Genomic DNA, 57,671 nt, shown 5'->3' with positions numbered 1-57,671 from the left:
CATGATCCTCCAAAACGAACTCGCATTTCGCTCAGACGAAGAAATTAACCAAAGAGCAGAGCAAATTTGGAAAGTGATGTCGCTCTGCATGCAACGTGGTTTCGATACGGAAGGGATTTTGGAAGGTGGTCTAAATGTCACTCGTCGAGCACCAAACCTTTTGAAAAAGCTCGAAGCCAACGCTGCAGTTGAAAACGATCCGATGGAGATCATGGATTGGATCAATCTCTTCGCCTTTGCGGTTAGTGAAGAAAATGCAGCAGGAGGGCAAGTCGTCACTTCTCCAACGAATGGTGCAGCAGGGGTGATTCCGGCGGTATTGATGTACTACCATCGCTTCATCAAAGAGCTCGATGTTAAACAGCTAAAAGACTTTCTCGCAGTCGCCGGCGCTATCGGCATCTTATATAAAACTAACGCGTCAATTTCTGGTGCAGAAGTGGGGTGTCAGGGAGAAGTTGGGGTTTCTTCATCCATGGCTGCCGCTGGCTTAACAGCGCTAAGAGGGGGCAGTAACGAGCAGATTTGTATTGCTGCGGAAATTGCGATGGAGCATTCATTGGGTATGACTTGTGACCCGATTGGCGGCTTGGTTCAAGTACCTTGTATTGAAAGAAATGCCATGGGAGCAATGAAAGCGATTAATGCATCGCGTATGGCATTAAAGCGCACAAGTAAATGTTTAATTTCGTTAGATAAAGTTATCGAAACCATGTATCAGACTGGTAAAGATATGAATAAAAAATACCGTGAAACCTCTTTGGGGGGCTTAGCTGTCATTCATATGGCACCGCCATGCGAATAATGGCAGGTGGTCATTGCGCTTAGCTTCTCACCATACGCTTATCTGGTAATTATGATCAGATGATATTACATATAGAAATGCCGCGTTCTTCGCGGCATTTTCTTAACAAGAAACTATTCGATTAATCACGTCGACCACGAAGTTCAATTTTTTGAGTTGCAGCATCCGAATGGATTGTTACACCGCCATAGGCCATTTCATTGCGACCCTTCAGCGTCAATTGAGAATCTGCACGCTCTACGTCAACCTGATTTTTCGTTGCCATCGTCATATCAATCGTGCCCGTGTATGACCCATCGCCAGCAAATGCTACGTTTGTTGAGCAAACCATCAAAACAAGTGCGATTAGTTTTTTCATACATCACCTCTATTATCGTTCTTACTTTCTTTCGGTGGAAAAACTGTAACAACAGAAACGCGCTCATACGAGGAAAGCCATTATTTACCAAATGGAAATCCATGCTAATAAACTGATGTAACCAAGAATAACTTATCGTTACCTTCAATAAATCAGGGATAAGGCAGCAACTTAAATTGACCGAGCGTTGTCTTTTCTTAAGAAATTCAGCGATATGATTTGTCGACAAACGCCAAGCGAGAGAATGTATGAGCGTTAATCTGGATATTCAAAATATTTTGGTATTAAAACGGATGTATGAGCTACGTAACGTCCGGTTAGTCGCAGAATCACTCGGTAAAACGTCAGGAGCAATCAGCAAAAATCTGACTAAGATGAAAACTCAGCTCAATGATCCGCTATTCGTTCAGACCAAAAATGGCTTTGAACCAACAGCTTTTGTGGAAGCGAACATTACGCATTTTGAGCAAATACTCAACAGCATTGATTCCATCAAACCACAGCATTTTTCACCAGCTCATTTTGACGGCTCAATCACTATTTATGCCAACACATTGTTTTGGGAGTACTTCGGTGACAAGTTTTACTTGGAGTTACTAAAGCACGCTCCAGAAGCAAAATTCTCATGTGTGCGCTGGGGTAGCGAAGCAAAAAAACGATTAATTGACGGTGAAAACGCCATTGCGATTCATTACTTTGATGAAGATCTGCCACAGTCAATTGTTCAGACCGAGCTAGGGCGAGGAAAAGCGGTATTTTTTGTTCGACAAGATCATCCCGCTCAAAACTCCCAAGAACTAGAAGAATACCCTTTTATACTTTTTAAAACGCCGGGATGGAACGACTACCGATACCCAGTGTTAGAAAGGCTCAAACATATGGGTTTTAGAACCACGCCTAAAGTGGAAATTGAGCATCCAGCGATGATTAAAAAAGTGCTTCTGCAAACGAATCATTTTGGCATAACGATGAGTGGACATGTTCCTAAGGGTTGCCGGAGTATCGCGCTTCCTGCTGGGCTAGAGCTTGATGTTCGCTACGTGATGAGCTGTCGTCGCTCTCAACAGCAAGCTCCGGTAAATCAGTGGTTATTAGATGTCATTAAGCATGTCGCTCAGTCCTAGACTGATGACTTGCTACTGCTAATAATAGCCAAACCACACATGCGCTCTACTTACTCGCTGAACGAACATTAAAGACTCTGTATTAACCATTGAGCAAAGGTGTTTACGTGTGATTTTTCGGATGCTCGAACCATCATATAATGTGCACCAGAACTTGGCATATGCCAATTTCCAGCCTGGACTAATACGCCCTGTTGCAGCTCATCCTCAACAAGAAAGTCTCTTACCAACAACACGCCAAGTTGATTAATCGCAGCATGAATAGCAAGCAATGAATGCTCAAACTCGGCGACGACTTTGCTCACCTTCCCTTGATAACCTTGGTGCGCAAGCCACTCTTGCCAAGATTCATGATAACCGCTAGTGCAGATTTTAGGCACTTTAGCTAACTGCGAGAGGTCATTTATCGGGTTTAAATGCATAAAGCCCGGGCTTGCGACAACGATCCAGTTTTCTTGGGTTAATCGTATGGCTTCTTGCTCTTGCCAATCTCCATCTCCGTTAATAATTTCGATATCCGCAATCGCACTGGCGCTTGGAACTGTACTAGCAGTAGTCGAGATTTTAAAGGAGATGTCTGGGAATTGTCGCTGAAAATCAGCCAATCTTGGCATTAACCATTGAGAGCAAAAGCTGTGAGCGACATGTAAGTTAACTTGCGTATTCTTGGGACGAGTAAATAAATGCTGCGTCGTGGTCGATAATGTTTGAAGCACATGATTAACCACTGGCCAGTATTCTTGCGCGGAGCAGGTCAGCGTAAGGTGAGTGCCCTTACGCTCGAATAACGTCGCATTGAGCTGTGACTCTAGCGATTTCACCTGTTGGCTTACGGCCGCACGAGTCACATTTAGCTCCTCTGCGGCTTTTGTAAAACTCTGTAGTCGCGCCGTGGCTTCAAAGGCTCGGAGCAAATTGAGCGGCGGTAAACTTTGCATATAATTCTCCCAAACACTTGGCTGTCATGCTATGAACTGGTGATGACAAATTGATGAAGGTGCTGAGTTTACGTATGTTGAGCACATGTCAAAGCGTCCCGATATAATTATGTTTCTACACAACTACTTAGTTTGTTAAGCGGGATCAAAAAAGCCAGCGTGATACACGCTGGCTTTTGGAACTTTATCTTAAGCAGGAATTATTCTGCTTTTTCAGTTGTTTGGTATTCAAACGCAGGAACAACCACTTCAACACGACGGTTCATTTGACGACCTTGACGTGTCTCGTTGCTTGCCACTGGGTTAGCTTCACCCATGCCTTTCACTGTCATACGCTCAGCCGCAATACCTTTTGCTTGGAACTCGTCAGCAACGGCTTTCGCACGTTTTTCTGTGAGTTGCTTGTTGTAAGCAGCAGAACCTGTCGTATCGCTGTAACCCGTGATCTCAACTTGAGCTTGTGGGTAAGTATTCATCAAATCAACGGTACCAGAAAGGTTCGACGCGTCTTTCACTTCTGCACTTTCTAAGTCGAATTGTACTGTCGCTGTTGTTTGAGCAGGGTAAACGTGATCTACAATGCGTGTTGCAGGACGTACTTCTACCACCTCTTCAACGGCTTTTTCTTGAACGACAGGCTCAGAACCAAACTTGTAGTTGAAACCGATACCGAAGAAATCTGAATCCATGTCTTCAATTACATCATCAGACATATCTTGGTAGCGTTGGTATTCAGCACGTAGGCTCCAGTTGTAGTTGATTTGGTATTCAGCACCCAGAGAGCCAGTTGGTACGAAATCTTTCTCGTCACCAGCCATCATGTATGCAGCACCAACTTTCGCGAATAGATTCCAAGAATCCGTTAGCGGTAGGTTAAATTTAGGAGCAAGCGTCAACGCCCAAAGATCACCATCAACGGTGTTTAGGCCAGGCTTTTTGAAGTTTGCAGTGAAGTCACCAAGGTAATCAACACCATACTCTGCTGCAACGTACTTGTTGAAGCTGTAGCCTAAGTGCATAGATGCTGCAAAACTGTCGTCGTCACAAGGTTCGTTTAGGTAACACGCATCGTTTAGAGAGTTGTAACCTACTTTACCGCCCATGTAAGTGTCAGCAAGTGCAACGTTTGAGATCACACCACCAGCAAGTACAGTAGCCACTGCTATAGCGATTTTTTTCATTATTCTTTTCCTTTTTCTTGTACACAAAGCAACACATCGCGGCAGCATACTGCCGTAAAATATGAAGCCGTAACTTTCTCTTTTCTTCGAATAGAAATAGCTAAATAGCGTAGGAAAGAATCAAAAATGATATTCAAACGCCAATGACGTAAAACGGAAAAAGGTAACCTCAAGACCATCTATTCATGAGCTTCATCCGCATACCCAACCGAAAAACAAAGTTCGTTGCGTTGGTTTAGCCATAGTCAATTCGTTGCGGAGAATATCACAAAGAAGCCAACTTTCTGTGACGCAAATCACCATAAAAAGCCACTTTCTCAAATTTAAGAATCATCATTTAAGCTTGTGAATGGCAACAAATTTTTACAGGGGAGCGTGGATCTGGAGAGCACAAAAAACAGCTCATTTAAATGAGCTGTTTTCGAAATAATGAAAAAGCGTTAACTCGTCGCGCTAAATTTTATCCGCTACGGTTAACGTTGCAGCTAATACATCTTGCCCAAACAAGACACTACGCTCAGGAGACCAACCGTAAAGTGGATCTGGGTGATTGTTGTTATCTTTAAATGGCATTTCGATTGTGTAAGACAAGCATTTGAACTGCTCTGCAACCCAATTTGAACCCACCGTCAAATTCGCTTTACCAGGCTCATCTTTATCGTAACCAATCTCATCTTGGAACTCTGGCGTAATAGTCAGTAACGCTTGCTTAAATGATGTCTCTAAAGCGGCAAGATTTTCATCGTAAGAAGGAATACCTTCTGAGCCAGCGACGAAGTTATACGGAATCGCTTCATCGCCATGAATATCTAAAAACATGTCAACACCCGTTTCCAGCATGCGCTGACGCACAAGGTAGACTTCTGGGCTCTTTTCCATTGATGGCGTTTGCCATTCACGATTTAGGTTTACACCTACTGCGTTGGTACGCAAGTGACCGCGAATACCACCGTCTGGGTTCATATTTGGTACGACGTAAAGCACCGCTTTTTCAAGCAATGCACGCGCAACCGTGTCGTTTTCATCTAACAGACGTTGGATCATACCTTCCATGAACCATTCCGCCATGGTCTCACCTGGGTGCTGACGTGCAATCATCCAGATTTTCTTTTTGCCTTCTTCTGGCTCACCAAAAGTAAGCAAGCTCATGTCATTGCCATCTAGCGTATGACCAAGCGTCTCTAGTTGGCAGTGGTGCGCGCTTTGTGCCATGTGTAACAAGTCTAAATGACGATCGTACGTGTATGGCGCAAAGTACGCGAAGTAAATTGAGCTGCGCTCAGGGATTACAGTGAAAGTCAGCGTGTCGCCATCGAACTCTGCCGGTACTCGGAACCATTCTTCACGATCGTAAGACGCAACCACATCGTAACCTTGCCATCCTTCTGGATAAGCCGATTTAGCCAAATCAAGCAATTTGATGGTGTGTGATTGCTCGGCTTCTGTCTCAAGACGGAAGTGGAACCACTGGTAGAATTCCGACATATTGTCGTTAGGAATTTTGAGTTGGATGTCGTTTTTGTCGTCCGCTTTCACTACGTGAATGCTGCCGCTATCGAAGTTGCTGAATACTTTCATTTTATGACTCACCTTTTAAATCTGAGCTTGAAAGACAGAGGCTAACACAAGGCTTCATCGCGCCCCAATGACTTTCACTGCAAACTGTCTCGTTTGTGGCTAAAGTCTTCAGTTTAGTCAAGCTTATCCGCTTTGCCTGCTGGTCCCGCGAGTTTTGCTAGCCACTTATCCCAGATAAACGGCGTTTTCTCGTTATCTTCTGCTTCCTCTTTTCGACGTACCGCGTTGCGCACTATCATAGCCCCGGTCCAGCGAAGCGGTTCTGGTGGGAAATACCCCAACGGTCCTTTGGCTAAACCACTGTTCGTCCACTCGTTATCGATTCCCAATATCAATGAAGATAAGATCTTTCCGCCCATTCGAGTCTGCGCTACACCATTGCCTGAATAACCAAATCCGTAAAAGATATTGCTCTGTTTATCTAGCTCGCCGAAAAAAGGGAAACCAGTAGCAGAACGATCAGAGCCCCCCGTCCATGAATAAGCAAACTCCTCTCCTCTCAAATGAGGAAACAACTTATCGAACGACTTGCGCAGTAGACCTTGGTAGCGTGTTGGCTTGTTAAACATTGCGTCGACTTGGTTATTGAAAGAAAACTGATTGCCGCCTTTCCCCAACATCAAACGGCCATCTGGCGTATCTCGGTAATAGTGGACGAAGATACGTGAATCCAACACGCTAGAACCTGCCTGCCAACCAGATAGAGGTAGTGCGTCACCAAGGGGCTTGGTGATCACCATGTCGGAAGAGACCACCACGATACTGTTTTTGAACTGTTTAAACTGCTCCACCATCCATGCATTTAATGCCAATACCACCTGCTGCGCTTGAACATTTCCTTTAGGTGTACAGACAGTGGCAGGTTTTCCATAATCTAGACGCGTCATCGGCGTGTTCTCATAAACTTCTACACCCAGATCAATAGCAACACGGCGTAACCCCCTCACTAATAATGCAGGTTGAACGCTGGCTGCAACTGGAGAGTGAAAGCCTTCTATATGTCGAGGTGAACCCGCATTGGCACGCAGTTCCTCCACCGAGCAACGACGCCAACTGTTCACTTCTAATCGCTTTAACTCGTCCACAACTGGCTGCATTCCCCCAGTTTGAGCCTGATTGGTTGCAGTGTAATAAACCCCTTTCAACGATAAGTGCGCATCAATGTTGTGCTGCTGACAAAAGTCGTCAATCTCTAGCACTGCTTGTTCCGACTCTTTTACTAACCAAGCAGCATGTTCTTCACCGAATAACCGTTTCAATGTCGGAAACTTGGTAGACCAAGTCAGCATACAACCGCCGTTTGCGCCCGATGCACCACTGCCACAAAGGCCTTTTTCAATCACGACTACCTTTTTTTCCGGAGATTGCTGCTTAATCATAATCGCGGTCCAAAGTCCGGTGTATCCGCCACCAACAATCGCAACGTCAGTATTAATGTTCTGCTGTAACGGTTGTGGCGTTTCTGGTTGCTCAGCTTCAATTGCCTGCTTGAACCAATATGAATGATGTGTCATCGGGTATCCTCGTTAGTGCGTTACATCCATTTCCGCAAACACTTTACAAACGATGATGACAATCAACGAGCAAGAAAATCTAACGCTGAGCGATAGAAAATGTTGCACTGAGAGTGTGAAAATTTTCGCTTTCGACAAAAACAAAATGGGGAGCTCGTGGCTCCCCAAAACAAACAGCAAAAAATATTAGTGGTAAACAATTCAAGTCCGTCTTACTGGTTAGTATTTACCGGTATCACGCATGCGGTACTCGTATTGAACATTGAGAATAGGCTGGTAAACAACTTGCCCGTCACTTTGCAAGAACTCATTTACCATGACTTTTGAGTCAGTGATAGAAAACGATTGGCGATCAACATACGTTGTAAGGCTCGTAAACTCATCACGGAGTTGTCCAGATGATTTATTTTGGTAGCTTTGGATCATGTCTCGGCCCATTTCATAAGCCGCTTGTTTGCTATCCATTACGTCGCCATGGATAGTTTCGGTATCGTTTGTCCACTGATAACCACTAGCAAGAGCCATAGAAGGTGCAGCAATCAGAGCAATCGTACTTGCTAAAGTTGTTAAGCGTTTCATAAACCTCTCCTTACTTACCTTTACATCGGGCCAAAATTGGCTCGATACTTATAAGGTACGTATAAAGACCTAAAACACGTCAAAACAATTTCAAATAATGTTCAATTTTCGTTCAACTTATTTCACATTAACTTAGCAACTCAACGTCATATTCAGCCGACATTCGCATTTTCTTTCTTTTGAACAATGGGTTTCAACCTGACACTTCCTTACCAAACCATACAATACCTAAGGTCAATTTTCTCTTAGAATTCCAGCAAAAGAACAGTGTTCAAAACCTTACACAAACGTCGGACACAGCAAAAACCACCTCTTTTCAGTCGTGCTTTGCATTCCTCCTTTTCGGGTTCTTCGCTGCTCGTCCGTCGGTTCTTAATTGTCGCTATTGAGCACAAGTTAATCTGGAGTGAAAATGACCGCAAACAAATCCATTTTTTACCATAGCAAATCGATTTACTCAGATGATTATGCTGATGTCTACAAGCCAATTTGGACCTACAGAGCTAAGTTCATCTTACGTGCGCTTTATTACAAACGTGCATTTAAGCACCTTTCAGACAATATTGAATCGTCATTGTTAGAGTTGCTTTGTACACGTACGCATCGGTTTTTAGAGAAACCGTTTCGTCCGTATATCATCAAAAACAACTCAGCGTTCGATCGTTCTAACTTGGTAGTTGATCACTATAAAACGATTTCAGAACTGTTTTCTAAACAAACAATCGAAGAAATCTACACAGACTCGAAAGGCCTAACATTAGCCTCTTTTGAAATTGACGAAATACTGTACTCGGTGAGATTAGTATACGAAGCACGTTATCAAAAAGAAGGCGACATGAGCCTAGTGCTGCACAGCGCTGAAGATGGCAACTTCTACACGCTCTCTTTTACGCTCGGTCACATCGAATCTGGACGCAGCATTATGATTGGCGGCTTACAAGGACCGCGAAGCAGTGAAGAAAACAACGCGAAAATTAAAAAGCTAACTCGTAAGCTTTACGGACAGAGACCAAAAAGCTTGATGGTGAGCTTGCTCACTTTGCTCGCACAAATTTGGGAAGTGAACACGATTCTAGCAGTGAAAACGCAGTCGCATACTTACGCAGCTAAGCGCTACAGCAAAGGGCGAATCAAAACGGATTACGATGCACTCTGGCAAGAATTGGGCGGCACCGAATACAATCGTCATTTTTACTCAATTGATGTAAATGCACCCCGTCGAGATATCGAAGGCATGTCGCGCTCTAAGCGTTCGATGTATCGTCGCCGTTATGAATGGCTAGACAACACCAAGATCACTTTCGAACAAATATTAAAAGGCGAGCAAGCTAAAAGCTAAGGAGAAGCGTTCATGCGTTATTCATTCATTACTGCTTTAGTGTTGTCGGCTTTTTCTTTGTCAGCCAATGCAGAAACCAGTGAGCACATCATAGGTACAAACATTGGCTATGGCGATGTGAACTACGATGCTCCGACAAGCAAAGAATCAGGCGACATGTTCTTAGGTGAAATATATTACCGCTACATGCCAACACATAACTTTGGTATCGAAGCAGGTTATAAAGGCGCGTTTGACGGTATCGGCTCGATACTCGTGAGTCCGATTTCAGAAGTCACCGATACGAGCTTCTCCGGACCTCGCTTGAGTGGCTATGCTAGCTATCCTCTGGGTTCAGGTTTCGAACTGTACGGCAAGGCAGGTGTCACTCTCTACACTCTCGAATACACTTATAAAGTGAACGGTCAGAGCAAGAACATCGAACACTCAAGTGTCGGAGGTGAAGCGGCTGGCGGTATCGGCTGGAGCTATAAACACTTTGGTTTGAATGCAGAATATGTGTACTCAAAAAACAGCGATTTTGACTCTAGCGGCGTGATGTTTGGTGCGCAACTGCGTTTTTAAACAAGGCTTACAAGTTAATACAAAAGGCAGCGAGAGGCTCATTCGCTGCCTTTTTTCGTGAATATAGGTCAATACGCAAGCGCGAGAATGATCCCCGCCACGATAGAAGTAACGCCAAGCCCTCGGGTGAGATACCATTTCTCAGACAGAAACCAAATCCCCATAAACAATCCAAACACAATGCTGATTTGCCTTAGTGCTACGACCAAGCTCACGTTGTCTGTCATGGTCATCGCAAACAGTACCAAACCGTAGGTGGATGCCATCATTACCCCTGCCATGCTGGCTGTTTTGCGGATCTGCCACGCAGTCTTAATCTCATCTGGCTTGCCCGTAACTAAGCACCATACAAGGGCTGGAATACCAATTGCCCAAAACTGCACGCCCAAGTAGAAGATTGCACTGTACTGATCATTCAAGATATCTGATGCTTGTCCTGTGAGTAAACTCAGCGCTTCTTTATCGACCACCGAGTAACCCGTTGTGCCTATTGCAGCAATTAATGCCCAGAACACACCGACGTTCAAATAGGAACCCAATATCATTTGACGAAAATTCGTCAGTGGCACCAGCATGCAACCAAGGGTAATCAGCAAGAACCCAAGCCACTGCTGACTAGATAATTCATGTCCCAATGCAACACTGATTGCGCCGACCATCATCACTGGCAGTGCCCGAGCAATGGGATAAACCACACCCACGTCTGCGTGCTTATAAGCGACAATCAAACCGACCAGATAGACCATTTGTGAAATGCCGCTAATGAACAGCAATCCCCAAAATTCACTCGGTAATGATGTCCAGCCAATGGTCACCAAATACCAAATCAAATAAGGGGTAAGAATGAAACATGCAGAAAAGCTGGCGGCCATAGTAAACGCGAGCCCAGAGCCTGAGTTGCTTTTGCCAAGGATATTCCAACCCGCATGGAGAACAGCAGAAAAAACGACGAGACCAATCGCCAACAAATCCATTTCAATGTTCCTGTCTGAATAAAATAAAGGCCCCGAGATGGAGCCTTAGATAATGAGAAAATCCACTTAACGATTGAGTTCCGCCAGAGATTCAATGCTGATGGCATCGTGTCGCCAATACTCGATATCGCAATCAATCAACTCACCGTGCTGGTTATAGTTGATGCGCTCCACCACCATCGCGGGAGTGCCAGCTGTCGCGCGCAGTGCCTGAGCCATTTCACCCAACAAAGTGCTGGTTGAAATGCGGTAGCGAATCTTTTGATACGTCACGCCATAATGATCGCGATAAATGTCTGTTAATGAATTTGATAAATCGTAATCCAGCAGGTTCGGAAACAGCTTTGGGCGAATATAGTTTGTTACGAATACCACAGGTCTGTCTTCAAGGTATCGCACACGGTCGACTCGATACACGTCCGAGAAAGGCTGCAAGTCCAGCAAGCGCGCCGCTTGTTTGTTTGCCAACGTTCCTTTTGCTGCGACCAACTCCGTTTTTGGCACACGATTTTGCGCTTTCGCCATGTTCGGGAAGTTCAGAGTTTGGGTTGGATCGTAACGCAATGGCTCAGGTGAGATAAACCAACCTCGGCGATCTTCGCGATAGATTCGACCTTCCGCTTCTAGCAGTGATAAAGCTTCACGCAGAGTGACGCGTGTAGTATCGAACGACTCCGCCAACTTACGCTCTGCTGGCAGTTTTTGACGCGGCGATAGCATGCCCGCTTCAATCTGTTCAACAATCGAATCTTTAATTTTTACGTATTGCACGAAGTGTCCTTATCTTTTGCGCCAAGCTTGTGTGCGATTCTCTAACAATTTACCCAAAGTCATCTGAACAATCTTCGCAATTGCGGCAGCCATCATAATCATCACAGCCATTGCCGCTGCAGCGCCAGTTTGACCTGCATCGTCCATATTCAGAATCGAGACCGAAGCCGGAATCGTATCGGTTGAGTAAAGGAATACTACCGCAGAAGTGGTGGTCAATGCATTAACAAACAAGTAAGTCGCAATGTCCAAAATCGCAGGTAAACACACAGGTAATGTCACTTTAAAGAACAACTTGTATTGAGGAAGCTTCACCGATGCCGCCGTGGCTTCAATCTCCGATGGCAACTGCTTTAGCGCTGTCAGGGCTGTCATGTGACCCACAGTGTAGTAATGCACTACCGTGTTAATCACCAAGAATGCCATGGTGCCATAAAGCACGTTCAGAGGATTATTCGCATCGTTGAAGTAAAAGATGTAACCCAAACCAAGCACCATACCCGGAACCGCCATTGGCACCACGCTAAGCATTTGCATCACTTGGCGAATTGGACCAAACGCACGCCCTTTCTCAATGCAGTAAGCACCGACAAAGATGATGGCTGTACCAATAACTGCCGTCCAACCTGCAAGTGTTAGCGAGTTGAAGAATGGGCTCCAACCGTAAGTGCTCATTTCGGCAAAGTTGTAGTTGTTTAGCGTCAGCGCTTTGTTCCAAGGCCAGAACGTAACTAACGAGCCATACACCGCCATGCCTAGCACTGCCAACACTGCGATAGAAATGATGCTGCAGTAAACCAAACAAATGCTGTCGCGCGCTTTGTTAGGTTCTGGCTGATAAGGCACCGAGCGAGTGTCAAATAAGCTCTTTTGCTTTTTCTGAACCCAGCGGTCTGCGCCGAACGCCATTACCGCAGGAAATAGAAGCATGATGCTGGTCACTGCACCCATGGCAAAGTTTTGCTGTCCCACAACTTGCTTGAAGATGTCAGTCGCCAGAACGTTGTAGCTGCCACCAATCACTTTCGGCACACCAAAGTCCGTGATAACTAGCGTAAAGACGACGATAAGCGTACTGATCAAACCGTATTTCGCCGCAGGTAACGTCACCATAAAGAAAGTTTTGATGGGTGAAGTTTTAAGTGCGCGGGCTGCTTCATACAAACGGGCATCTGAAGTGCGCAGTGAAGTGGTCAAAATCATCAATGCATGAGGGAAGGTCCAGAAAATCAAACCCATCGAGATACCAATCACGCCATAAATCGAGTTTCCTAACAGCATCTCTTTGGCAATGCCTTGATTACCGAAAAGGAAGATCAAACTGATCGCTGGTAACAGCGAAGGCGCAAGGATTGGCGCAGTACCTAAGATTTGGAACAAACCTTTAAACGGCATACATGAACGAGTCAGCGCGTAGGCATAACCAAACGCAAGTACACCCACCACCGAGGTTACAATCACGCCCAAAGTGAAGGTGTTTCCCACCGACACCCACAAGCTTGAAGAGGAAAAGTACGTCGCAAAGTTTGCCAATCCAACAAATTCGCCATTGGCATTTTGCACACTCTTGGTCAACATTGCCCAAAGCGGCATTAAGATGAACAGCACCATCATGGTCGACAAACCAGCGAGCAAACCAAACAACACAAGGTTGTCGCGGCTGACACGTCCGAGTAGGGATTTTGCTTTGTCTTGTGTGGTCAGGCTATTCATCGTCATTGTCTTCGCATCCATGTTTACACCTACGCTGCTAGCGCTTTATCAACCGAGGGCACGGCGTAACCATGCAGCCCTTCTTCAGCAAATTGGATGTAACGTACATCGCCCGCCTTGATATTGAGTTTTTGAACCGTTTCCACAGGAACATCCACGACGATGGTTTTCGTTGAGCTGTCGTTTTGCAATACGCAATCAATGCGGAAAAACGCCCCTAGAAACTCGGTTGCCGTAACTCGCACAGGTAAAGAGTTGTTGTAGTTTTCAACGAACTTGATGCTTTCAGGACGCACCGCAAGGTCAAAGCGGTCACCACGTTGTATCTTACGATTGGTCAAGCTTGGCGCTGGCATCAAGGTTTCTGCAATGCGCACTTGGGAGTCCGTTGCGACCGAGGTTTCAATAAAGTTCATGCTGCCGACAAACTCAGCGACAAAGCGCGTTGCTGGTTGTTGGTAGATCTCTTGAGGTGTGCCAACTTGCTCAATCACGCCATGGTTCATCACCACAATACGATCCGCCATCGACAGCGCTTCGTCCTGATCGTGCGTAACCATGATGGTGGTGATGCCCAGCTTACGTTGTAGCTTACAAATCTCGTCACGTAAGTGAACACGCACTTTTGCATCTAGCGCTGACAACGGCTCATCAAGTAACAGTAAACCCGGTGACAACGCCAATGCACGAGCCAAAGCAACACGCTGCTGCTGACCACCAGAAAGTTGGTTAGGGAATTTCTCGCCAGAGGTTGGAAGACCAATGGTTTCTAACCAGTAATCCACTTTCTCTAACGCTTCTTTGGTCGACATACCTTGGTTCTTCAAACCCACCGCAATGTTCTCATGCACAGTTAGGTTCGGAAAAAGCGCGTAAGATTGGAATACGATGCCGAAATCGCGCTTCTCTGGTGGTAAGAATGTGGTCTCTTGACCGTTTTGAAAAATCGCACCAGACGTTGGCAAGTCTAAACCTGCAATGGCACGTAGCAGAGTGGTTTTACCGCAGCCAGAAGGACCAAGAAAACAAACGAACTCGCCCTTTTCAATCGCTAGCGAGATTTTCTTTAATGCAGTGAACTGTCCGAATTGCTTCACTACATTTTCGATATTTAGGTAATGTTGGTTAGTTGACATAACACACGCTCCAAATGGTATATACCAACTTTAGTTTTGGAGTGTTACGTTCCAATGACAAATTTATAGCCAGAAGATGACAAATAGATGAAGGGTGATGAGGTTTGTTTAAGTGGCAATTAGAGATTCCCGACTCACTCCTTCGTCGCTCTAGAGAATGACGTGGTAAGTGCGGATAGAAGCTCCCAACTTCCTTAAGTCCGTCATTCCAGCGAACCTAGGTGAGACTAGGAATCTACTTGCAGCAAACTCTGAAATAACAGAGAAAACAAAAAATCCACCTCAACCGAGGTGGATTTCAATATTCAACTCAAAGCAATTTCAATTAAGACTTTGGTTCTGATTTCGCATCGAACTTCTCAGACCATGCCGCTAGGATCTCTGCACGCTTACTACCCATTTGCGCGAAGTCCATCTTCGCCATGTTCTCTTGAACGTTCGGGAAGTTAGAAACGGTCGCTTTCACTTCTTTATGTGCAACCACTGGGTACATTTCTACGTAAAGCTCGTTTGCCGCTTTAGAGATTGACCAGTCGACAACGCGCTTCGCTGCATCAGACTCTTTTACTAGACCAACGGCTTCAGATTCCCAGCCAATGCCTTTAGGTGTGATAACCGCAAGTGGTGCACCCTGTGTTTTCAGCTTCGCGCCGCGACTTGCCATCGAAATACCGATAGCCACTTCACCCATGCCCGCTTGAACACATGGCTTAGAGCCCGAGTGCGTGTAGTGTGCAATGTTCTTGTCTAAGTCACGCATGTAGTTCCATGCCTGATCTTCACCCATGTTTTGTAGCCAAGCAGAAACCTGCATGTAGCCAGTGCCTGAAGACGCTGGGTTCGGCATTGCAATGTGACCTTTGTAAACCGGCTTCGTTAGGTCTTCCCAAGACGTTGGTTTCGGTAGGTTAAGTTGTTTCGCTACCGCTTCGTTGAAACAAACTGCGTTAAAGAACGCATCGTTACCGAACCAAGCTTGGTTTGATTGAGGGTCGTTTAGGTTCGCGTGCAGCTCTTCCAAACCTTTTGGTGTGTAAGGCTTAAGAAGACCTTCATCTTTAAGCAGTGCCATTGACGAGCCAGCAAGACCCCAAACCACTTCCGCTTGAGGGTTATTCTTTTCGGCCAGCAATTTCGCCGTCATGATACCGGTGGAATCGCGAACCCACTTAATCTTGATATCTGGGTTATCTTTCTCAAACGCAGACTTGTATTTAGCAAGAATGTCAGTTTCGAAAGCGGTGTAAACCGTGACTTCCTGTGCTGCCATTGCATTCGTAGCTAGCAGAGAGACAAGTGCAGCCAGCGATCCTTTCATCAAACGGTTTTTCATCATTTTCTCCAGTTAATTTGGCTAAGTTTTCATTTGGTCTGTACCAGTTGACGATATACACCCTACTGAGCCTTTGTGACGAAATCATGACCATTAAATGGCAGTTTTACGAAAGTTTGCGCTGAATAATCGTTCAATTGATCCGCCATTTTCTGGATATTAAAGTTTTATGAAATTGGATATTCGCCTATTTACTGCCCTTTTCTTCCTCGTTAGAGTGAACTTGAAATTTGGTGTAGACCAATTAGCCTATTCTGATGGAAATCGAGATGAAAAACGAATACCTACTACTGACTCCAGGTCCTCTATCTACTTCTGAAACGGTACGTGAAGCCATGCTTAAAGACTGGTGTACTTGGGATGATGAATACAACAAAGACATTGTAGAAGTGATCCGCGCTAAGCTTGTAAAACTGGCGACGGAGCAAGACGGCTACACCAGCGTACTAATGCAAGGTAGCGGCACCGCATCAGTAGAAGCAACGATTGGCAGTGCCATTGGCAAAGATGGAAAATTGTTGGTTGTCGACAACGGTGCTTACGGTGCGCGTATCGCTCAGATCGCTGATTACCTAAATATTCCATGCCATGTAGTTTCCCCAGGCGAAACATCACAGCCACACTTGAACGAGGTGGAAACTGCATTGGCATCGGATCCTGCGATCACACACGTGGCGATTGTTCACTGCGAGACAACCACTGGCATGCTTAACCCAATTGAGGAATTTGCTTCTGCAGCAAAAGCACACGGCAAAGTGGTGATTCTCGATGCCATGTCGAGCTTTGGTGGCATTCCTATCGATATCGCTGAGCTAGGCATCGATTTTATGATCAGCTCTGCAAACAAATGTATTCAAGGCGTGCCGGGCTTTGGCTTTGTGATTGCGAAACAAACTGAGCTCGAAAAGTGCCAAGGTCAGGCACGTTCTTTGAGCCTTGATCTTTACGACCAGTGGCACTGCATGGAAGTGAACCACGGTAAATGGCGTTTCACGTCTCCAACGCACACGGTTCGCGCTTTCTACCAAGCCTTGTTAGAGCTGGAACAAGAAGGCGGCATTGAAGCTCGTCATAACCGTTACCAAACTAACCAGAAAACACTGGTTGCAGGTATGCGTTCTTTGGGGTTTGAGCCACTACTGAGTGATGACCTTCACTCGCCAATCATCACTTCTTTCTACTCTCCGACGCACAGTGATTACCAGTTCAAAGCGTTCTACACGCGTTTGAAAGAGCAAGGCTTCGTGATTTATCCGGGTAAAGTATCGAACGCAGATTGCTTCCGCATCGGCAACATTGGCGAAGTTTACCCAGCAGATATCGAGCGCTTAATCGGTGCAATTGAAAAAGCAATGTACTGGCAAGTTGCGTAAAGCAGCCTTCTGATTGAGAGAGCGTTATGACTCAGAATATCAAACCGACCCATTTCCGCAGCGAAGGTGATGTCAACACGACACCAGCGCGCCAAGCTTGGAATGCATCGATGGACGACGAACGCACGCAAGCCTTGTTAAAGCGTGATTCAGAGGTATTTCTTCATCAAGCAATGTCGACACCTTGCTTAGATACCTTGGAAGCAGCAGAAGGCATCTACATCCAAGATGCTACCGGCAAAAAGTACATGGATTTCCATGGCAATAACGTCCACCAGTTGGGCTATGGTCATCCGCATGTGATTAAACGTGTGCAAGAGCAAATTGCCAAACTGCCGTTTTCACCACGTCGTTTTACTAATGAAACCGCGATTGAATGTGCCGAAAAGCTCACACAAATCTGTGGCGGCGAATTGAACCGCGTGTTGTTTGCTCCGGGTGGCACATCTGCGGTTGGCATGGCACTTAAACTAGCGCGCCACATCACGGGCAACTACAAGGTGGTGTCTCTGTGGGATTCCTTCCACGGCGCATCATTGGATGCCATCTCAGTAGGTGGCGAAGCGTGTTTCCGCCAAGGCATGGGACCATTAATGGCAGGTGTTGAACGCATCCCCCCAGCCGTATCTTACCGTGGTGCTTTCCCTGTCGCGGACGGCAGCGACGTGCATTACGCCGACTACCTTGAGTACGTGATTGAGAAAGAAGGTGGCGTGGGCGCGTTTATCGCAGAAGCGGTTCGTAATACCGACGTACAAGTGCCAAGTAAAGCCTACTGGAAACGTATCCGTGAAATCTGTGACAAACACAATGTCATGCTGATCATCGACGACATCCCGAATGGCATGGGTCGCAGCGGTGAATGGTTTACCTACCAAGCCTACGACATCGAGCCAGATATGCTCTGCATCGGTAAAGGTTTGGGTGGTGGCTTAGTGCCTATCGCAGCCATGGTAACCAAAGACAAATACAACACTGCCGAGCAAATCTCCATGGGCCATTACACTCATGAGAAAAGTCCTATTGGTTGTGCTGCAGCACTGGCAACCATGGAAGCTATTGAGCAAGACGGCTTGCTAGATAAAGCCAAAGCCGACAGCCAGTTCATGCGTGAAAAGCTGCTAGAGATGAAAGCTAAGTACCCGGTGATTGGTGATGTACGTGGCATCGGCATGTTGTGGGGCATTGAACTGGTCACTGACCACGAAAGCAAAGCACGCGCGTATGACGAAGCGGAAGCTGTATTGTACCAATGCCTCAACAACGGCGTGAGCTTCAAGGTATCGCAAGGTAACGTGATTCAACTCAGCCCACCGCTGATCATCACCCGCGAACAACTGACAGAAGCGTTGGCGATCTTCGAAGAAGCGATCGCCAAAGTGTGCAAAGACTTTAACTACTTCTAACCTCAACAAAAACCAATTTATCCTGAGCGCAGTTCCGACGTGTAGGCAAGCGCTCTGGCAAGCAAGAAAGAAAAAGGATTGAACATGAGCAACTCACCAATTCAAGCAGTGATCTTTGACTGGGCTGGCACTATCGTCGATTTCGGCTCTTTTGCGCCAACCAGCATCTTTGTGGAAGCGTTCAAACAAGGCTTTGACTTTGAAATCGACCTAGAAGAAGCGCGCGAACCAATGGGCCTTGGTAAGTGGGATCACATCCAAGCTGTGGGTCGTATCCCTGCGGTTGATAAGCGTTGGAATGAGAAATTTGGTCGCTCAATGACCAGCGAAGACATCGATGCAATCTACGCAGCATTTATGCCTTTGCAAAAAGCAAAAGTGGCGGACCATGCAGACCCAATCCTTAATGCGATTGAAGTTGTGAACGGCCTGAAAGACAAAGGCATCAAGATCGGTTCTTGTTCTGGTTACCCTCGCGAAGTGATGGACATATTGATTCCAGTTGCAGCGGATTACGGCTACAAACCAGATTACGTGGTAGCAACGGATGACCTGCCTCAAGGTGGTCGCCCTGGACCATTTATGGCACTGAAAAACGTGATTGAGCTGAATGTAACGGACGTTAATGCGTGTATCAAAGTGGATGACGCCGCACCGGGCATCGATGAAGGTCACAACGCCGGTATGTGGACCGTTGGTTTGCTGCTTTCTGGTAACGAAGCAGGTCTAACGTTTGAAGAATACCAAGCCGCGGACGAAGCAACACTTAATGCCGCTCGTGAAAAAGCGCGTGCAAAATTGATCAAGAGCTCGCCGCACTACCTTATCGACACCATTGCTGACTTCCCAGAAGTGGTTGCAGATATCGAACGTCGCCTAGCAGCAGGTGAGCGTCCTTAGTCTTCATCTTCCACAAATAAATGAAACAAACGCCCCTCACGTGAGGGGCGTTTTTCTTTTTGGCACTATCTTAAGGAGGTTTGGCTTATTGAAGCGTATTTCCGTTAGATAGCAGCTTTCTTGTCGGCTCTTGCTCAGTGTATTCGACCGCATCGTGATCCGCGAGCTTATCGACTTCCGCCTGTTCACCCACCACAATCAACACATGTTGTTTCACCAGAGCATCGACCACTTCAATGTTGTGCTGACGAAGAAGCGCTCTCACTTCGCTCTCTTTTCCTTCATGATACTTAACAAAGTAACGTGCAGGTTGCTGCTCGGCTTGATCTTGGCGTTCATCCACGAGAGGAAATCCTTGATTGTTTGCCAAGCTGCTTGAGCTCAGTCCGATTGCCAATAGTGCGGTAGCGCCTACCGCAGACAAAGAAAGTAAGGTCAACTTCTTCATAGCCACTCCTTATTGAAAGGTCAGAGTCCAACTGTTGATGGTGCCTGTGTCTCTTCTGGCACTGTCCACCGCTTTTAGTTCCCATGTACCTTGCGATTCAAAGCCAGAAAAATCCGCTTGGAACGTGTTTTTTATATCGTTAGCGCTGCCGCCAGTATTATTGTGAAGTACAACTTCTCCACCAGTCGGTGACGTTAAAGTCACTCGTAGATCACCGATGTAAGTGTGGCTAATATCAACGTCAATACTTACTGTGCCTGAATCACCAGAGCGATCGACTTCTACTGCACTGATTGCGCCAGAAGATTTATTATCTGGAATCGCAACAGGGCTGGTATTTGAGAAGCTAGAGTCCGAAGAGCTACCACCATCAGGTCCATTACAGCCAGCGTCCAAGAACAGCTTCGCCGCTTCAGCATTAACTAGGCCGTGGCCAGTACGGTTGTCTCGACCAGCAACATCAATATCTGTTGCAGTTTTCACTAGGGCATTACGTACTTGCGCTGCGGTACAGGTTGGGTGGTAACTCCACACCAAGCCAGCTACGCCCGTTACGTGCGGTGTCGCCATTGATGTACCATTGTAGTACTCGTAATCTTCACCAGAGGTTGTTGCAACAGTAATTTCCTGACCAACATACCCCAACAGCTCTTGACCAAATGCACGATCAACCGTTACCGAAACCATACGATAAGCGTTGTTTGTGTCTACCAAGAAAGGGTTTTGTAAACCAGGTAGTTCAGAGTTGCTGTACACGATTGCAGCTCGCGCACCCGCATTGTAACAAGCCTGAACCGCATCTACTTCAGGGTAGTTTCCTGAAGACTGGTTGCCGATACGCTCAGTCAAACAAATTTTGCCCGACATATCACCACAGTTAACGTTACCGCCAGAGACATCACAGCTATCTAGCGTTGCCGTTACTGAACCCGCGATTGGATCCGGAACATACGAAGAACCGTTATTGATCAAACGATTGTGAGGAACAATCCCACGATCAAACTGACTGACACCATTCAAGGTAATATCAGAAAGTTTACCTTCACCTACCGTAACCGTTGATAAGATCGCCACACCCGGGCCTGAGATCTCAACTTGATTAGTAGATTGTGAGAACGCTGCATGATCATTTTGATTATCAACAGCCGCAACAGACATCACTGAGTCATAAGAAGCTGGATAGCTGTGCGCTGTATTGCCATCATTACCCGCAGCGGCGATCAATAGAACGCCTTGATCGTAAATATTTTGCAGTGCATTTTGCTCAGTTCGGCTTGATTGACTACCACCAAGGCTCATGTTCACAACGTTAGCACCATTATCGGCACAGGTCTGGATAGCTTTAACAAGCCCAGATGAGTAACCCCAACCCGATTCGTTAAATACTTTCACGATGTGCAAATTAACATTCTGGTTTGGCATCACACCCTTTACACCTTCGGTGTTGGCAATCGCAGCAATCGTACCCGCGACGTGAGTACCGTGGGCATTGTTGTTACCCGGATCACTCCATGATCCCGTACCACTATCGTTAGTACCAGCAACGCGGTTACCGCTTAGGTCGTTGTGCGAAATGTCGTACCCTGAATCGATAATACATACAGTGCGATTACCCGCATTGAAGTCAGCTAGCAGTTGAGCATTAACCGCTTCATATCCCCATGGGGTCGTTTCGCTGAGCAAATAGCGAGGTGGATCGACTTCCACGTATTCCACATCACTACGATTGCGAAGCGGCTCTAAGTCATCGCCATCCAATTCAACGCTGTAAATGGCGCGATTGCCTAGTTTTTCCACCTTACGTGCCTTCACCTGTTCTAGAACAGACTCCTGCGCGATTCGTGGCCCCCAGAATGAGTTACCACCCATTGAAGAACGGCTGACTGCATCTTCTTTGAATTTGACGATGTACTTCGTCGGTAACTTAGATTCATCAAATCCCATTGGTGGAGCCGCAAACGCTGACATCGAAGTGGTCAGTGCTATTGCTACGGCAGACAACGAAAATAAGCCTTGTTTTTTACTTGTTGTGTAGTGCATTTGCCCTATTCCTTATTTGAGCTAATTTTTATTCACTATATTCTCATGAAAAGTCATCACCATGATGTTTGCATGAGAGCTTCAGCTATAGTTTACAGAGCAAAAATGCCAAACAATTTGTTTCATGAATATACAAATTTGTACAAAAGATCATTCAATAAACACTTTAAGTTAACATTAAAAATCACCGACAAAACCTTATAAAGCAATTACTTAATTAACAAAAAGTGAATGTTAAATTAATGTTAGTGAGTAATTATTCTAAATATCACCCATTTAATCGATTGCTATGCTGAATGGATTTTTTGACCGTGGTGCCAAAACTGAAATATTGAATATTTAGTTGTTGACTGTCTTGAGCATTTACTCAGAATTAGAAGGTTTAGTGAGAAAAATTCTCATCTAAATACTGTTATAGCCGAGCGTATTCACGCATTCGGAACAATAACCATTACAAGAAGAGTGAATGATGAAAAAAACAATCACACTATTAACTGCATTACTTCCGCTTGCCTCCGCCATTGCAGAGGAGCCAACTTTATCACCAGCAATGGTTTCTGCGGCTGAAGTGGTTAGCGCGCAAGAAAATCAAACTTATACGTACGTTCGATGCTGGTATCGTACGAGCCACTCTAAGGACGATGCGGCTACCGATTGGAAATGGGCAAAAAACAAAGATGGTAGTGACTTCACTATCGATGGTTATTGGTGGAGCTCTGTTTCACTTAAAAACATGTTCTACACCAATACCTCACAAAACGTAATTCGCCAGCGTTGTGAAGAAACACTAGATCTAGCGAACGAGAACGCAGACATTACATTTTTTGCTGCCGACAATCGTTATTCTTATAACCACACGATCTGGAGCAATGATGCTGCAATGCAACCAGATCAGATAAACAAAGTAGTGGCTTTGGGCGATAGCTTGTCTGATACAGGCAACATCTTTAACGCGTCCCAATGGCGCTTCCCTAACCCGAATAGCTGGTTCTTGGGTCACTTCTCAAACGGTTTTGTTTGGACGGAATACGTTGCTAAAGCCAAAAACTTACCGCTATACAACTGGGCAGTTGGTGGCGCAGCAGGTGAAAACCAATACATCGCGCTAACTGGTGTCGGCGAACAAGTTTCTTCTTACTTAACCTACACAAAGCTGGCGAAGAACTACAACCCTGCTAACACATTGTTTACGTTAGAGTTTGGTTTAAATGATTTCATGAACTACAACCGTAGCGTGCCGGAAGTAAAAGCGGATTACGCTGAAGCTCTGATTCGTTTAACAGACGCTGGCGCGAAGAACTTCATGTTGATGACACTGCCAGATGCAACCAAAGCACCACAGTTCAAATACTCAACACAGGAAGAAATTGAAACGATTCGTGCGAAAGTATTGAAAATGAACGAGTTCATCAAAGCACAAGCGATGTACTACAAAGCCCAAGGCTACAACATCGCATTGTTTGATACACACGCACTGTTTGAGAAGTTAACCTCGGCACCAGAAGAACACGGTTTCGTAAATGCAAGCGACCCTTGCTTAGACATCAACCGTTCATCCTCTGTTGACTACATGTACACTCACTCATTACGTTCTGAATGTGCAGCATCTGGCGCAGATAAGTTCGTGTTCTGGGATGTGACTCACCCAACCACAGCAACGCATCGTTATGTGGCTGAAAAAATGTTAGAAAGCAGCAATAACTTAGAAGAGTTTCGCTTTTAATAAGCCGTTGTTGTTCATTGCAAGTTAATCTGCATAAAAATGACCACGATGCTTCGTGGTCATTTTTTATCGATATCGACCCCCGATAAAGGGTTTATTTGAGCTCGCTTACTTCAAGCCGTTGATTTAGAGACGTTGACTTTGAGCAGCCTCATTCAGCTTTCTGTTTTTGGTACGTTACCGCGGAAGCTGTCCACCATAATAGAGATCAACGTCTTTAAGGTTACATCATCACTGCGGTATGAGTAGGCTCGTATACCCGTAAACTGAACCTGGAACAACTGAGCAAGAAGCAATGTATCCTGGGCTTCAATTTCGCCATTCTCGATTGCTCGCTCAAACAGCTTTGCAAGAAAAGATTCAAATTGGTTTGCTAAGCTGTTTGTTTGATTGCGCAGCGCATTAAAATCCTCAGCAAATTCACTTGCTGATTTGACTAACATGCACACTTCACTGGGATTGGAGTCTCGCTGATTGATAACCACATCAATCGCGAAAGCTTCTATTGCATCTAGAACCGTTGTGTTCTGAGCTAAATGCAACTCAAACAGGGCTTGCAAGTTCGCAACGTACATTTTTAGCGCTTCACAATATAGCCCCTCTTTTGACCCAAACGTCGCATAAATACTTCCAGGACGCAGATTCACGCTATCTTGTAAATCACGTGTAGATGTTGCATGAAAACCTTTCTTCCAGAATAGATCCGAGGCGGCTTTCACCACTTCATCACGTTGGAATTTCTTTGTATTCGCCATGAGCAATTATCAATTTTGAACATATGCTCAATTTTATATTGAGCGACCGCTCAAAATCAACTATCCTGTTCTTGCCTAATCCGCTCATATCCAATTACAGGAGATTTAAACATGGCAGAATTTAAACTGTATACCGCAGAAAACGCACCCGAAGGATCAAAGCATCTGATTGAAAATTCAGTCAAAGCGTTTGGCATGCTACCAAATCTTCATGCTGTTATGGCTGAAGCGCCAACCTTGCTTGAGGGTTATCAAGTTGTGCATGAGCTCTTTCAACAAACATCATTTAACGCAGAAGAATTGACCGTCGTATGGCAAACCATCAACGTTGAACATGGTTGTCACTACTGCGTTCCTGCTCATAGTGCGATCGCGGCGTCAATGAAAGTGGATCAGGAGATTGTCGATGCTCTCGTCAACCAAACACCATTGGCAGACGAAAAACTTGAAACACTACGAGAGACAACGCTTCAAATGGTGCGCCAACGTGGTGTAGTTGAAGAGTCTCAGATAGAGAAATTCTTTGCGGCGGGTTACGGACAGCAGCAACTGCTTGAAATTGTTCTTGGTCTAGCGCAAAAAGTGATGAGTAACTACACCAATCACCTAGCTGACACCCCGGTTGATGCACCTTTCAAGAAGTTCGCCAAGTAACTTAAGCTTTTATTACTGGTCCCATTCATGGGACCAGTAATACCTTCAAAAAAAGCTTTGTTGCATGGCGCTTCGCTAGTGTGTGCTGACCCCTAATTACAACGGCGCAACGTCGGTTCCTCCTAAAGACTGGTAAAGCGTAACCTGAGTGAGAAACTGGTTGTAGCGGTTTTCCAACAAAGAAGCTTGCGCGTTTCTGGTGTCTTCTTGTGCATTCAAATAGTCCATGATCGACGTCGAGCCATACTGATACCGCGCAGCATAAATGGACTCAGCGGCACTTGCGGCATCATATTGCTCTTGTAAACGCGCCGCCTGATACTTCAATTTTTCGCGTGCTGACAAGGCATTTTCGACATCTTGGAATGCGGCGTACAACACTTGGCGATAGCTCACAATGGCCGATTGATAGTCTAAATCGGCAATGGCTTGGCTGTTTTTCATCTCATTCCACTGCAAAAACGGTAGCGTCATATCCGCACCTAAACTGCCGATCGGGTTGGAAAGCAGGTCTTTGAGCGCTTGTGACGATCCCCCCAAAGCCCCAGTGAGCGTCAGCTTAGGCAAGTAGTCCAAATCTGCTGCGTCTTTATTTGCTAGCGCGGCTTTGACGTCATAAATCGCGGCTTTAATGTCGGGTCTGCGGATCAATAAATCAGACGGAGCACCAACACTCAACGATGGCATATCGCCTTCAGGCAGCATTTGGATGTTTGCACTGATGCTCTTCGGCGGTTGATTGAACAAAATCGCAAAGGCGTTGTTTGCCTCAAGTAAACTCTGTTCAAACTCACTTTGCTGCGCTTGTAAGCTTGCCAACGTACGTTTGGCTTCAAGCACATCTAACTGATCCACAGCGCCAAGTTGGTACTGTTTTTCAATCAATTGTAGCGTTTGAGCTGCGTCTACCACATTACGCTGGCTGAGGTTTAAGCGCTGTTGCAGATAGCCGATTTGCCAATATAGCGATGCCGTCGTTGCTACCAAACTTTGTGCGGTCGCCTCGCGATCTTGTTGACTTGCCATCGCCGACCACTTGGCTTGGTCAACGTCTGCCGAGATTTTTCCCCATAAATCCAACTCGTAATTGACGGATAAGTTAGTGCTGTAACTATCTGCCGATTCCCCGCTATCAAGAGATTTTTGAGCTTGTCCTGATGTGGAAGAACTCAACGTAGGGAAAAGGTCATCTTGCGCTAAACCCAGCTGTAAACGCGCTTTCTTTAGCGTTAGCGTTGCCAGCGTCAAATCGTTATTTTGAGCCAACACCTGAGTAATGTATTGATTAAGAGTTGGGTCGTTAAACGCCAACCACCAAGGATCCATACTGACATCACCCGCAACATGCATCTGTTGCCAATTTGCAGGCACTTGCACCTCAGGAGCTTGATAGTCGCTACGCATAAGCGAACCACAACCTGACAACCACACTGCGCTTAAGGCAGCCGCGACCAATCGAGTTTTGAATTTCATTGTGTTACTCATTTTTAGTCTCTCGCTAGCGCTTCTATCGGATCGAGTTTGGCGGCATTGCGAGCGGGTAAAAAGCCGAAAGCGATGCCAATCAACGTTGAGCAAATAAACGCCCAGATGATCGAGTTCATTGAGTAAATCATTTGGAAGCTGCTGCCAGATGTACTGAATGCAAAACCAATCAAAAACGCCAAGCCAATACCAGCAATACCACCACACAAACACACTAGTACCGCTTCAATCAAAAACTGACGCAAAATATCCGCTTGCCGCGCCCCCACTGCCATTCGCACACCGATCTCTTTCGTGCGCTCTGTCACCGACACCAACATGATGTTCATTACGCCAATTCCTCCGACAATTAGGGAGATCACCGCAATCGCTGAGATCAGTAACGTCATGGTGGCGGTGGTTTTCTCGATGCTCTTACGAATGGTGTCAGTGTTAATCGTGAAGAAATCTTCTGTACCGTGGCGCATTTTTAACAAGTTGATGATGCTCTGTTCTACCGCTGCGCTTGGGGCGTTCTCATCAATCCGCACAGTAATGCCATTGAGGTAGCGTTGTCCCATCATTCGTCCCGACATGGTGGTGTATGGCACCCAAATTTTCAGCGCGTCGCTGTTGCCAAACGCGTCTTCTTTTTTCTGCGTGACACCCACAATACGCACTGGCAATGAACCTAGAAAAATCACTTCACCAATCGGATTTCTATCCGCAAACATTTCCTTTCTAGTGTTGTCATCAATCACTGCTTCTTGCGCGAGTGAGTTCACGCTCTCTTCATCCCAAAACTGACCTTTGGCGATCTCATAACCGCGCACACGGAAATAATCTTCCCCAACCCCTTCCACAGACGCGGTTGCATCCTGATTGGCGTACCGCACGGTTAAACTGTTGGATAAAGACGGCGTGACACTGTCGACAAAAGGCAGACTCTCCAACGATTTAGCATCGTCGGCGGTTAGCGTTTTCACTCGTCCGGAGCGGCGGTCACCAAACCCTTTGCCCGGCCTGACATCAATGGTGTTTGTTCCCATGGATGAAATATTCGACAAAATTTGCTGTTGTGAACCATTACCTAGGGCCACCACGGAAACCACCGAGGCTATACCAATAATGATGCCGAGCATGGTCAAAAACGTGCGCATTCTGTGGCTAGACATCGCCAGCAGCGCCATTTTTAGCGCGTCAATAAAACTGTCCCACTTCCACCACTTACTGGCGGCTTGCGCTGGGCGATGAAAAGACGCGCTCGGTGTCTTTGCTGCTTGCTCATTGATTACAACTTGTGCATTTGGCGTATCTGCAATGATTTCACCATCTTTGATTTCAATGATGCGATCCGAAAAGTTCGCCACGTTCATATCATGAGTCACTAAGATGATAGTATGCCCAAGTTGATGCAACTCTTTAAGCAGTGCCATCATCTCTTGCCCACTGTGACTGTCTAATGCGCCAGTGGGCTCATCAGCGAGAATCACCTCACCACCGTTCATCAGTGCACGAGCAACACTCACGCGCTGTTGCTGGCCACCACTTAGTTGGCTGGGCTTGTGAGTCAAACGATCTTCCAGCCCTAAGCGAGCCAATAACGACTGCGCTCGCTCCGTTCTTTGACGATGAGGAACTCCCGCGTAAACCGCAGGCACTTCCACATTTGCCACCGCGGTTAAATCCCCCAGCAGATGGTAACGCTGGAATATAAAGCCAAAATACTCGCGGCGCAGTTCCGCCAGTTGATCAGATTCCAACGTCGAGACATCTTGCCCATTAATGAAGTATCGACCGCTGGACGGTTTATCCAAGCAGCCGAGCACATTCATCAGCGTCGATTTCCCTGAGCCCGATGCACCCACGATCGCGACCATTTCACCGCGTTTTATCTCTAAATTAATGTGGTTCAACACGGTAAGCGACTCGTCGCCAGAGACAAATCGTCGAGTTAAATCCTCAACTTTTAAAAGCACGTCACTCATCTTAGAACCTCATTGGAGGTCGACGACGATCACCTCGGCTTGATGATTCTCCATCCATAGCATTGCCAAGAACAACTTGGTCGCCCTCCTTCAAACCTGAGAGAATTTCTGCGTTCACTTTGTTGTTAATACCCACTGTCACGGGCTTTTGCACCACTTGGCCCTGTTCAAGCACTGGCACGGTATAGTTGCCTTTGCCGCCAGATTTTTGCAGCACTTGTGAAGGGACAATCAAGGTATTTTCCGATTGCTCAAGGACAATCGAAACTTGCGCAGTCATGCCGATGCGCAAAATACCTTGCGGGTTCTTCACATCAAATACAGCGTTGTAGTAAATGGCGTCGCTATCTGAAATGCTCAAATCGCTGTCATCGCCATCCATGATGGTTGGCCCCGGCTCAATGGCGCGCAATGTGCCTTTAAACTGCTGATTCGGTTTGCCTAAAATGGTGAACAGCGCCGTTTGGCCGGGGTGAACAAAAATCACATCGGCTTCCGAAATTTCGGCTTTCACTGTCATCGTATCTAACTTAGCTAACTCGATAATAGTTGGCGTGGTTTGATTGGCGTTTACGGTTTGTCCTTCTTCCACCGCGGTGTAGACCACCGTGCCATCCATCGGTGCGTTGATGGTGGTGTAACCGAGATCTAACTGCGCATTGTCGACGTTGATTTTGGCTTTCTCGATTTCGGCATCCAGTTGCGCTAACTCGGCTTTGTAGATGGCGAGCGTCGCTTCGGCATTCTCGTAATCAGCTCGTGAGCTCGCTTTCGCTGCCAACATGCCTTTTTGGCGCACGTATTCATAGTTTGCTTGTTTAATCTGCGCTTGCTTAGCCTGGTACTGAGCGTTGAGACTATTAAGAGACGCTTGGGCTTCTTTGAGGCTGTTTTGCTGAGTCAGGCTGTCAATCTGTGCAATCAAATCTCCCTGTTTGATCTCATCCCCTAAGTTCACAGCGAGGCGTTGAATTTGCCCAGATACTTGCGCACCTACATTCACCAATTTGGACGCTTGCAACATGCCGTTGGCTAATACCGCCTTTTCGATATTGCCTTTGCGAACGACTTCTGTCGCGTAAGGAGAAATGGGTTCTGGACGTTGCAGATAATGATAACCACCAGCACCAATAGTAAGTAGGCCACACAAAACGAGCCATTTTTTATTGAGTTTCATAGCAGGAGTGAAGTAAATAATCGTTTTGATTTTATACTGCTATTTTTCTTAGCCGTACAGGGTACGAGACGTAAAGATAGGTAAATTAACGTCAAGAAACTGAATGAATAACTTCACTAACGTGAAAAATCAGAGATATTATAGTCACTTCAAAACTTTATCATTCAATACATATAACAAAGACCATCTTTAATATAGAAATTCAAGTTATAAGTATTATAAACAAAACTTTTAAATACTAACAAACCAGTAAAATCCAAAATTATTCAACATTCCATTAATTTAAATTTCATAATGGCCATTTTGATGATTGAATTTAAAGAGGAGTTAAGTGACAAGTTAAATAAAAAATACCCACATAACACAGGTAAGACCGAGAGGGGTGTGTCATGTGGGTTTAAAACGATAGTTCTCTTGCTAATTCGAACTACCAACGTTGGGATGCAATGGAAATACAAATGACTCAGAGTTTCCATCACGGACACTTTATCGCTGGATTTCCCTCTATTTGTTAGGGAACAGTCAGCACAATAAAAATAGAGAAGTAATACCGCAAAAATAAAAATAGAGGTTCAGGGTTTAATTTACACTTAAAATAACTACTATATTCACGCCATGAAGCATTAATAAATTCAACAATAAATATTTATTAAGTTAAATTTACTTATTGTCAGCACACTGTTAGTTTTACTCCTAAATACACTGGTCAGATTTGTTTATTTTACTAATTTTAGTTGCAATACAACTTCTAATTAATTCATGAGAAAAACATGCAGCGACAATTAACTCTTTCACCGATTTATTTATTAATCGGGTTAGCCTCCTCGACGGCGTATGCCGGTGGTTTTCAAATTAACGAACATTCTGCGACGGGTCTTGGTCGTGCTTTTGCTGGTGATGCCGTCATTGGTGATAATGCATCTGTAGTCAGCCGCAACGCCGCAGCGATGACGCTGTTTAAACAAAGTGCCTTATCGTTCGGTGTCACTTACGTCAAACCTGACGTTACCGTTAAAAATGCGCAATATCATCGAGCTAACATTAATGCGGATGTCAATGTTGGTATGGGCGGTTTTCCTCCGTCCCCTCAAGTTGACATTACCCCGTCCTTCTCTCAAACCGTGACCGACATTGATGACGTCGATGGCGTTGGTCAACCAGCCGTTGTACCCAATTTTTACTTTATTCACCCTATCAACGACGACTGGTATCTAGGCTTATCGGCATACTCCAACTTCGGAACCGACATGGAGTTTAAACCAAACTATGGCGCACCTGTTTTTGGCGGTGTCACCAGCGTAGCGAGTGTCAACCTTGGCGCAAGCTTGGCATACAAGGTGAACGATCGTTTTAGTATCGGTGGTGGTATTGATGTGATTTACGGCTCTGGTGAGCTGTACCGCGATATGGACGTGGGTGTTTGCGTTGGTGGGAACATACTTGGAAACGAACTAGAACAACGTTGCGGAGCCGTAAAAGGCAACGCACTTGATGTGGAAGCTGGCGGCATTGGGCTTGGCGCGAACATTGGCATGATGTACGAGTTTAACGAACGTCATCGCTTGGGTTTGAGCTACAAGCACAGCCCTAACATCGATGCCAAGGGTGACATCCACTTTGCTGGCGAATCGTACGACTCACTTGCTATGCCGCTACCGGATATTGCGGAGTTTTCCGGTTATCACCGCGTCTTACCTAAATTTGCCCTGCACTATTCTGTGCAGTGGATTGGTTGGTCAGCATTTGACAGCTTGAAAGCTGATGATCAGTTGCTAAAAGATTTTCAGTGGCAAGACTCCGCGCACTACTCCATCGGTGCGACTTGGTACGCCAATGAACGTTGGACACTTCGCACGGGTTACATGTTCGACAAAACACCTGTCGATGAGCTGACTTCGCTTTCTATCCCAGATTCGAACCGTCACTGGTTATCTGCGGGTGCCTCTTACCAATGGTCATCAGATACCACGGTTGACATCGGCATGACGTACTTGATTGGTGAAGATGTCAACGTAGAAGAGTACGCGTATGAAGGTGTTCCTGCACCGATGGTAACGGGCGTGACCCATTCAAATGCGTTCCTAATTGGTGCCCAACTCAGCCACCGTTTCTAATTTGTCAGGCAGTGATCAAACCTCTAGGTCATTGCCTTGTAACAACGCTTATCAAAGCGACCGAACAGAGACATTATTATGAACAAAACACTACTTGCTTTTTCACTCTCACTTCTCACTCTAAGCGCGGCTCAGGCTTCGGAATGGGGCTATGGCAATGACAAACACGGGCCAGAACACTGGGGAGAAATCGCCAAAGACTGCGCAACCACGAAAAACCAAAGCCCAATCAACATCGACAACCCAGCCGATGCAAAACTGGAAGCACTGAACCTTTCGTACACTGGTCAGGTCATTGGTTTAACCAACAATGGTCATACGCTGCAAGCGCAAGTGAACGGACGTAACAGCTTCACCATTGATGGCGAGACGTTCGAGCTGCAACAGTTCCATTTCCACACACCATCAGAAAACCAAATCAAAGGCCGCCAATATCCACTTGAAGCGCACTTTGTACACGCCAACACAGACGGCGAGTTGGCGGTAATTTCGGTGATGTTTGATGCTGGCGGTCAAAACGCAGCACTGTCTAAACTGATCAACGCAATCCCACAAGAGAATCAAACCACGTTCTTTAAAGATACGTTTGAGATTAACGACTTACTGCCAAAAACTGCAAACTACTATCGATTTAACGGCTCTTTAACCACACCGCCATGTTCAGAAGGTGTGCGCTGGTTTGTGCTTAAAGACACTCAAACCTTATCCAAAGATCAAGCCGCGAAACTTATGGAAGTCATGGGACAAAACAATCGTCCGCTACAACCGTTAAATGCGCGCGTTGTACTTTCTAACTAATCGCCAAATCCGATAAGGGGCATCGTATTTGCCCCTTATTTTGATTCGCTCTAACCTCACTTCGTTACAGGCCCCCCCAATGAAAACTCCATCTGTTCTGTCACTCTTACTCTCATTCGCCCCGACACTCGCCTTCTCTCATAACCTTTCTGTCGGTCAAACCACCCCTTCCGTCAGCATTGATACCTATGGCGAAATGACGCTGCAAGGAGACGATGTGGCTTATCAACCTTGGACAACTCAGCAGATGTTAGGCAAAGTCTGTGTGATACAAGCCATTGCAGGTCGTAGTAAAGCCAAAGAGATGAACGCGCCGCTGATGTCAGCAATCACTGCCGCTCACTTTCCTGAAGATCAGTATCAGACCACAACCGTGATCAACCAAGAAGACGCCATCTGGGGAACCGGTACATTTGTAAAATCGTCGGCAGAGGACAGCAAAAAGACATTCTCTTGGTCTTCCATGGTGTTAGACAAAAATGGCGTATTAGCAACAACTTGGGATCTGCAGCAAGAAAGTTCTGCGATTATCGTACAAAATAAACAAGGTGAAATTTTACTCGTGAAAGAAGGGGCTTTAACTCAAGACGAAGTCACACACGTCATCGAACTGATTAAACAGAATATCTAAACCTAAGGTAAGGAAAAGTTATGAAACTGTTCAACACCATCGCGCTCTGTCTTTTAGCGGCTGTAGCCTCTTTCCAATCGATTGCTGGAGACAACGATTGGGACAAGATTGCAGATAAAACCGTCAGTTTTAAATCGGAAACCGACACAGTCAATCCACTGTCACCATTTGCTAACGCTCGTTTCAGCCACATCAAAATCAAATGTACGCAAGGTACGGTCGATCTGAAAAGCGTTAAAGTAATCATGAAAGATGGTCAGGAAAAGACGTTCGACAGTTTAGGTGTTCTGACTAAAGGCATGTCATCAAGAAGCTTAAGCCTACCAACAAAAGATAACGCGAAGTTAGACAAAATCGAGTTGAACTATGAATCGGTTGGCAGCACTGCGCTGCAAGTCGCGGGGGTGACCAAAAAAGCGCAAGTGGAAATCTTAGGTAAGAAAATCGACGAGTAAGCGATGGCTCAACGAACTCACCCAAACTAAAAACAGCGGCACTAGGCCGCTGTTTTCATTAAAAAATCGTCATGAATAACTAAATGAATTTCTTCAGCTTCGCCAAACCATAAGCAGCGATGGTGACACAATCTTTGATCGTACCGTCGATCATCATCTGTTCGAACTCCTCAACAGAAAAAGCGCGAGTGATCAAATCCTCTTCTTCACTGTCGAGTTGATTGCCCACGTCCGTTAAATCACTGGCGAAGTAGACGTGACATGTCTGATTCAAAAAGCCGTATGCGATAAACTGCGCGCCGACATACGCCATGGCGCTCGCCTGCATGCCCGTTTCTTCACGCAGCTCGCCTTTGGCAAGCTCAAGATGATCCGCATCTGGGTTTGATTCCCACGCCCCTTGTGGGATCTCCCAACAACGTTGACCTACGGTGTAACGGTACTGCTGAACCAAGTGAATCATCCCGTTATCGATAGCCAGAATCGCAGCACAATCAGGTTTGTCGACCACACCATAGATGCCCTCTGCGCCGCTCGGACGTAAAATTTTGTCCTCACGCACCGTCATCCACTTGTTCTGGTAAACGACTTTGCTGTCTAGCTGTTTGATATCTGACATGATTATTCCTTGATTTTTCTGAGGGTTACTGCGGAATAATACCCGATTCGGTTACGCCACCAAAATGTTCTTTAGTTCACTCAAAGACTCAACGGTGTAATTTGGTGCGATACGCTCATCGACGCTTGCGCCTGTGGTATTTAACCAGCAAGTTTCAATACCAAAATTATTACCACCCATAATATCGGAATGCAGGTTGTCACCCACCATCAGTACGCGCGTTTTGCATGGGTTGCCCATTTGCTGCATCGCGTATTCAAAAATACCTAAGTCCGGTTTTGCTACGCCCACTTGTTCAGAGATCACCACTTTATCGAAGTACTCAGTCATCCCTGTGCGCTCAAGGCGAATTGCTTGCAACTCTGTAAAACCGTTGGTGATGATGCCCATTTTGGCTTTGCCTTGCAGCGCTTCCATCAGCTCTTTTGCACCTGGCAACAAGCTGCAAATATCGGCCATTGCTTCTAAAAATGCGCTGTTGAGATCTGCTGTTGTGGTATTCAGCTTCTCAGCCCACTCGGTAAAACGCTTATGTTTTAGCTCATCTGCCGTTACTTTGCCGTCTTGGTAATCCACCCAAAGCGGTTTGTTTACGGTTTGGTAATGAGCAAAATCTTGTTCAGTAAAATCTACGCCTTTGCGAGAAAACATAAGCTGCAAACCTTTGAAAGCATCAAAGTGGAATAAGGTTTCGTCAGCGTCAAACAGGATCCAATCGTACTTCATTTTCTTCTTCCCAAAATCAAGGTCGTAATACTGGTGCATAGTCTAGATTGTTTTCTTCTTGAAGATAATCTCTATAATTGGAAATTAATTGTATCCTTGTGCTCAACAATAAATGCTTCACGATAATAGGAGATTGATGTGAACGCGATTGCCTCCCTGCCCGTTTTTGTTGCTGTTGTCGAATGCGGCAGCTTTTCCCTTGCGGCCAAACAGCTGAATCTGACGAAATCGGCGATCAGCAAACGCATCAACCAACTAGAAGACGATTTGGGCATTCGTCTCCTTAACCGAACCACGCGTAAGCTGAGCCTGACCGAAGCGGGAGAACGCTATTTTGAGTACGCCTCTCAAGCGCTCAACCTAGCCCAACAAGGCGTGGACGCGGTATCGGAGCTGCAAGGCTCTCCACAAGGTCGGCTCAAAATTACCGTGCCGATGTCTTTCGGTGTGCTGCATATCGCGCCTTTGATCAGCGAGTTTCTCGCTCGTTACCCGAAAATTGAAGTGGATTTAAACCTCGAAGACAAAATGGTCGATTTGGTTAAAGACGGTTTTGATTTGGGGATCCGTATTGGTGAACTCACCTCTTCCAATCTAATCGCAAAACGTCTCGCCCCTTGTAAAAGTGTGCTTTGTGCCTCACCAGATTACTTAGAGGAGTTTGGAACACCACAAAAACCAAGTGATTTAGTCGGTCACAACTGCCTGCGCTACTCCTATTTCCGTGGCGGCGTCGAGTGGATGTTCATCAACAATGGCAGCGAATACAAAGTGCTTCCAAAAGGAAACTTTATCGTCAATAACAGCGAAGCTATTCGCCAGTTGCTGTTAAGAGGTTCGGGCATTGCTCAACTGCCGACGTTTATTGCAGGAAGAGACTTTGCCGCAGGAAATCTAAAACCGGTGATGGAAGAGTATTCTCTACCAGAACACGCCATTTATGCGGTTTTTCCTGAGCGCAAGCACATGCCGTTGAAAGTAAGAGCCTTTATCGATTTTATCAGCGAAAAACTCGGCACAGATTTACCTTACTGGGATCGTTACAATAGCCCAGAAAAATAACCATATTGATGATAAGTGAGTGAGATTTCACTACTGACACGTTCTGACATTCCATCCGCGTAACCTTATTTGGAACTCAACAGGCAATCCGCCAAAACCAATAAGGAATCACAATATGGAAACCGTTATCGAAACTGTGCAATTTCGTCTAACCGCAGGCACAACAGAGCAAGACGTGATCGCCGCTGCCAAACAGTCACAAACGTTTGTGAAGAATCTGCCGGGCTTTTTGTATCGCTCACTCAGTCACGAAGCGACTGACGGTGTGTGGACAGACACCATTTACTGGCGTTCAATGGATGATGCAAAACAGGCGGGAAAACAGATTAAGCAAGCCGTTGAATTTCAGCCTCTGTTATCAATGATTGACTGCGAAAGCTTCGAGCTTAAACATCACAACTTAAAAATGTGCAGTGAGCTAGAGAAGTAATCAGCCACACTACCACTAACAACCAGTAGGTCTAGATAAGGAACATCATGAGCAAATCAGAACGACTGTTTGAGCTACTGACGCTTCTGCGCGCAAAGCGTTACGCCGTGACAGCGAAAGAGCTCGCAGAAAGAATGGAAGTTAGCGAACGTACGATTTATCGCGATATTCAGTCGTTGCTTAGTTCTGGTGTTCCGATTCAAGGTGAAGCAGGTGTTGGCTACCTGTTGCAAGCTGGCTCTCATCTGCCGCCTTTGATGTTCTCAGAAAAAGAGATGATGGCGCTTGAACTGGGTATGCGGATGGTTCGAGCCTGGTCGGATGTTGAACTCGCCGAAGCGTCTCACTCTGCGTCCACCAAAATACTTTCGGTATTGCCAGATAAGCTCAAACAACAAGTGGAAGATTGTCCGCTGATTGTGCCCGATTATCACACCCAATCCGAGACTGCCAAACGAGGGCAGCTTCTGCGCCACGCGATTGATCATCAGTTTAAGGTCAGTTTGGATTACCAAGATGAAAGCGGACAGGTGACCGAGAGAAAAATCCAACCGTTAGGCCAGTTCTTTTGGGGCAAAGTCTGGACGCTGGTCGCCTGGTGCGAATTGCGCGATGACTACCGCCAGTTCCGCCTCGACCGTATCCAAGCACTGCGTATGCACGATGAAGAGTTTCAGAGTGCGGAAACCAAATCTCTCAAACATTATATTGCGCAGTATGAATCGAAAGATTGAGTGTTCTTCATCCTTCCATCACAAGGATTCTAAATTGCTCTGCTCAATGCTCGATATTTGGAAAGGCACATTTGGTTAAACTAATGTTTCATTTTTAACAGATGCGCAACCAGCCTAAGATCGTTAACTTAAGTAGCACGTCAACCACACCGGAGCGTGAAGCTATGAAAGTACTGATTCAATACACCCAAGCAGGGAAATATCGAGATCAAGCGTGGGAGTCTTTAACTCTTCGATCTAAAGGTGATATGCAGGCCGTTACCCCTTCTTATGCTGCCCAACTTATCGAACAAAGCAAAGCGACACTTGTGATGACTGAGGAGCAACAAATCGTTATTTATCCATAACCGACTATTAGCCTTGTTTAACCAACCTTTGTTAGTTGTGCAAGGCTTACATCTCGCCATTACACGTTATCCATTTTATACACGACCAACTATATTTACATAAAAATCAATAAAATAGTTCTTATTTTCGTTCTCGACACTCCTTCAAAACGCCCTTACATTCATAGCTAAGATATAGGTTATCTGTTAGTCTCTTTATTTCTTCATGATAAAAATTAGGATAAAACCTTTGAAAAAGCATCGGTTTATTATAAGGATAGGTGCAATATGCAATTGATCTGGAACATTATTGGATACTTAATGTTCTCTGGTGTATTAGTTATTTTTTTTCAAACATTCTTTATAGGTATCATGCACCTTTTAATGCCAAAAGACATTGTCAATAGCTACTTTAAAGAACCTTATTTTAACACTTTCGAACTAGCTCTATTTACAGGTTGGCCTTACGCATTTTTCCGAACATTGATGTTTGTTCGTTTAATCGTTCAACCTAGCTCAGGTGAAAAGCGAAAGTTACCCGATGTATCCCAAGAGGTGCCTAGGTGGTACCGTCTATTATCCTTCATATTAATATGGGTAATTATCATAAACTCTACAATGTTAGCACTTGTATTTTTTATCGCAGGTTTTTTATCACTAGCAAATCATGTATGACCTTCACTTATCCAACCAAGTTTAATATCACACTTTAAATGTAAAAAATCACATTAACAATTTCATGCAAATAATAAATACATCAGCTAATTTGTAACTTTTTAAAATGAAAGTCTAGAATGCAAAAAATAAACCTTTTTAAATATAGTTTTTTGTTAGTATCTGCACAAACAAATTATTAGCTAAAGGTGCTCTGTGTCGGGATTATTTGAGTATAAAATAAAAACTCATGATAACTTATCATCAATTATATTAAACATGTATGGTGCTCCATATGGTAGCAAGGACTATCAGATGGTACTGACTCATATAATGACATTAAACAAGCATATTTCAGATCCTAACCGCATTAGAGCAGGCGATATCATTTGGTTATCAGCTCTACCCAAATCAAGCTCTCAACTTAAAACTCAAAGTAACAATGCGTTACCTCCTAAAAGTATCGCGAAGCTAGGGATCTACCCAGCGTCTAAACCTCAAATGCCCAGCTCTCCTCCCCATAAAGTTTTGCCTCCCAATCTTCTCAGCTACAATCAACCTCCAAAATCAATCTCAAATCAAGTTCCACCGCAACATGCTGACATGTTTTGGGCGTTGGCATGGCTAGAAAACAACGCCAATATGATTACTATTCCAGGAGGTACCTTGATGGGTGCTACAGGGAACTTGATGAGTAAAGGAAATATTAAGCTCATTGAGAACATCAACGACCTTTACGCAAACTATAAAAACGGAGTAATAAGTAAAGGACAATATGATGGTCGACGTAAAAAACATTTAGACCTACTAAAGAAAAATGTTGGCCCTATGGAAAAGCTGTTATTTGGCAACAAAACGACTCACCAGTCTATTCGCATAGCTCGAAATGGAGGGTTACCTGCGAATGCTCATATAGTTAAACAAGCCGAAAAACTGAATAAAATAGCTCAAGCATCTAAAGTGGGCGGACATGTTTTAGTCGGTGTTGGTCTGACGGCTTCCTGCATTCAGATTGCGAATACACAAGACCAACATGAGAAGAATGAAATTTTTGTTGAGTCAATAACTAGCACAGCTGTAGGAATGGGTACCAGCGCGTTAGTCGGTCTATTTTTAGTATCAAACCCTATTGGCTGGGGGACTGCCATTGTACTCGCTGCCGGTTCAACGGCTGTAGGTTATGCATCCGGTAAAGTGGCAAAAAGCTTTTATAATTCAATTGAAAGCAAGCCAAACTTAGTCGCTAGTACTGGAATAGAGTCTATATGCAGCAAGTAATCACATTTCTTTTTTACACTTTAATGACTGGTGTGATTATTATTTTCTTACAAACCATTTTTATCGGTGTCATGCACTTTCTGATGCCGAAGGAGATTGTTGGAAACTATTTTAAAAAACCATATTTTAATGAATTTGAGCTTTCTTTATTCACAGGGTGGCCTTACGCATTTTTCCGAACATTGATGTTTGTTCGTTTAATCGTTCAACCTAGCTCAGGTGAAAAGCGAAAATTACCTAATATTTCTAGAGAAGTACCAAAATGGTATCGTTATTTGTCGATTCTATTACTAGGTATTATCATTGTTAACTCTGTTGTCGTTGCCCTGACTTTATCAATTGGTGCCGTTCTTTTAGCAATTGAGTGAGGAATTAACATTAAAATATAACGATGTACTCGACGAAGAGAGCTCAGTCTGAACTCTCTAATCGCCAGAGTTATTGCATACTAACCTCTACTATTCTTCGTTGAGACGGCGAATCAACTTAGCTGGCGTGCCTCCGTATAGACAATCTGGCTGCACATCATGGTTAACGACCGAGTTCGCCGCAATCACCGAGCGAGCGCCAACTGTTACACCTTGGTTGATGACGGAATTTCCGCCAATCCACACATCATCTTCAATCGTGATGGGTTTACAAAACGTTTCCCAACGTCGGCGACTGCGGTAATCAACAGAATGAGAAGCGGTATAAAATTGCACGCTCGGTCCAATGAGCACGTGGTTCCCGATGGTAATTTTGGCACCATCGAGCATGACCACGTTCATGTTGATAAAGGTTTCTTCACCTATTTCGATGGTCTTACCAAATTCACAATGAAAAGGGGACTGGACAATACAACGGCCTACCTTGCCAAATAGCTGCTTTTGCAATTCGTCGCGCTGACTTTCGTCGGTGTTATTATTAAGTGCTCTAAGTGCTTGAAGAGCATGGCTTCTAATGGCGTCAATTTCTTTGTCCATGCCATCAAAGACCTGGCCAGACATCATTTTTTCTAGTTCTGTCACTGGAAGACTCCTACAACCTGCAATTACTGCTTTCAGATTCTTCACAAGGTACGTGAACTGCGAAATAAAAAAAGAGAAAAGCCCGGACTTTTCTCTTTCCTGTTTTTATATTTTGTGGAGTCTGTCAACTTACACAATTTCCCAACTGTGGGTCATCTCAACACCTTCGCCTAGCATTAAGCAAACCGAGCAGTATTTTTCTAGCGAGTCAGCCGCCACTTTAGCAACGATTTCTGGGTCTAGCGCTTCACCAGAGACTTCAAAGTGAATGTTCACCTGAGTGAAGATACGTGGTGCGGTTTCACGTCGTTCTGTGGTGAGTTTTGCGTTGACAGAAGCCACTTTCTGGCCCGCTGATTTTAGACCATCAACAACGTCCACAGAGCTACAACCACCAGCAGCCATCAACACCATTTCCATTGGGCTTGGTGCCGTTGCACCGCCATTGCCATCCATCACGACTGAGTGACCAGATTGAGACTGACCGAGGAATTTAAAGTCTTCGACCCATTTTACTTCTGCTTGCATGGTTTCCCTCATTATTGCTTTTGCCTCATCGGAAACCTTCTACCAATGAGCGCTTGTTTCGTGCCGTTACTGTAGCCCTGTTGTGAGAAAGGGCAAAGAATTTTTCGTAATCACTGCAATTTTTTCGCTCTTACTTCTGTCTTCTTACGTAACATTCATTGAGAAAAATGACGTTTGAGGAAGTTATGAAGAAAGTATCTAAGCTATTGGTGGGATTCTCATTCACACTCCCTGTACTGCTCATCTTGCTAAGTAAAACAGGTACCGCCGATACCATGGATAAGATGAACGCATCTGGTAAAACCGACATCGCAACACTTGCAGGTGGCTGCTTCTGGTGTACCGAGTCCGATTTAGAGCAGTTGCCTGGCGTGTTAGATGTTGTCTCTGGTTACTCAGGCGGTGATTTAGAAAACCCAACTTATCGACAAGTCTCTTCTGGTAAATCAGGCCATATTGAAGTGATTGAGGTGAAGTACGATCCCGCTGTCGTGAATTACGAACAAGTGCTGGACTACTTCTTCCGCCATATCGACCCGACTGACGACAAAGGCTCATTCGTCGACCGTGGTCCCCAATACCGCCCAGCGATCTTCTATCATAACGCCGAGCAGAAACAGATTGCTGAGCAATTTATGATGGAAATCGATAAGGCGATGATCTACCCAAAACCGTTGAAAACAGAGCTGATCGAGTTTGAGAAGTTCTACCCTGCGGAGTCATACCATCAGGATTACTACAAGAAGAGTAGCCTGAAGTACAAATACTACCGCTACGCATCAGGTCGCGATAAATATCTTGATGAAGTGTTTGGTGAAGATCGTAAAGACAACCCAAAAACGCTGCGTGAACTTATCAACGAAAAAGAGTTGGTGACGAAAGTGAAGGTGTACGAAAAGCCTTCAGACAAAGAAATCAAAGCTAAATTGACTGAGCTTCAATACTACGTGACACAAGAAGAAGGTACAGAGCGCCCTTTTAACAACAAGTATTGGGATAATAAAGAAGCAGGCATTTACGTTGATATCGTCACTGGTGAGCCTTTGTTCTCATCAACGGATAAGTACAAATCTGGCACAGGTTGGCCAAGCTTTACCAGACCAATTAACCCAGGCTACATCGTAGAGAAAACTGACTTTAAATTGGTTTATCCACGCACAGAGATCCGCAGTAAGTTTGGTGATTCACACCTAGGTCATGTGTTTAAAGATGGCCCGAAGCCGACGGGATTACGCTATTGCATGAACTCTGCTGCGATGAAATTTGTACCTGTGAACAAGATGGCGAGTTTAGGCTACGGCGACTACCTGTACCTATTTGATAAGTAGTTTTAACCAAATTAGGAGTGAACATTCAGAGCGATGAAAGGTTTTAAATCCAACCTTCCCATGAAAGTCTGTCCGATCTGTCAGCGCCCATTTTCTTGGAGAAAGAAGTGGGCGCGAAATTGGGAGGAAATCGTTTATTGTTCTGAGCGTTGCCGAAGAAATAAATCAACGAAAACGTAGGTCACTCCGACCCTCTCTGGAGTATGTTATTTCCTTTGTATTAACGTTTGTACGCGTTCTCTTACCAAGGTAATAACGTCCCATCATAAGCCCAAAACGCCCCGCTATCTTGCGGGGTTGCTTTTTCTATCAAGCCTAATAAATCCTTTGCGACTCGCTCTGGTGTGAACAGCTTTCCCTCTGGCACATTGGTTTGAAAAGGTGCCGACAAAGCGGTATCTGTGGTGCCAGGGTGAAGTGAAAGCACCGTGCCATGTTTGACCACTCTTTGCCATTCGATCGACATGGTTTTTAGGAACATGTTTAATGCGGCTTTCGATGCTCGATAGCTGTACCAACCACCTAACTGATTATCGCTAATGCTGCCAACTTTGGCCGAAATGGTCGCAAACTTGGGTGCAGTACTGCGCTTTAGCTTGGGCGTGAAGTATTTTGCCAACAGTAAACTTGGCAAAGTATTAACCGTGATGGTTTGCTGAAAGAAGTCTGCGTCGAGCGAGCTAAGATTCTTCTCAGGACCTTTCTCTTGGGTGTGCAACATACCAACACAGTTCACCAACCAATCGACGTGTTCAATCTGCTCACTGAACGCTTTTACCTGCTCGTCTTGCGATACATCCACTTGATGCCAAACGACATTTGGGTGTTGCCAATCTGGTTGCTGCTTACGATAAGTGGCATGCACGCGAGCTTGAGGAAACCGAGCTGCGGCTTCTCTCACCATCGCCAAACCAATTCCACCATTGCCACCGACGATGAGTATTTCCATCACAAGTTCTCCACGTTTTCTATGTAGTGCTCTGCGGTATCAAGAATCGCTTGGCGTTGTTGTTCTTCCATGTTGTCCCAAGAGCGGAAAATCATCCCGATTCGTGGATTGGCTGCGAGGCGCTTGTCGTGTTTGTTCATAAAGCGCCAATAAAGGCTGTTAAACGGACACGATCCTTCCCCACTCCTCGCCTTATTGTCGTAATGGCAACCCTTACAGTAGTCGCTCATTTTGTTGATGTAAGAACCACTCGCCGCGTAAGGTTTGGTGCCAACAATGCCGCCATCCGCAAACAATGCCATGCCACGTGTGTTCGGCATTTCGACCCATTCAATCGCATCAACATAGATACCGAGATACCACTCATCCACTTGATCTGGGTCGATCTCGGTTAGCAAGCAAAAGTTACCAGTGACCATCAATCGTTGGATGTGGTGTGCGTAGGCGTAATCGAGGGACTGCCCAATCGCATTGCGCATACAAGCCATTTTAGTTTCACCATTCCAGAAGAAATCTGGCAGCTTTCTTTCTGCGCCCAACTCGTTCTTTTTCGGGTAATGAGGCATGTTCGCCCAATAGACGCCTCGAATGTACTCTCGCCATCCTAATATTTGGCGAATAAACCCTTCAACTTGAGAAATGTCGATGTCCGCGTTGGAATGAAATGCCTTGAGTGAAGCATCAATGACTTCTCTCGGGTGCAGTAATTTGCTGTTAAGCGAGAATGAAATTCGGCTGTGATACAAGCTCCACTTAGCGTCGTGCTGGCCTGTCATAGCATCTTGAAAACGTCCGAATAACGGCAGACAGACTTGGCAGAAATGCGCGAGTAAAGAGAGGCTTTGCGCGCGATTAATCGGCCACAACAATTCCCCTTCGAGATTTCCGATAGTTTTGATGTCATGTCGTGCCAACCGCTCAGTAATATCGCGCACGTCGGTACTGAACATCAAAGGTTGTGGCAGTTGTTCAATGTCTTTGGCTTTGAGCTTGTTACGGTTGTTGGCATCGTAATTCCATTTTCCGCCGACGGGTTTTCCGTCTTGCATCAAGATGTCGAAGCGCTTGCGCATACGGCGGTAAAAGTGCTCCATCATGATGTGTTTACCTTGAGGAAACTGCGATTCTATTTCCTCAAACGGCAACAAAAAATGTTCCGAGTCGACACAACGCGTCACGACCCCATCAAGCTTTAGTTTGGCTAACTGCTCCAGAAGACGGTATTCATCCGGGCGTTGATATTCAAACTTACTTGCACCAACTTCACTCGCGTAGTGTTGCAAGACTTGCTCAAGATCGTCGAAGGATTGTGTGTCATCCAACGTGAGGTGCAGAACTTGGTGACCTTCACTCTGACGCTCTTTCGCAAACTGTTCCATTGCAGAAAAGAACGCACACACTTTCTGAATATGATGCGTGACGTAAGTATTCTCTTGCTTGAGCTCCGCAATCAGGTAAAGCACTTGCTCATCCGGTTGCTGAAACCAAGAGTGCTCACTGTTAAGTTGATCGCCCAAGATCAATCGTACGGTTTCAAATTGCATTACGGTTTCTCCGATGACGAAGCTTTGTCACTGCTGCCCATCACAATCGGCCAATCGACCATGTCTACACTATCCAAATGCGCGCCAGGACAACGACCTTGCCACCTATCGATGAACTCCATGTGCGGGTCGTACATTTCGGTTTGCTTTTCGAGGTTGAATTGTCGTGAACCACGCGGATCAGCACCAACGCCCGCTAGGTATTGCCAATTTCCCCAGTTTGATGCCACATCGTAATCGACCAGTTGTGACTCAAAGTACGCCGCGCCATAACGCCAATCAAGGCCAAGTTCATGCACCAAACAACTGGCGACTAACTGTCTGCCACGATTCGACATATAACCGGTTTCATTAAGTTGGTGCATACACGCATTGACGATAGGAAATGGCGTTTCACCTTTCTTCCATTGTTGAAAACGGTGCGCGTAAAAGCTGGTGAGTGGTGCTTGATTTTGGATGCCACCGAATCGGAAGAGCTGTCGCTTGTGTCGACGGGCATACCAATAAAAGTATTCACGCCAAAGCAGCTCGAAGTAAATCCAGTAGGTTGAATCATTTGCACCATTCTCCGCTTCATAACGTTTCAACATGGCATAAATGGTTTTCGGAGAAACGCACCCATGAGCTAGCCAAGGAGAGAACTTGGTGGAGTAATCCATGCCATCTAAACCATTGCGTGTTTGTTTGTATTCACTGGCTAGTGTGGAAGCAAAATACTGGCGACAATGTTCAAGCCCGCGGCTTTCTCCACCATGAAACGCAGCTTTTGTGTCAAAGTAATATGCAGTAACGGAAGGAAGATTCACACCTAAAGGAATTGGAGGTAACGAACGGATACTCTCGTGGGGCCGAGAGATGTCTAAACCTTCAACTTGCTTTCTAAACTGTGTGAAAGTCGTAGGCAGATTGCTCAAGTCAAATGGCAGTTGTTCTTCCCTTAACAGGGTCCGGATTGCTTGCTGTTTTATTTTTACATGAGACGCGCCTTCAGCTACGCGACCTAACGCTTGTTGCTCATCCGAACCGGGAAAAGCGTCAGCATATATATGTGTGACGCCGAAGCGATTAACAGCATACTTGATTGCTTGATCGGGCGTTAGTTCAACCGCCCATAATCGCTGACCAAGGTGATTCAAAGATTGATTGAGTTCACTAAGCGATGAGTCGAGAAACTGCAATTTCGCGCGCCCGAAAGAGGCTTCCTGCGCAAAGTGATGCAAGTAAGGCGTCATTGAAGGGTAGCAATACAAGCAAATTAACTCGTCCATTTCTACACTGGCGCTTTTCAACAGTGGGTTGTCGTGCAATCGCAAGTCGTTCGTGAACCAATAAAGTCCTATTTTCTTTTTCAATTCGCACCCTCAGATGTTAATTCTTCGTCTACGAGTTCTTTTCACGGAGACCCTGACGTTAAGCCTTTTGATTTACTTGCTTTTATACGAAAACGAGAGTTTGACGATCATTAGGTTACTAACGTTCACACGGAATTCATTTGCTGGATATCTCAAAACACGCAATACCACCAAATTCCTGTACATGTTTCATACTGATATTTTATAAAATTTGAATCCAACGGTATTGATCACGATCTTAATCACTCATTTTCTATATAAACCATGCAAAAGTGATAAAAATTAAAGCGACATTAGTTAATATCCGTTAATCTAAGCCCAATCCCATTTTGCTAGTACCATCGCAGAAATGACCGACGAGTTTAAGAAATCAACCGCTAATTTAAAAAAAGCGGTCCCACTGATGATCAAAAACCATGTTGCTGCCACGCCAGCCAACTACGCGCTTTGGTATACCTACGTTGACAAGACCATTCCAGAACTCAACTTTGAGTTAGACACGGTGTTAGAAAACTACGGTATTTGCCCGCCAGCAACCAATAAACAGCTTTACAACAACTATGTGGCCAGCAAAGCAGAAACCAGCCTTGAAGATCTTAGAACCAATGTAGAAGTTCTGCTACATGAAGTATCCAGTTCAATGAGCGATACGATTTCAGATACTTCCTCCTTTTCTGAGATGGTAGACAAAAGCTTTAATAAACTGGAAAAAGTTGAGGACAATAGCCTAAGCATTGAAGAAGTGATGGTAGTGATTCGTCAACTGGTCGCAGAGTCACACGAAATTCGTCACTCAACAAAGTTTTTGAATAGCCAATTGACTAACGCGAGTGAAGAAATTTCTCGCCTCAAAAACCAACTGGCTGAAGTACAGCAAGATGCGTTGTTCGATGGTTTGTCAAACCTATACAACCGCCGAGCATTTGACAAAGATCTCTCTTCACTTATTGCATCAAATCAGGCAATGACCTTAATCATGCTTGATATCGATCATTTCAAATCATTTAACGATAATTACGGGCACCTTTTTGGCGATACAGTGTTAAAAGCCATTGCTCGCCGGCTACAACAAAGTTGTCGAGATGGGATATGTGCGTACCGTTTTGGTGGTGAAGAATTCGCGTTAATTGTACCTAACAAATCTCTGCGAATTGCTCGCCAATATGCAGACACACTACGCCGGATGATAGAAAAACTGCGTATCAGAGATAAGCGCTCAGGCACACAAGTTCACAGCATTACCGCTTCTTTTGGGGTAGCAGAATTTGAGCCGGGTGATACGCCTGAAGCCTTAATCAATAAAGCCGATAAACAGCTTTATGAGGCAAAACAACTCGGTCGTAACCGCGTGATGCCAATTTAAATAAACTGGCTAAGCGAAAACGACTTTTATGATGAAAAAGAAAACCCCGCGCTGTAAAGTGCGGGGTTTTTGTATCCAATCATGAGTATCTTAATCGACGCTGTAACAGTAACTTAGAATGTAGTCGTCACCATTTTTTGCGGTATATTCTTTATCTTCACTGCATGCCATCGGCTTACCTTTTTTGTCGCCTTTGATTAGACTTATCCAATGGCGCATCGCGGTTGGTGCATTGCCAGTTAGTTCAGGATGAAACGTCGTGCGAGTTTCTAATTGAATATCGTCAATGTCCACTAATTCCACGCAACCAGTGCCTTTGTGACAGCCAAACAGCACTTCTACATGATTGCCCGAATCATCTTTAAACAAAATCGACTTTGGATCTTCCTTTTCACCAGTGTACGCCACAAAATGTTTCGGGCTTTTCAGGCCGCTATGCGTACCGTCTTTGAAGTAAGCCAATACATGGCGATAATCAATTACGTAACTTGATACGTCTTGGTGCGACCCGTTCTCCAATGGGAACATGCGGTCAAGCAGTTGCTTCGCTTTTACTTGTTTCTCACTCTGCTGCTCAGCACTTACCGCTTCGACGGCAAATACGGCTTCAGCGATAAATGGGCGTTGTTGTTGTTGCATCTCTTTTTTATCGAAGTTCAGCATATTCATCGTCATATCCTCGCACTTAAAAACTCGTCCTAGAGTAAAAACTTAAATCCTTTATTTAAGTTTCAGGCAATTCTGTGAAGTGGATGGTTAATTTCCTTGCCTGCTCATTATGTAGACTAGCGAAATATTGACTACAATTTCACAACAAAAATTTTACAATGTGAATTTTACAAAATGTCTGTGTCAAAAAGCCTTATTCGTCAGTCTCATTTTCTTGGTACGAAAATTCGTAACCTAAGAAAAAACAACCATTTAACGATGGAAGATTTGTCTGCCCGTTGTGTAAGAATTAATCCAGAGTACGCTCCTTCGGTTTCTTACCTTTCAATGATTGAGCGCGGAAAACGCGTACCGAGTATCGATATGCTCGAAGTGATCGCGGAAGTTTTTCAAAAAGATCCTGCTTGGTTTTTAGATGATGAACCCGAATTAGAAGCCATCACACCCAACAAAGGAAATCGTGGCGGGATTAGTGGCATGGCGTTGGAGCCGAGCTTTCTGTTCTCCAATGATATTCTTCAAATCGCGATACCAGAAATGCTCTCCCAAACAGGTATCACGGGGCGTCAGTTTGCCCACTTACTGATCCGCGCACACCAAGAAAACCATCAAAACCATTTTCCTGATTTAGAGCGCGCCGCCGAAGAGGTCGGCTTGAAGCGGCTGAATCTATCTGTAGAAGATCTCGTAGACATTGCAAAGAGTATGGGATTGGATATCCGCTGGGTAGATCGAGCGCCACAAGATGTGATTGATGAACTGGGCGTCAGCGCCAAACAGTTGATTACGTCTTTCATGGAGCCACCTGGGACTATTTATCTCAATAAACGAATGCGTGACTATCCAACCCGATTGAAGTATGACTTGGCGGTATATATCGGCCATCGAGTGCTCCATAGCAGCGATGCAATGAATAACGTTTTATCTATCGGGCATCAAAACAATTGGGAGCAAATGGACAGCCCTGTGTCGAACTCTGAACTCAATTCGCAAGATATCCTGCAAGCTTGGCGTGATTTTGAGTCCAGCTTTTTTGCTGGTGCCTTGCTTTGCCCCAAAGTACCATTTCGTCAGTTGCTTGACCGCTCCGGTTACGAAATTGATGTTCACAAAAAGGCCGGCGTTTCTCCTTCCGTTGCAATGCGTCGCATGACGGTGGTCTCGCCTTACCCTCATTGGCACTATTTTGATGCCTATGGCCCCGGCAAGTTAAAAGCAGTGTATCGAGGAAATGGTATTCCATTGCCTTGGGGCAACATGCGCAAAGTAAACGACCCTTGCCAGCACTGGGCGGTATTCCGACGCCTTTCCCAGCCTTTGGATACCAGTTCAGCGCAAATTTCGATTTTAAATGTTGGCGACGAGCCACGTATCTACTGCTGCGAATCGGTCAACGTATTTGACCCTGCGGGAAATAATCGCGTGCTATGTGCCGGTATTGATCTTAACCCTGCTATTTCTGCACAAGGTGGCGATGCGGTTTCCATAGCGGAAGAACTTAAGTCCCTTTGTGTCGCTTCCGGCGGAAGTAGTGTTATTCCTCCCCACATCAAAAAAGACTTAACGACTATCGCTAAGATATTAAACATCAACTGGATAGAGCGCGGGATTCAAACCCAAGCAAGGTTGATCTGCTCCAGAGGGGCGGTTTGTCCAAGACAACCTAGTTGTTACAGCAAGTGCGGAGAAGCTGATGAGACGGGCAGCTACGTGAATATCATCGGGCTTTAGAAAGAAAAAACGCCAATCACAATAAACGTGATTGGCGGTATATACTTGTGAACAATTTGTATTCACTAACAACGTCAGTTGGCTAGGTGACCCTCGGCTTAATAAGGGTCACTCTAAGTAAAGCACGATGCGTGCCAACTTTAAAAAAGCCGTTTTTTAGTAGATCCAGATGCATATCGTTGCTTTATTAACCATTAATTTCGCAAACTGCATTTGCAAAATGCAACATCATGCAAATATGCCACTGAATGCACTGCTAATAACGACTCTCTCAGCAAAGTGTCTGTGAACATATGAAGTCACATATTCTTGCACCTCAATGATGATGAGATTTCGGGCTCCCAACTTTACCATTCCTCTAACCCCTTATTGAAACTGGGTTCAGGCTCATCCGCCATGCTTTTGTTGATACATTCTCTCATCGGCTATTTTCATCATTTGCTCAGGAGATGACATTTTCGGGTCAAATATCGCGTACCCAATACTGGCTTTCAAATAGATAAGCGTTTCATCGTAAATGACGGGCGTCGAGCATAGCGCTAATCGAAGTTTTTGTAGAAGGGACTGAACATTTTCTTCCGTTCCTGGGTGATGAACTACAACTAAGAACTCATCACCGCCCATTCTGGCCACGATGTCTGATTTACGCAGAGAGCTTTTTACCCTTTCAGCCGTAGCGATTAAAACTTTGTCACCTGCGTCGTGACCATAGGTGTCGTTAATGTGTTTAAACCTATCTAGGTCAATATTAATTAAGGCGAAGCTATAACGCTTTTTATAACGTTTCGCTATTTCGAACTGCTGCTTGTAAAACTTCATAAAATAGCGACGGTTTGGTAAACGCGTGAGTTCATCGTGTAAAGCTCTGTCATCTGCAATGGTATACAGTCGATAAATGGCGAACAGCGCGAGGCTAAGTGCGAATATAATGGGATAGCCGATTACTCTAGCTAAATGCAACTGATGCCAAGAGATTTGGCGATCAGCTTTGCCTCCAGAGAAAACCACCATACTCCACCCACCATAAGGAAAATGAACCATCTCTTTTGCATATGCCATGCTATTTACACTTTGCGCGCCAAAGAAAGCATCACCAAATGAGCCACCGCTATCGTAACCACGGATCATTAAAGGGTAACGATACGAGAAATCAATTACGCCGGTTTCTCTCATCAGAGCATCGAAATCAATCACCGCACTGATCACTCCCCAGTAGTCCTGATTCATTGGAGGATCAAGAAAAACAGGCACACGCACGATCAAACCTCGGCCACCTTGAATCAAAGTCACTGGCCCTGCGATGAAAATTTCTTGTACATCCTTGGCTTTTTGCACCTGTACCCACTGCTGTGGCACTGCGCGGTAATCAAGGCCGATTAGGCGCTCATTACCTTGGCGTGGAAATACATGACTAATTACATCATTTTTCGCGATACCGATGATTGTAATATGTTTACTTTTATTTAGGATTCGGTGAGCGGCGATACTCAATTCTTCTTCTTGGTTTTTAGGAAGTAACGTAATGAGTGTCGCTAAAGTACTGGCTTTGTAGATATCCGCCATAAGTACCGCTTCCAAATTGGAACGGAGAATGGAAAGTTGTTCTTTGGCCTCAACTTGAACTCGCTCTTTGTGAAGCTCTTGCTGGTTTCGATTTAACAGCTCGATAACCCCAATACACAAAGCGAAAAAGGTGAGGAAGAACAATGCAAAATAGCATCGTTTTCTGGGTAAATAACGCATTTTCTCCCCACAACTCGTATACAACTACGAGATTTTTTATTTATTGTTAAAATTCTTATTATCACAAGAATAACCAATCATAATCAGAAAGGTAACAGTGATTGACAACTTTTATGTTTTAGGTGTGAGATGATGCATCAACAAGGCGATTTATTTGGCGGCGATCTATGGCAAGAAGTAGAAAGAGGAGAACTTTATTATGATCCTCATTTTCTTAACCATCTTGAGGCGGATAATTACTTTGACCAACTTCGAAAGACACTGCCATGGCACCAAGAACACATTACTATGTTCGGCAAGTCAGTACTTCAACCTCGCTTACAAGCGTGGCACGGTGATACAGCATATACTTACTCAGGCTTAACCATGCAGCCTCACCCTTGGACTCCTGAGTTAACTCAGCTGAAAGTGCGTTGTGAATCAGTTGCTGATGTCACTTTTAATTCTGTTCTCGCTAACTTATATCGACACGGCCAAGACTCAATGGGCTGGCACCAAGATAATGAACCAGAGTTAGGTAGAAACCCTGTTATCGCATCTTTGAACTTAGGTGAAACACGTCGATTTTTGCTTAGAAATTTACATTGTAAAACTGAGATTGAATACGAGCTTTCTCACGGCTCCTTACTGATTATGGCTGGCGAGCTTCAGCATCACTGGAAGCACTGCGTACCAAAAACCGCGAAAACCAAAGATGAACGTATCAACCTGACTTTTAGGCAAATTTTCAACTATTGACTCAGCTTTTACATTCTCAATTAATATTGATGGTAGGTTTAGGTTCAGGACTTCATAGGGAATGGATTTATGCGTATTAAACCTCTTAGCTTAGCGGTCTTACTCTCTTGCTCACTTACCTTTGCTGCTCAGGCATCACAGGAAGACGTACCGCTTCTCGATAATACTCAATCAGCGCAGTTGATTCGTAGTACCTACGAACAAGAACTGTTCACTCTCCCGGCGTTTAAAGAGGGCCATTTTGGCTTACGCATGTACCGCCAAACATTAGATGAGAAATATCACGCTGCCATTTGGACCGACATGGCACAAGTAGCCAGCCGGTTAAACCAATTTGCTAATGAAGTCGTTGAACCAGAAGACATCATTCTCTATTCATCTCAAAGGCTGACCACGTATCAAGAGAAAGAAACCGAACGAGGTCAGCGACGCTATACCGTGACTAAACACCATCCTGAGTACCTTTATCTTGGTGTGGATTTGCTTGGCGCAATGGCAAGAGCAAACGAATATGGCCTAAAGCATAAACAAGACAAAACGCTGAGAAAAATTATTAGGCGCTACGATTTCTCGCGTTACGTTACGGACAAAGAGATGATAGAGGCATGGGCAGCTCAGCTTGCAAACCAAGTCTACTGGCTTCGTCAGTTAGAAGAGCAAGATGTGGTCGAGAAGTTCACTCAAACCTTCCGTGACACCTACCCCGACGATAAAGATAAGATGCTTTCAGCTCAGCAGTATTGGAACAAACTCTATGGGATGACGCACATCATCTTTGCCGATTCACAGTATTATCAGGAGCGAGTAAGCGAAAAGAAACACCAATGGATTTATGATTACTTTCGCAACAATATCGAAACTATCCTACTGCGCGCCAAAGAAGACGTGATTGCGGAAGTCGGCATTTCGTTTTTGTTAGCAGGCTTGGACCATGATCCGGTCGTAAAGAAAACCCGCCAAGCCATTCGTCACGCAATCAACGCAGAAAAAGGGATGATTCCGTCGGTCGACGGTAACTTTGATCTCAAGTACGGCGAACACCGTAACGTGCTAGCCATCATGCTGCTCGATTGGAAAGGGGTACATAAAGCGCCAACTTATCAAGAGCACCCAGAGGCTTTTAAATCGATACCTTACGGCTTAATGCCCAGCCCTTAGAAATAACAAAACCCGCCATTTAGGCGGGTTTTTAGTGTGTATCTTCAATCTAAATTAGAGAGAGATAAAAATGCCCGCTAAGCACGCACTCATCAGGTTAGCGAGTGTACCAGCAGCAACCGCTTTTAGGCCTAGACTTGCAACATCTTTGCGGCGCTCAGGTGCCATCACGCCGATAGAACCCAACTGAATCGCAATTGAGCCAATGTTCGCAAAACCACACAACGCAAAAGTGATAATAATTTGAGTATGCTCAGACAGTGTCGCTTTGTGCTGCACAAAATCGATAAACGCAACAAACTCATTCATCACCACTTTCTGACCAATGTATGAACCCGCAGCTAGAATTTCGTGGCTTGGCACACCAATCAACCACGCTAGAGGTGCAAACAAATAACCAAAAATCGCTTGTAGCGTTACGCCAGAGAAACCAAGTATCTCGCCCAAGTTTTCTAGCCCCGTGTTCACCATCGCGATAACACTCACGAAAGCGATAAGCATGGTACCAACAGCAACGGCAACTTTCATACCGCCCATGGCACCGCTTGCTAGCGCATCAATAACGTTACTTTCTTCTGATTTATCTAGCTCAATATTGTTGTAATCGCTTGGCGTTTGACGCTCAGGAACGATGATTTTTGCCATCATCAAACTACCTGGTGCTGCCATAAAGCTTGCCGCGATCAAGTATTTGAGGTCGACACCCAAACCAGCATAACCACCAAGCACACTGCCCGCCACTGAAGCCATACCACCAGCCATCACGGCAAACAGTTCAGAGCGAGTCATGTTAGAAAGAAATGGACGAATAAGAAGTGGTGACTCGCCTTGGGATAAGAAGATGTTCCCTGTTGCAACCAAAGACTCTGCTTTACTCGTACCCAAGAACTTCTGGATAGCGCCACCAATAAATTGAATCACTTTTTGCATAATGCCCAAGTAGTAAAGGGCGGAGATAAGAGCACTGAAGAAGATGATGATAGGGAGGACACGAATAGCGAAGATAAAGCCAGAAGAAGCGAGGTCACCAAAGAGGAATTTAATCCCCTCATCAGCAAAGCCGAGTAGCCCCGCGACACCATTACTTAAACTCGCCAGCGCCGCTTGACCCAACGGGAAATAGAGCACCAAAGCAGCAAACCCCATTTGTAGCATCAAGGCGCGAGATACAGTTTTCCAATTGATGGAAGAACGACCCTCAGAAAGTAGGAAAGCACAACCTAGCAGTGCAACAATACCAAATAGACTAAATAGAACACTCATGAGCTGGACCTACTAAACGTTGAAAAAGAAAAAAGAGCCAAAGGAATTGGCAGAAGAAAGGGACAACGCAGCGAGTGATAACTCACTTTTAGATCCAGAATGTAGACAGAACGAATAGTTCGACATCTTATTTTTACCTTATACAAGCAATTGAACGTAGCTGGTCCGGTCCGTGGGGTCATTCACTGCTGGCGAGCATGTTGCTTGGCCTGCTCCATGTGACGGCTTGTATGGGTAAGGGTCCTGAACAACTAAACCCTAATTCCCGCTTAAACGGGACGCAAGTATAGCCAACAAAAAGAGATATTCATCACATTTATTTACGCAAACGTTCAAGCGTTCAAAATTTAGGCAAAAGCACTCTTTTATCGTCATACCATTAGTAAAAGTAAGGAGATGAGGATAGGCGTTGATGGTAAAAAACATAAAAGTGACCAATAAATATGCAATCAAACTCGAAAGAGCCAAAATTCGTCATTTTGCTCTCGCCAACAGGTGGATTTTGGTTATAATTCGCGTTGCTTCTTTCGAGGCCTCTGAGTATTCAGAGCATCATGATGCCGAGATGGTGAAATTGGTAGACACGCTAGCATGAGGTGCTAGTGCCTTTGGTGTGAGGGTTCGAGTCCCTCTCTCGGCACCATTATCCTTCTTCCCTAATTTTGTTCGAGTGTAATGCAAAGTTCTAAGCAGGCAAGACAGTCTACAGATGCTAATCAACTTCTGAGTGAGCTTGCGGTTCACGCTTTATTACACCTGCACTTTAAAATTCACGCGTCCTCGCATGGCCTCTCCCTTAAAGAACGTAATGACTTACTTCAGAAATGGCTGAAACCAAAACTGAAGAGTAATCGCTATAAGCTGATTAAAAAGCCGTTAAAGTCTTTGACTCAGCAGGCAAAAGGTGAGAACGGAAATCTGGAAGCATTACTCGAGCGCTGCGTCGGTGCAGACAAACCCAGCAACCCTCAACCCGATCTAGATAGCTACTTGCTGCTGATCAACGAGATTGAGAAGAAACTGGGGACTACCGTGTTATTATCGAGACCGGAAGACGTCGACTTATCTCACGACCAACACGGCTGTTTGCTGTGTGTGCTTTCTGAGAACTTAAATCAGCACTTCGATGATAATAACGCCCTAATCGCTCCTATTTCGATGCTGTTCCGCGGACCAATGAGTCAACGCTCACTTTTCCTTGGCAGCATTTACGCCAGTGGTACCTTCAATTATGAAGTGCAGTATCAAGACGACCAGTTCGTTCGCATCACATTAGAGTTAGCGTAACTGTAACGCTAAGAAATAAACGAATCGAAAAAGGCCGCGAAACTCGCGGCCTTTTGCTTATCTAGATTTAAACTTGAGTTAATCGATCTCTTTAAATCGAGCAGTAAAGTGGCGCAGCACTGGTGGCTCGTACTCGAAAGTGAGCCCTTTTAACTCATGTGCACGATTTTTCAGTTCGATAATCGCATCCGCAATGTAATCCATATGATCGTTTGTGTAGACACGACGTGGAATGGTCAAACGCATCAACTCAAGCTCTGACGCTTTTTGTTTACCCGTTTCCGGATCTCGACCAAGCAGCAACGATCCTATCTCTACTGCTCGAATACCCGCTTCCAAGTACAAAGCATTACACAATACCTGCGCAGGAAACTGATCCGCTGGAATATGTGGCAAAATCTTAGCGGCATCCACAAACACTGCGTGACCACCCGTTGGGTATTGAATTGGAATACCGCCTTCACGTAAGCGCTCACCTAAGTATTGAACTTGGCTAATTCGGTAGTGAAGAAAATCTTCATCTGCCGCTTCATACAAACCGCGAGCGAGCGCTTCCATATCACGCCCAGCCATACCACCGTATGTCACAAATCCTTCCATGGGTACGCAGCGCGTCTGCACCGCCTGGAACAACTCCTTATGATCACGAATACAACACATGCCACCAATGTTTACCATCGGGTCTTTCTTAGCTGACATGGTGAGCATATCACCGTACTGGTACATCTCACGGATGATTTCCAGAATCGATTTATTCTCGTAACCCGCTTCACGCTGCTTGATAAAGTAGGCGTTCTCACAGTAACGAGCCGAGTCAATCACCACTGGAATATCGTACTTGGTTGCAATCTCGTACACACTGCGCATGTTTTCCATCGACACAGGCTGACCACCGGAGCTATTACAAGTAATCGTGGTGATAATTGCACAAATGTTATGCGAACCGTGCGCTTCAATTGTTGCCACCAGCTTATCGATATCAAAATTGCCCTTCCAATCATAAGGCGTAGTGGTGTCGAATGCTTCTTCCGTTACCACGTTAATCGCTTTACCGCCATTGAGTTCAATGTGACCCGCTGTGGTATCAAAATGGTAGTTCGAGATAAAGACTGGCGTTTCGCCGCCACGCACCTGACGCATACGCTCAATCAAAGCGGGGAACAAAATTTGCTCGGCACCACGCCCTTGGTGTGCAGGCACGGTGAGCTTATAACCGAAGAAGTGCTCCACTGCATCACACAGGTTGTAGTAATTTCGACTCCCCGCATAGGATTCATCCCCCATCATGATACCAGCCCACTGATTATCACTCATGGCACCAGTGCCTGAGTCAGTCAGCAAATCGA

Annotated in this window: 54 protein-coding genes and 1 tRNA gene (2 of these 55 cut by a window edge); 27 read left to right on the top strand and 28 right to left on the bottom strand. The window is 45.2% G+C overall.

Features of this window, described 5'->3' with window-relative positions; all coding sequences use genetic code 11:
- Positions 1–805, top strand: partial view of an L-serine ammonia-lyase gene (locus R7Z78_RS07275; RefSeq protein ID WP_005374028.1) — the 3' portion only. Its footprint begins 566 nt before the window's first position; 805 of the gene's 1,371 nt are visible here — the last part of the coding sequence; the start codon falls outside the window, past its left edge; the stop codon is at positions 803–805.
- A 121-nt stretch (positions 806–926) separates the two neighbouring features.
- Here the strand turns inward: R7Z78_RS07275 and R7Z78_RS07270 are convergent, their stop codons facing one another.
- On the bottom strand, positions 927–1,163 hold the full coding sequence (locus tag R7Z78_RS07270; protein ID WP_005374030.1) for a hypothetical protein: 237 nt from the start codon (positions 1,161–1,163) through the stop codon (positions 927–929).
- Positions 1,164–1,411: 248 nt separating this feature from the next.
- Here R7Z78_RS07270 and R7Z78_RS07265 point away from each other — a divergent pair, with 248 nt between their 5' ends.
- Complete coding sequence (locus tag R7Z78_RS07265) at positions 1,412–2,287, top strand: LysR family transcriptional regulator (RefSeq protein WP_104976294.1); 876 nt, start codon at positions 1,412–1,414, stop codon at positions 2,285–2,287.
- A gap of 68 nt (positions 2,288–2,355) precedes the next feature.
- On the opposite strand, the gene R7Z78_RS07260 is transcribed toward R7Z78_RS07265, so the two are convergent.
- The 5 genes from R7Z78_RS07260 to R7Z78_RS07240 form a co-directional block, all read right to left on the bottom strand.
- Positions 2,356–3,225, bottom strand: coding sequence for a LysR substrate-binding domain-containing protein (locus R7Z78_RS07260; RefSeq protein WP_104976295.1), 870 nt, complete (start codon positions 3,223–3,225; stop codon positions 2,356–2,358).
- Between the two features lie 200 nt (positions 3,226–3,425).
- A complete protein-coding gene (locus tag R7Z78_RS07255) occupies positions 3,426–4,406 on the bottom strand; it encodes an OmpA family protein (RefSeq protein ID WP_104976296.1) in 981 nt (326 codons plus the stop codon).
- Positions 4,407–4,859: 453 nt separating this feature from the next.
- A complete protein-coding gene (locus tag R7Z78_RS07250; RefSeq protein WP_017819760.1) occupies positions 4,860–5,984 on the bottom strand; it encodes a M14-type cytosolic carboxypeptidase in 1,125 nt (374 codons plus the stop codon).
- 113 nt (positions 5,985–6,097) lie between these two features.
- Entirely contained in the window at positions 6,098–7,498 is a 1,401-nt protein-coding gene (locus R7Z78_RS07245) for an FAD-dependent oxidoreductase (protein ID WP_042523350.1), read from the bottom strand.
- A gap of 219 nt (positions 7,499–7,717) precedes the next feature.
- Positions 7,718–8,077, bottom strand: coding sequence for a DUF3316 domain-containing protein (locus R7Z78_RS07240; protein ID WP_005374041.1), 360 nt, complete (start codon positions 8,075–8,077; stop codon positions 7,718–7,720).
- A gap of 412 nt (positions 8,078–8,489) precedes the next feature.
- Between R7Z78_RS07240 and R7Z78_RS07235 the strand changes: the two genes are divergently transcribed.
- Together R7Z78_RS07235 and R7Z78_RS07230 are read left to right on the top strand one after the other, a co-directional pair.
- A complete protein-coding gene (locus R7Z78_RS07235; protein ID WP_005384371.1) occupies positions 8,490–9,416 on the top strand; it encodes a VirK/YbjX family protein in 927 nt (308 codons plus the stop codon).
- A 12-nt stretch (positions 9,417–9,428) separates the two neighbouring features.
- Positions 9,429–9,980 carry an outer membrane beta-barrel protein gene (locus R7Z78_RS07230; RefSeq protein ID WP_005374044.1) on the top strand — a complete coding sequence of 184 codons (552 nt, stop codon included), beginning with the start codon at positions 9,429–9,431 and terminating at the stop codon, positions 9,978–9,980.
- Between the two features lie 68 nt (positions 9,981–10,048).
- Here R7Z78_RS07230 and R7Z78_RS07225 read toward each other — a convergent pair whose 3' ends face one another.
- The 5 genes from R7Z78_RS07225 to R7Z78_RS07205 all read right to left on the bottom strand — a co-directional run bounded on the left by R7Z78_RS07225 (position 10,049) and on the right by R7Z78_RS07205 (position 15,910).
- Positions 10,049–10,954: an EamA family transporter gene (locus tag R7Z78_RS07225; RefSeq protein ID WP_104976297.1), complete on the bottom strand. Its 906-nt coding sequence runs from the start codon at positions 10,952–10,954 to the stop codon at positions 10,049–10,051.
- 66 nt (positions 10,955–11,020) lie between these two features.
- The gene (gene phnR / locus R7Z78_RS07220; RefSeq protein ID WP_104976298.1) at positions 11,021–11,725 is read right to left on the bottom strand and encodes a phosphonate utilization transcriptional regulator PhnR; all 705 of its coding nucleotides are present in this window, start codon (positions 11,723–11,725) and stop codon (positions 11,021–11,023) included.
- Between the two features lie 9 nt (positions 11,726–11,734).
- On the bottom strand, positions 11,735–13,459 hold the full coding sequence (locus R7Z78_RS07215; RefSeq protein ID WP_005442364.1) for a putative 2-aminoethylphosphonate ABC transporter permease subunit: 1,725 nt from the start codon (positions 13,457–13,459) through the stop codon (positions 11,735–11,737).
- Between the two features lie 8 nt (positions 13,460–13,467).
- Complete coding sequence (locus tag R7Z78_RS07210; RefSeq protein ID WP_053307154.1) at positions 13,468–14,574, bottom strand: putative 2-aminoethylphosphonate ABC transporter ATP-binding protein; 1,107 nt, start codon at positions 14,572–14,574, stop codon at positions 13,468–13,470.
- A gap of 325 nt (positions 14,575–14,899) precedes the next feature.
- Positions 14,900–15,910, bottom strand: coding sequence for a putative 2-aminoethylphosphonate ABC transporter substrate-binding protein (locus R7Z78_RS07205; protein ID WP_005384363.1), 1,011 nt, complete (start codon positions 15,908–15,910; stop codon positions 14,900–14,902).
- Between the two features lie 266 nt (positions 15,911–16,176).
- Between R7Z78_RS07205 and phnW the strand changes: the two genes are divergently transcribed.
- The 3 genes from phnW to phnX all read left to right on the top strand — a co-directional run bounded on the left by phnW (position 16,177) and on the right by phnX (position 19,586).
- Positions 16,177–17,280, top strand: a complete 1,104-nt coding sequence (phnW, locus tag R7Z78_RS07200; protein WP_053307153.1) for a 2-aminoethylphosphonate--pyruvate transaminase — start codon at positions 16,177–16,179, stop codon at positions 17,278–17,280.
- 26 nt (positions 17,281–17,306) lie between these two features.
- A complete protein-coding gene (locus R7Z78_RS07195) occupies positions 17,307–18,686 on the top strand; it encodes an aspartate aminotransferase family protein (RefSeq protein WP_029835029.1) in 1,380 nt (459 codons plus the stop codon).
- Positions 18,687–18,770: 84 nt separating this feature from the next.
- The gene (phnX, locus tag R7Z78_RS07190; RefSeq protein ID WP_053307152.1) at positions 18,771–19,586 is read left to right on the top strand and encodes a phosphonoacetaldehyde hydrolase; all 816 of its coding nucleotides are present in this window, start codon (positions 18,771–18,773) and stop codon (positions 19,584–19,586) included.
- 85 nt (positions 19,587–19,671) lie between these two features.
- On the opposite strand, the gene R7Z78_RS07185 is transcribed toward phnX, so the two are convergent.
- Positions 19,672–20,034 (bottom strand): hypothetical protein, encoded by a 363-nt coding sequence (locus R7Z78_RS07185; protein WP_005384348.1) that lies wholly within the window; start codon positions 20,032–20,034, stop codon positions 19,672–19,674.
- A 9-nt stretch (positions 20,035–20,043) separates the two neighbouring features.
- Entirely contained in the window at positions 20,044–22,074 is a 2,031-nt protein-coding gene (locus tag R7Z78_RS07180) for a S8 family serine peptidase (RefSeq protein WP_053307150.1), read from the bottom strand.
- A 466-nt stretch (positions 22,075–22,540) separates the two neighbouring features.
- Between R7Z78_RS07180 and R7Z78_RS07175 the strand changes: the two genes are divergently transcribed.
- Entirely contained in the window at positions 22,541–23,797 is a 1,257-nt protein-coding gene (locus R7Z78_RS07175) for an SGNH/GDSL hydrolase family protein (protein ID WP_212734047.1), read from the top strand.
- Positions 23,798–23,952: 155 nt separating this feature from the next.
- On the opposite strand, the gene R7Z78_RS07170 is transcribed toward R7Z78_RS07175, so the two are convergent.
- On the bottom strand, positions 23,953–24,552 hold the full coding sequence (locus R7Z78_RS07170) for a TetR/AcrR family transcriptional regulator (protein WP_005374096.1): 600 nt from the start codon (positions 24,550–24,552) through the stop codon (positions 23,953–23,955).
- A 111-nt stretch (positions 24,553–24,663) separates the two neighbouring features.
- Between R7Z78_RS07170 and R7Z78_RS07165 the strand changes: the two genes are divergently transcribed.
- Complete coding sequence (locus R7Z78_RS07165; RefSeq protein WP_005374097.1) at positions 24,664–25,206, top strand: carboxymuconolactone decarboxylase family protein; 543 nt, start codon at positions 24,664–24,666, stop codon at positions 25,204–25,206.
- Between the two features lie 96 nt (positions 25,207–25,302).
- On the opposite strand, the gene R7Z78_RS07160 is transcribed toward R7Z78_RS07165, so the two are convergent.
- From R7Z78_RS07160 to R7Z78_RS07150, 3 genes are read right to left on the bottom strand one after another with little or no spacing between them, the layout of a single operon-like run.
- Positions 25,303–26,679 carry an efflux transporter outer membrane subunit gene (locus R7Z78_RS07160; protein ID WP_169644383.1) on the bottom strand — a complete coding sequence of 459 codons (1,377 nt, stop codon included), beginning with the start codon at positions 26,677–26,679 and terminating at the stop codon, positions 25,303–25,305.
- Between the two features lie 14 nt (positions 26,680–26,693).
- Positions 26,694–28,658, bottom strand: coding sequence for a MacB family efflux pump subunit (locus R7Z78_RS07155; RefSeq protein WP_104976301.1), 1,965 nt, complete (start codon positions 28,656–28,658; stop codon positions 26,694–26,696).
- A 1-nt stretch (position 28,659) separates the two neighbouring features.
- Positions 28,660–29,835: an efflux RND transporter periplasmic adaptor subunit gene (locus R7Z78_RS07150; RefSeq protein ID WP_132936967.1), complete on the bottom strand. Its 1,176-nt coding sequence runs from the start codon at positions 29,833–29,835 to the stop codon at positions 28,660–28,662.
- Between the two features lie 770 nt (positions 29,836–30,605).
- Between R7Z78_RS07150 and R7Z78_RS07145 the strand changes: the two genes are divergently transcribed.
- The 4 genes from R7Z78_RS07145 (at position 30,606) to R7Z78_RS07130 (ending at position 33,833) form a co-directional block, all read left to right on the top strand.
- Positions 30,606–31,949: an OmpP1/FadL family transporter gene (locus R7Z78_RS07145; RefSeq protein WP_104976302.1), complete on the top strand. Its 1,344-nt coding sequence runs from the start codon at positions 30,606–30,608 to the stop codon at positions 31,947–31,949.
- 78 nt (positions 31,950–32,027) lie between these two features.
- A complete protein-coding gene (locus R7Z78_RS07140; RefSeq protein ID WP_104976303.1) occupies positions 32,028–32,747 on the top strand; it encodes a carbonic anhydrase in 720 nt (239 codons plus the stop codon).
- A 79-nt stretch (positions 32,748–32,826) separates the two neighbouring features.
- Positions 32,827–33,378: a YtfJ family protein gene (locus R7Z78_RS07135; RefSeq protein ID WP_104976304.1), complete on the top strand. Its 552-nt coding sequence runs from the start codon at positions 32,827–32,829 to the stop codon at positions 33,376–33,378.
- A 20-nt stretch (positions 33,379–33,398) separates the two neighbouring features.
- Positions 33,399–33,833 (top strand): hypothetical protein, encoded by a 435-nt coding sequence (locus R7Z78_RS07130; RefSeq protein WP_005374106.1) that lies wholly within the window; start codon positions 33,399–33,401, stop codon positions 33,831–33,833.
- A 79-nt stretch (positions 33,834–33,912) separates the two neighbouring features.
- On the opposite strand, the gene R7Z78_RS07125 is transcribed toward R7Z78_RS07130, so the two are convergent.
- The gene (locus tag R7Z78_RS07125) at positions 33,913–34,452 is read right to left on the bottom strand and encodes an NUDIX domain-containing protein (RefSeq protein WP_020834877.1); all 540 of its coding nucleotides are present in this window, start codon (positions 34,450–34,452) and stop codon (positions 33,913–33,915) included.
- A gap of 51 nt (positions 34,453–34,503) precedes the next feature.
- Positions 34,504–35,178, bottom strand: a complete 675-nt coding sequence (yjjG, locus tag R7Z78_RS07120; RefSeq protein ID WP_104976305.1) for a pyrimidine 5'-nucleotidase — start codon at positions 35,176–35,178, stop codon at positions 34,504–34,506.
- A gap of 138 nt (positions 35,179–35,316) precedes the next feature.
- On the opposite strand from yjjG, the gene R7Z78_RS07115 reads away from it, so the two are divergent.
- The 6 genes from R7Z78_RS07115 to R7Z78_RS07090 all read left to right on the top strand — a co-directional run bounded on the left by R7Z78_RS07115 (position 35,317) and on the right by R7Z78_RS07090 (position 40,030).
- A complete protein-coding gene (locus tag R7Z78_RS07115; protein WP_005374110.1) occupies positions 35,317–36,240 on the top strand; it encodes a LysR family transcriptional regulator in 924 nt (307 codons plus the stop codon).
- 115 nt (positions 36,241–36,355) lie between these two features.
- Positions 36,356–36,670 carry a hypothetical protein gene (locus R7Z78_RS07110; protein ID WP_005374111.1) on the top strand — a complete coding sequence of 105 codons (315 nt, stop codon included), beginning with the start codon at positions 36,356–36,358 and terminating at the stop codon, positions 36,668–36,670.
- A gap of 47 nt (positions 36,671–36,717) precedes the next feature.
- Positions 36,718–37,404 carry a helix-turn-helix transcriptional regulator gene (locus R7Z78_RS07105; protein WP_005374113.1) on the top strand — a complete coding sequence of 229 codons (687 nt, stop codon included), beginning with the start codon at positions 36,718–36,720 and terminating at the stop codon, positions 37,402–37,404.
- A gap of 164 nt (positions 37,405–37,568) precedes the next feature.
- Positions 37,569–37,751: a hypothetical protein gene (locus R7Z78_RS07100; RefSeq protein WP_031778850.1), complete on the top strand. Its 183-nt coding sequence runs from the start codon at positions 37,569–37,571 to the stop codon at positions 37,749–37,751.
- Positions 37,752–38,600: 849 nt separating this feature from the next.
- Positions 38,601–39,662: a glycine zipper family protein gene (locus R7Z78_RS07095; protein ID WP_225452370.1), complete on the top strand. Its 1,062-nt coding sequence runs from the start codon at positions 38,601–38,603 to the stop codon at positions 39,660–39,662.
- On the top strand, positions 39,650–40,030 hold the full coding sequence (locus R7Z78_RS07090) for a hypothetical protein (protein WP_005374128.1): 381 nt from the start codon (positions 39,650–39,652) through the stop codon (positions 40,028–40,030). The genes R7Z78_RS07095 and R7Z78_RS07090 overlap by 13 nt, the downstream gene beginning before the upstream one ends.
- Positions 40,031–40,120: 90 nt before the next feature.
- On the opposite strand, the gene R7Z78_RS07085 is transcribed toward R7Z78_RS07090, so the two are convergent.
- Entirely contained in the window at positions 40,121–40,672 is a 552-nt protein-coding gene (locus R7Z78_RS07085) for a sugar O-acetyltransferase (protein ID WP_005374130.1), read from the bottom strand.
- A gap of 129 nt (positions 40,673–40,801) precedes the next feature.
- Entirely contained in the window at positions 40,802–41,200 is a 399-nt protein-coding gene (locus R7Z78_RS07080; protein ID WP_005438193.1) for an OsmC family protein, read from the bottom strand.
- A gap of 185 nt (positions 41,201–41,385) precedes the next feature.
- Between R7Z78_RS07080 and msrB the strand changes: the two genes are divergently transcribed.
- Both msrB and R7Z78_RS07070 read left to right on the top strand, forming a co-directional pair.
- Positions 41,386–42,528 (top strand): peptide-methionine (R)-S-oxide reductase MsrB, encoded by a 1,143-nt coding sequence (msrB, locus tag R7Z78_RS07075; protein ID WP_104976601.1) that lies wholly within the window; start codon positions 41,386–41,388, stop codon positions 42,526–42,528.
- Positions 42,529–42,561: 33 nt separating this feature from the next.
- Entirely contained in the window at positions 42,562–42,708 is a 147-nt protein-coding gene (locus tag R7Z78_RS07070) for a DUF2256 domain-containing protein (RefSeq protein ID WP_104976307.1), read from the top strand.
- Positions 42,709–42,769: 61 nt separating this feature from the next.
- Here the strand turns inward: R7Z78_RS07070 and R7Z78_RS07065 are convergent, their stop codons facing one another.
- Genes R7Z78_RS07065 through R7Z78_RS07055 form a run of 3 tightly spaced genes read right to left on the bottom strand, consistent with a single transcriptional unit; the run spans position 42,770 to position 46,373 of the window.
- Positions 42,770–43,477 (bottom strand): SDR family oxidoreductase, encoded by a 708-nt coding sequence (locus tag R7Z78_RS07065; protein WP_017819732.1) that lies wholly within the window; start codon positions 43,475–43,477, stop codon positions 42,770–42,772.
- Positions 43,477–45,021, bottom strand: a complete 1,545-nt coding sequence (locus R7Z78_RS07060; protein ID WP_053304656.1) for a cryptochrome/photolyase family protein — start codon at positions 45,019–45,021, stop codon at positions 43,477–43,479. Before R7Z78_RS07060 ends, R7Z78_RS07065 begins: the two co-directional genes overlap by 1 nt.
- A complete protein-coding gene (locus R7Z78_RS07055; protein ID WP_104976308.1) occupies positions 45,021–46,373 on the bottom strand; it encodes a DASH family cryptochrome in 1,353 nt (450 codons plus the stop codon). The genes R7Z78_RS07060 and R7Z78_RS07055 overlap by 1 nt, the downstream gene beginning before the upstream one ends.
- A 349-nt stretch (positions 46,374–46,722) precedes the next feature.
- Here R7Z78_RS07055 and R7Z78_RS07050 point away from each other — a divergent pair, with 349 nt between their 5' ends.
- Positions 46,723–47,736 carry a GGDEF domain-containing protein gene (locus R7Z78_RS07050; RefSeq protein ID WP_005374150.1) on the top strand — a complete coding sequence of 338 codons (1,014 nt, stop codon included), beginning with the start codon at positions 46,723–46,725 and terminating at the stop codon, positions 47,734–47,736.
- A gap of 90 nt (positions 47,737–47,826) precedes the next feature.
- Here R7Z78_RS07050 and R7Z78_RS07045 read toward each other — a convergent pair whose 3' ends face one another.
- Positions 47,827–48,405 carry a malate synthase gene (locus R7Z78_RS07045; protein WP_005374156.1) on the bottom strand — a complete coding sequence of 193 codons (579 nt, stop codon included), beginning with the start codon at positions 48,403–48,405 and terminating at the stop codon, positions 47,827–47,829.
- Positions 48,406–48,579: 174 nt separating this feature from the next.
- Between R7Z78_RS07045 and R7Z78_RS07040 the strand changes: the two genes are divergently transcribed.
- The gene (locus R7Z78_RS07040; RefSeq protein ID WP_085569243.1) at positions 48,580–50,136 is read left to right on the top strand and encodes a DUF3612 domain-containing protein; all 1,557 of its coding nucleotides are present in this window, start codon (positions 48,580–48,582) and stop codon (positions 50,134–50,136) included.
- Between the two features lie 387 nt (positions 50,137–50,523).
- Here the strand turns inward: R7Z78_RS07040 and R7Z78_RS07035 are convergent, their stop codons facing one another.
- Positions 50,524–51,879, bottom strand: coding sequence for a diguanylate cyclase (locus R7Z78_RS07035; RefSeq protein ID WP_104976309.1), 1,356 nt, complete (start codon positions 51,877–51,879; stop codon positions 50,524–50,526).
- A 132-nt stretch (positions 51,880–52,011) separates the two neighbouring features.
- Here R7Z78_RS07035 and R7Z78_RS07030 point away from each other — a divergent pair, with 132 nt between their 5' ends.
- Entirely contained in the window at positions 52,012–52,617 is a 606-nt protein-coding gene (locus R7Z78_RS07030; protein ID WP_104976310.1) for an alpha-ketoglutarate-dependent dioxygenase AlkB family protein, read from the top strand.
- A gap of 69 nt (positions 52,618–52,686) precedes the next feature.
- On the top strand, positions 52,687–53,775 hold the full coding sequence (locus tag R7Z78_RS07025) for a DUF3541 domain-containing protein (protein WP_104976311.1): 1,089 nt from the start codon (positions 52,687–52,689) through the stop codon (positions 53,773–53,775).
- 54 nt (positions 53,776–53,829) lie between these two features.
- On the opposite strand, the gene R7Z78_RS07020 is transcribed toward R7Z78_RS07025, so the two are convergent.
- Positions 53,830–55,038: a NupC/NupG family nucleoside CNT transporter gene (locus tag R7Z78_RS07020; RefSeq protein ID WP_104976312.1), complete on the bottom strand. Its 1,209-nt coding sequence runs from the start codon at positions 55,036–55,038 to the stop codon at positions 53,830–53,832.
- A gap of 559 nt (positions 55,039–55,597) precedes the next feature.
- Between R7Z78_RS07020 and R7Z78_RS07015 the strand changes: the two genes are divergently transcribed.
- Together R7Z78_RS07015 and R7Z78_RS07010 are read left to right on the top strand one after the other, a co-directional pair.
- Positions 55,598–55,681 (top strand) — tRNA-Leu (locus tag R7Z78_RS07015).
- 32 nt (positions 55,682–55,713) lie between these two features.
- Complete coding sequence (locus R7Z78_RS07010; protein WP_005374167.1) at positions 55,714–56,325, top strand: DUF2913 family protein; 612 nt, start codon at positions 55,714–55,716, stop codon at positions 56,323–56,325.
- 78 nt (positions 56,326–56,403) lie between these two features.
- Here R7Z78_RS07010 and R7Z78_RS07005 read toward each other — a convergent pair whose 3' ends face one another.
- A protein-coding gene (locus R7Z78_RS07005; protein ID WP_104976313.1) for a tryptophanase crosses the window boundary here: on the bottom strand, positions 56,404–57,671 show its 3' portion. It continues 133 nt past the right edge of the window; 1,268 of the gene's 1,401 nt are visible here — the last part of the coding sequence; its start codon lies off the right edge, out of view — the gene reads right to left on this strand; the stop codon is at positions 56,404–56,406.

This window comes from Vibrio sp. 1167 (assembly GCF_033340375.1).
GTDB classification, from domain to species: Bacteria; Pseudomonadota; Gammaproteobacteria; order Enterobacterales; family Vibrionaceae; genus Vibrio; species Vibrio alginolyticus.
The sequence above is the reverse complement of the archived record's forward strand: the minus strand, read 5'-3'. Positions and strand labels throughout refer to the sequence as shown.

Coding starts and splice junctions, on each gene's coding strand:
- R7Z78_RS07270 (WP_005374030.1), bottom strand. CDS start 1,163: ATGAAAAAACTAATCGCACTTGTTTTGATGGTTTGCTCAACAAACGTA.
- R7Z78_RS07265 (WP_104976294.1), top strand. CDS start 1,412: ATGAGCGTTAATCTGGATATTCAAAATATTTTGGTATTAAAACGGATG.
- R7Z78_RS07260 (WP_104976295.1), bottom strand. CDS start 3,225: ATGCAAAGTTTACCGCCGCTCAATTTGCTCCGAGCCTTTGAAGCCACG.
- R7Z78_RS07255 (WP_104976296.1), bottom strand. CDS start 4,406: ATGAAAAAAATCGCTATAGCAGTGGCTACTGTACTTGCTGGTGGTGTG.
- R7Z78_RS07250 (WP_017819760.1), bottom strand. CDS start 5,984: ATGAAAGTATTCAGCAACTTCGATAGCGGCAGCATTCACGTAGTGAAA.
- R7Z78_RS07245 (WP_042523350.1), bottom strand. CDS start 7,498: ATGACACATCATTCATATTGGTTCAAGCAGGCAATTGAAGCTGAGCAA.
- R7Z78_RS07240 (WP_005374041.1), bottom strand. CDS start 8,077: ATGAAACGCTTAACAACTTTAGCAAGTACGATTGCTCTGATTGCTGCA.
- R7Z78_RS07235 (WP_005384371.1), top strand. CDS start 8,490: ATGACCGCAAACAAATCCATTTTTTACCATAGCAAATCGATTTACTCA.
- R7Z78_RS07230 (WP_005374044.1), top strand. CDS start 9,429: ATGCGTTATTCATTCATTACTGCTTTAGTGTTGTCGGCTTTTTCTTTG.
- R7Z78_RS07225 (WP_104976297.1), bottom strand. CDS start 10,954: ATGGATTTGTTGGCGATTGGTCTCGTCGTTTTTTCTGCTGTTCTCCAT.
- R7Z78_RS07215 (WP_005442364.1), bottom strand. CDS start 13,459: ATGGATGCGAAGACAATGACGATGAATAGCCTGACCACACAAGACAAA.
- R7Z78_RS07210 (WP_053307154.1), bottom strand. CDS start 14,574: ATGTCAACTAACCAACATTACCTAAATATCGAAAATGTAGTGAAGCAA.
- R7Z78_RS07205 (WP_005384363.1), bottom strand. CDS start 15,910: ATGATGAAAAACCGTTTGATGAAAGGATCGCTGGCTGCACTTGTCTCT.
- phnW (WP_053307153.1), top strand. CDS start 16,177: ATGAAAAACGAATACCTACTACTGACTCCAGGTCCTCTATCTACTTCT.
- R7Z78_RS07195 (WP_029835029.1), top strand. CDS start 17,307: ATGACTCAGAATATCAAACCGACCCATTTCCGCAGCGAAGGTGATGTC.
- phnX (WP_053307152.1), top strand. CDS start 18,771: ATGAGCAACTCACCAATTCAAGCAGTGATCTTTGACTGGGCTGGCACT.
- R7Z78_RS07185 (WP_005384348.1), bottom strand. CDS start 20,034: ATGAAGAAGTTGACCTTACTTTCTTTGTCTGCGGTAGGCGCTACCGCA.
- R7Z78_RS07180 (WP_053307150.1), bottom strand. CDS start 22,074: ATGCACTACACAACAAGTAAAAAACAAGGCTTATTTTCGTTGTCTGCC.
- R7Z78_RS07175 (WP_212734047.1), top strand. CDS start 22,541: ATGATGAAAAAAACAATCACACTATTAACTGCATTACTTCCGCTTGCC.
- R7Z78_RS07170 (WP_005374096.1), bottom strand. CDS start 24,552: ATGGCGAATACAAAGAAATTCCAACGTGATGAAGTGGTGAAAGCCGCC.
- R7Z78_RS07165 (WP_005374097.1), top strand. CDS start 24,664: ATGGCAGAATTTAAACTGTATACCGCAGAAAACGCACCCGAAGGATCA.
- R7Z78_RS07160 (WP_169644383.1), bottom strand. CDS start 26,679: ATGAAATTCAAAACTCGATTGGTCGCGGCTGCCTTAAGCGCAGTGTGG.
- R7Z78_RS07155 (WP_104976301.1), bottom strand. CDS start 28,658: ATGAGTGACGTGCTTTTAAAAGTTGAGGATTTAACTCGACGATTTGTC.
- R7Z78_RS07150 (WP_132936967.1), bottom strand. CDS start 29,835: ATGAAACTCAATAAAAAATGGCTCGTTTTGTGTGGCCTACTTACTATT.
- R7Z78_RS07145 (WP_104976302.1), top strand. CDS start 30,606: ATGCAGCGACAATTAACTCTTTCACCGATTTATTTATTAATCGGGTTA.
- R7Z78_RS07140 (WP_104976303.1), top strand. CDS start 32,028: ATGAACAAAACACTACTTGCTTTTTCACTCTCACTTCTCACTCTAAGC.
- R7Z78_RS07135 (WP_104976304.1), top strand. CDS start 32,827: ATGAAAACTCCATCTGTTCTGTCACTCTTACTCTCATTCGCCCCGACA.
- R7Z78_RS07130 (WP_005374106.1), top strand. CDS start 33,399: ATGAAACTGTTCAACACCATCGCGCTCTGTCTTTTAGCGGCTGTAGCC.
- R7Z78_RS07125 (WP_020834877.1), bottom strand. CDS start 34,452: ATGTCAGATATCAAACAGCTAGACAGCAAAGTCGTTTACCAGAACAAG.
- yjjG (WP_104976305.1), bottom strand. CDS start 35,178: ATGAAGTACGATTGGATCCTGTTTGACGCTGACGAAACCTTATTCCAC.
- R7Z78_RS07110 (WP_005374111.1), top strand. CDS start 36,356: ATGGAAACCGTTATCGAAACTGTGCAATTTCGTCTAACCGCAGGCACA.
- R7Z78_RS07105 (WP_005374113.1), top strand. CDS start 36,718: ATGAGCAAATCAGAACGACTGTTTGAGCTACTGACGCTTCTGCGCGCA.
- R7Z78_RS07100 (WP_031778850.1), top strand. CDS start 37,569: ATGAAAGTACTGATTCAATACACCCAAGCAGGGAAATATCGAGATCAA.
- R7Z78_RS07090 (WP_005374128.1), top strand. CDS start 39,650: ATGCAGCAAGTAATCACATTTCTTTTTTACACTTTAATGACTGGTGTG.
- R7Z78_RS07080 (WP_005438193.1), bottom strand. CDS start 41,200: ATGCAAGCAGAAGTAAAATGGGTCGAAGACTTTAAATTCCTCGGTCAG.
- msrB (WP_104976601.1), top strand. CDS start 41,386: ATGAAGAAAGTATCTAAGCTATTGGTGGGATTCTCATTCACACTCCCT.
- R7Z78_RS07070 (WP_104976307.1), top strand. CDS start 42,562: ATGAAAGGTTTTAAATCCAACCTTCCCATGAAAGTCTGTCCGATCTGT.
- R7Z78_RS07065 (WP_017819732.1), bottom strand. CDS start 43,477: ATGGAAATACTCATCGTCGGTGGCAATGGTGGAATTGGTTTGGCGATG.
- R7Z78_RS07060 (WP_053304656.1), bottom strand. CDS start 45,021: ATGCAATTTGAAACCGTACGATTGATCTTGGGCGATCAACTTAACAGT.
- R7Z78_RS07050 (WP_005374150.1), top strand. CDS start 46,723: ATGACCGACGAGTTTAAGAAATCAACCGCTAATTTAAAAAAAGCGGTC.
- R7Z78_RS07045 (WP_005374156.1), bottom strand. CDS start 48,405: ATGAATATGCTGAACTTCGATAAAAAAGAGATGCAACAACAACAACGC.
- R7Z78_RS07040 (WP_085569243.1), top strand. CDS start 48,580: ATGTCTGTGTCAAAAAGCCTTATTCGTCAGTCTCATTTTCTTGGTACG.
- R7Z78_RS07035 (WP_104976309.1), bottom strand. CDS start 51,879: ATGCGTTATTTACCCAGAAAACGATGCTATTTTGCATTGTTCTTCCTC.
- R7Z78_RS07030 (WP_104976310.1), top strand. CDS start 52,012: ATGCATCAACAAGGCGATTTATTTGGCGGCGATCTATGGCAAGAAGTA.
- R7Z78_RS07025 (WP_104976311.1), top strand. CDS start 52,687: ATGCGTATTAAACCTCTTAGCTTAGCGGTCTTACTCTCTTGCTCACTT.
- R7Z78_RS07020 (WP_104976312.1), bottom strand. CDS start 55,038: ATGAGTGTTCTATTTAGTCTATTTGGTATTGTTGCACTGCTAGGTTGT.
- R7Z78_RS07010 (WP_005374167.1), top strand. CDS start 55,714: ATGCAAAGTTCTAAGCAGGCAAGACAGTCTACAGATGCTAATCAACTT.